Genomic DNA, 57271 nt, shown 5'->3' with positions numbered 1-57271 from the left:
CGTGACGTGAAGACCCGCCTGCGCACCGCGGTCGCCGCCCTGGCCGGGCTGTGCCTGTTCGCGGCCGCCCCGGTGGCCTGCCGGCAAGCCGGTGGAGGGCAGCAGCCCGAAGACACCGCTCACCCACGGATCGGGGTGCTGTTCCCGGACGACAACTGGCGCTTCCACCACTTCGACAGGCCGCTGATGGTGAAGAAGATCCACCAGCTGTGCCCCGAGTGCCGGGTGGACGCCGTCAGCGCCCAGTACGACGTCGCCACCCAGCAGGCACAGATGGACGCGATGATCACCAAGCGGGCCAACGTCCTGGTCCTCGACGCGGTCGACTCCCGCTCGGTGCGCGCCCCGGTCGAGCACGCCCGCCAGGCCGGCGTCCAGGTCGTCGCCTACGACCGCCGCGCCGAGGGGCCGATCTCGGGCTACGTCTCCTTCGACGGCGCCAAGGTCGGCCGGCTCCAGGCCCGGGCCCTGCTGCGGGCACTCGGCGACAAGGCCCCCGGCGGCCAGATCGTGATGATGAACGGCGCGACCCCGGACCCCAACTCCGCCTGGTTCAAGGAGGGCGCGCTGTCCGTCCTCAAGGGCAAGGTGCGGATCGGCAAGGCGTACGACACCGCCGGCTGGCGCCAGGAGGCCGCCAACGCCAACATGTCCGCCGCCATCGCCGCCCTGGGCGCCTCGAACATCGACGGCGTCTACTCCGCCAACGACGGCCTCGCCACCGGCATCGTCTCCGCCCTCAAGGCCGCGAAGATCTCTCCGCTGCCCCCGATCACCGGGCAGGACGCCCAGCTCGACGCGGTCCAGCGGCTCCTCACGGGCGAGCAGTCCATGACCGTCCTCAAGCCCTTCCGGCCCGAAGCCGAAGCCGCGGCCACCATGGCCGTCGCGCTGGCCCGCGGCAAGAGCCTCGCCGGCATCGCCACCCACCGCGTCAACAGCCCCACCACACACGGCATCCCGGCCGTGCTGCTCACCCCGATCCCGGTGACCGTGCACAACATCAGGGACACCGTGCTCAAGGACGGGATGTACACGGTCGATCAGATCTGCACGCCCAAGTACGCGTCCGCCTGCGCCAAGGCTGGTCTGACACACCCTGCACATGGCGAGGGAACATCCCCTCGGTGATGGCTTTCGGTAGCCCTTGGGGAGCATGGACAGAACGCTGGTGACGCCGGGCACCTTGGCGCCGGTCTCCGGGTCGACATAGAACCAGCTGCCGGAACGCTGAACTTGTGTTGAGTGCTGCCGCGGGTCTCTCCGCTCGCCCACCGACCCTCCAGGGGCCGCGCTGTGTTGCTTACGGCGGAATCCACTGGGACCCGTGACAGCTGGAGCCAGGGCAGGAGGGAGGCTCCCCTGGGATCTCCTTCCCTATCAGGAGGCACTCGATGCGATCGAGCGCCATAGAGGTTGCCCAGCACGGTTTGTGGCCGCTCACCTGCGGAGCGCAGTGCTTTAACTCCCAACCTTCCAGGCCCCTTTGAGACCAGCCAAGTGTGAGCTGCACAGGATGCGCCCGGTCGACCAAGGCCTCAAACTGAGAACGGGAGCAGATTTTCTCAAGGTGACAACAGGTGACGAGATGGGCGAGCAGCCGTTTCCACTTGAGCGCATCAGGCATCCACATGAGGCATCCAGGCGCAAGCTGGCCACAGCGACCACCATGCTCACCTACCTCATAGGTTGCATCTTCCTCATAGGAGCCCTCTCCAACGGACTCGTAGGCCTCACCATTCTGATCGTGCTGATAATTTCCATATGGTTTGGAATTCTCCTATGGCGAGCTCGCCTACTCGGTGGAGCCGTCAAGGTCACGGCAGAGTCGTTTCCGGAGATTAACGACACCCTCAATTCCTTGCGACAGCGACTGGACTACCAGAAGGACATTGATCTTTACGTTTCCGATAACGTCGACGGCAAGGCGCAGCTGCTCAGCCTGCTAGGGCATCGCGTGATAATTATCGACGGAGGATTCGCGAAAGAACTCCAGGAAGAGGAGTACGCGCGTTTGAGATTCATGATGGGGAGCTTCGTCGGCGCACTCAAGGCTCGACATCTGCGATTCACATTGCTTACCACCCTCCTTGACCAGCTGAACAAGTTGAAATTCGCCTCCCCGCTACTAAATCCATACATTCGCGCCACCATATACACAGGCGACCAAATAGGATATCTATGTTCTGGTAGCCTGGAATCCTCCCTGGCCGTTCTGACCAGGTATATGGTCGGCAAGGAAATGACCCCTGAACTCTCCCCTCCAGGGATTCTGAAGCAAGCAGCTCTCGTTCAGAATCAGGCCCTACCGCGCTACTCCCAACTGCTTCAAAGTAGCCCACATCTCGTGAATCGCTACGTCAACGTGATCGCATTCGCTGCGCGCGTCAGGCCAACGGAGTACAAAACCTTCGAAAGCGGTCTGGATTCAGCACCCCGACAGCTTCTTCATACGCTACTGAGTACCTCTCCCCAAAGGAGAGTGGATTGGCACACATAGGGCGGTTGCGGAAGCGTTCGCAACGTGGAAGGTCGACCACCAAGGACCCACAGAAGAACAACATGCGTGCTCACATCACCTGGACCTGGAGTGTCAAGTTCCAGAGCCACCAAGCTAATTCTCTGCGGGCCCTAAGGGCAGTCCCGTAAATGATCTTCTTGTCGATACGGGCGCGGCTCGGGGGCCTTGACCAGGAGCTGCGGTCCAGCGTCCTCAATCCTCGCCGCCGCGCGCACAACGATTGACACACCTCGGTTCCGATGTGGGATGAGCCGGTTGGCGGGATCCGCGCTGATCACCCTGGTGATTCGAACCGCAACCGCGAGTTGAGTCCCCCTCTCCATTCAGCTGTTCCAGCTCAGGAGATCGGTTCCACGCCGTACAGTCGGACACATGCACGGAGGGACGAAAAGGGCCCCCACAGGGCTGGTTACGGTAACGGGAAGTTCGGGCCTGGTCGGATCGGCCCTGGCTGCGGCGCTCGACGCCGCTGGCTGGGTGGTTCGCGGCGTGGACCGGATTCCCGGCCGCTGGACGAGTGTCGTCGGAGACCTGCGAGACCGGCCGGTGCGGCTGGCCGCATTGCAGTCGGCCGATGTCCTGGTCCACACTGCCGCGCTGCACGCCCCACATGTCGGGCGCCTGGCCGATGAAGAGTTCCGAGCCGTGACGGCCCGCCCGCGGCATCACGCAGCAGTTGCCGGACTCCGCGAACAGGCCGGTATTCGAACGCGTTTGCGGCGGCAGTCGAGTCGTACACCCGGTCCAGGCGAGGCCGGGAGCATCATCGGATCGTGGTCGTCGCCCGGGACAATGTGGTCCACGTCCGTGGCCGGCGCCGTGCACCGTGCCGCGGTGCCGCGGTGCCGCGCAGGATGGCCACGCATGGGAAGCCGTCGCGCTTGAGCACGGTCGCTCTCAGCTTGGGCCACCCAGGCAGAACGACTCGCTGAACGTGAGTACGCGCGACTTCGCGAATCACCACCCTCACCTGACGAAGGAATCGGTCCGCCAGTCCCGCACACGGATGGGACAGCGCACAGCGACGCGCGTTCGGGGGGAAGGCCGCATGTCACACAAACCCCTTACGGAAAGGGCTAGTTCATACGTGCTGTCATCGTTGCATTCCTCCTGAGCGCTGCCGCATTCCTCGTTGTGGCGGTTGCCACCACCAGCAATGCCCCGAGCGCTCGCGCTGACGCCGACGCCCGCACGCAAACCCAACGGAGCCACGAAGGTGACTATGACGGCGGCTACGGCGGTCGGGGCGGCGGTGAGGGCTGGCAGAGAGACGGACGCCTCCGGGCCGTTTTGCCGGGTCGACGTCGAATAGCACGCCCACGTACGGATCACGCTGCGGCGCTCGCCCGGAATTCGCCCAGCAGCTCACGACGCGCCGCACCGTCCGGGGCGTTGATCCACTGGTCATCAACCGTCCCACCTGTCGGCCTGGTGACCATTCCCGCAGGCCGGAGCGGCTCGGCCTTGAGCGCTGACACCTCACGGCTCAGCGCCGGGGAACCCACGCAGGCGGGCGTTACATGCGTACCGACGTCGCACGTCTCCCTTGTCCCGTGTCTGCTGCTGTTGATCTTCATGACGTTGCCACAGGCACCGCGGAGCACCCGCCTCGACAACAGACGTACGCCCTTGGTGCGCCGTTTTCCCGGCTGTGCTACGGCGGCCCCTGCGACGCCGTCACAGGGGCCGCGTTCGCCTCGGAGCCAGGGGTTGAAGGCGGGACGGGTGGGTCATTTCGACCACGTTCCGCCCTCTTCTGTCTGGTTTGCCGCCTTATCGACAGTAACGTGGATTGCGTATGCCCTTAGACAGCCTTGCTGTGCGCCAAGGCCGGGCTGACCAGGTAAGGCAGGTATCCCATGACGGCATCGCCGCTGCTGGCCCTGCGCGGAGTCTTCAAACGGTACGGCGCGGTCCAGGCGCTCGCCGACGTCGACCTGGAGGTGCGCGCCGGTCAGGTGGTCGCGCTGGTCGGGGACAACGGGGCCGGCAAGTCCACGCTGATCAAGGTGATCGCCGGGGTCGACCCGGCCGATGCGGGCACCGTCGAGTGGCGGGGCCGCCCGGTCCGGCTCACCCGGCCCCACGATGCCCACGACCTCGGCATCGCCACCGTCTTCCAGGACCTCGCGCTCTGCGACAACCTCGATGTGGTCGGGAATGTCTTCCTCGGCCGGGAGATCCACCGCGCGGGGCTCCTCGACGAGGTGGAGATGGAGCGCCGCACGCTGGAGCTGCTCGATGCGCTCGCCATCCGGATGCCCGACGTGCGCATCCCGGTCGCCTCGCTGTCCGGGGGCCAGCGGCAGGCCGTGGCGATCTCCCGCTCGATGCTCGGCGAACCCCGGCTCGTCCTGCTCGACGAGCCCACCGCGTCCCTGGGCATCGAGCAGACCGCCCAGGTCCTCGACCTGGTCGAGCAGCTCCGCGAGCGCGGCCTCGGGGTGCTGCTGATCAGCCACAACCTGGGGGACGTCAAGGCCGTCGCGGACTGGATCGCGGTGCTGCGACTCGGCCGCAACAACGGCTTCTTCGACGTGGGGACGACGTCCCACGAGCAGATCATCTCCTCCATCACCGGCGCCACCGACAACGCGGTGACGCGGCGCACGGCGCACGGCTGGGAGGCGGAGCGGTGAACCGGCCGTGGACGTCGGTGCTGCGCGGGAACCGGCAGGCCGGCCCGGCCGACGGGCCCCCGGGCCGGCGCCGCGGGCAGAACCCGCTTCAGATCCTCCGGCGCCGTTTCCACGCCGGTGAGCTCGGCTCGGTCCCGGTCGTCCTCGGTCTGATCGTGGTGTGGATCATCTTCCAGAGCCTCAACGCCAGCTTCCTCTCGCCGCGCAACCTGTCCGGGCTGAGCGTGGACATCGTCGGCATCGGGCTGATCTCGACCGGTGTGGTCTTCGTGCTGCTGCTCGGGGAGATCGATCTGTCGGTGGGTTCGGTGAGCGGTCTGGCCGCCGCCGCCTTCGCGGTGCTCAACGTCCACCAGGGCATGCCGGAGGCACCGGCGCTGCTCCTCGCGGTGCTGTGCGGTACGGCGATCGGGGCCGTCCAGGGGTTCTTCTTCGCGAAGGTGGGGGTGCCCGCCTTCGTGGTCACGCTGGCCGGACTGCTGGGCTGGTACGGCCTGATGCTCTACATCCTGGGCTCCAGCGGCACGATCAACCTCGACGACAAGGGCCTGGTCGCCATGCTGACCGGCTTCTACTTCACCAATGTCGCCGCCGCCTACAGCCTGGCAGCGGTCGGCACCGCCGGGTACTTCCTCGCCTCCTACCAGGACGTGCGGCGCCGCCGGGCCGCCGGGGTGCCGGCCCGGCCGCTGAGCGAGATCGCGGTGCGCACCGGTGTGCTGGCGGTGATCTCCCTGGCCGCGGCCTGGGTGCTCAACCAGTTCCAGGGCCTGCCGCTGGCCCTGCTGATCTTCCTGGCCTTCCTGGTCGGTCTCGACCAGGTGCTGCGCCGTACCCGGTACGGCCGGATGATCTTCGCGCTGGGCGGCAGTGTGGAGGCCGCCCGGCGCACCGGTCTCAACGTGGCTCTGGTGCGGATCTCGGTGTTCATGGTGTCGGGCACGATGGCCGCGATCGGCGGCATGTTCCTGGCCTCGCGGGTCACCTCCGCGACCGGGACCTCCGGGGGCGGCAACCTGCTGATGGACGCCATCGCCGCCGCGGTCATCGGCGGGACCAGCATGTTCGGCGGGCGCGGCCGGACCTGGTCGGCGCTGCTCGGTGTGCTGGTCATCCAGTCGATCGCGTCCGGCGTGGCCCTGATGGGCATCCAGCCCGCCGTCCAGTTCATGATCACCGGTGGGGTGCTGCTGGTCGCGGTGGTCATCGACTCGCTGTCGCGGCGTGCCCAGCGGTCCCACGGCCGGGTCTGAGGCCCGCCCGCCGCGGCCGGCGTTTGCCCCGCGCCGGGCCATGGAAAGCCTCAGCCGATGTCCGCGCTCAGCCACGCCCTGACCATCGCGGGGTCCATGACCTGGGAGATCACCTGGGCACTGATCCTGGGCTTCGCGCTGTCCGCGGTCGTCCAGGCGGTGGTGCACCGCTCCACGGTCGCCGGACTGCTCGGCGACGACCGCCCCCGCACCCTGACGCTGGCCACCGCCCTGGGCACGGCGTCCTCCTCCTGCTCGTACGCCGCGGTCGCGCTGGCCCGTTCGCTGTTCCGCAAGGGTGCGCACTTCACCGCCGCCATGGCGTTCGAGATCGCCTCGACGAACCTGGTGGTCGAGCTCGGCATCATCCTGGCCCTGTTGATGGGCTGGCAGTTCACCGCGGCCGAATTCGTCGGCGGGCCGATCATGATCGTGCTGCTGGCGCTGCTGTTCCGGTTCTTCCTCCGCGAACGGCTGCTGCGGCGGGCCCGCGAGCAGGCCGAACGGGGTCTGGCCGGGTCCATGGAGGGGCATGCCGCGATGGACATGTCGGTGCGGCGCGGGAGGTCCTTCGTGCAGCGGCTGTTCTCCGGTGACGGCTACACGGCCACCTCGCACGTCTTCGTCATGGAGTGGGCCGCGATCCTCAAGGACCTGGTGGCCGGCCTGCTGATCGCAGGGGCCATCGCCGCCTGGGTGCCGGACAGCTTCTGGCGCGCCTTCTTCTTCGAGGGGCACCCGCTGGCCGCGAAGCTGTGGGGCCCGCTGATCGGGCCCGTGGTGGCGATCGCCTCGTTCGTCTGCTCCATCGGCAACGTGCCGCTGGCGGCGGTCCTGTGGCAGGGCGGCATCAGCTTCGGCGGCGTGGTCGCCTTCATCTTCTCCGACCTGCTGATCCTGCCGATCCTGAACATCTACCGGAAGTACTACGGGGCCCGGATGGCCCTCTTCCTGCTGGTCACCTTCTATGCGGCGGTCGTCGTGGCGGGCTACGCCGTGGAGTTCGGCTTCGGCGCGCTGGGCCTGATCCCCGACCGGGCCACCGCGCGGATCCCCATGTCGGGCGTCTCCTGGAACTACACCACCTGGCTCAACATCGCCTTCCTGCTGCTCGCCGCCGCCCTGGTCCTGCGCTTTGTGCGGACCGGCGGCCGGGCCATGCTCCGCATGATGGGCGGCGCTCCGCACGACGGTCCGCCAGCCTGAGCCCCCGGTCGCCGTGCGCGCGGTGCGGACCTGGGCGGAGGCTGGAGGTGTGGCGACACGCACCGGCCCGGTCATGGGCACCGGAGGAGAGGAGCCAGGCCATGAAGGACATCGTCACGGCCGGCGTGGACGGTACGCCGGAGTCCCGGGCCGCCGTGCTGTGGGCGGCGCAGGAGGCGCGGCTGCGGCACGCCCGGCTGCGGCTGCTGCACGCCTGGGTGCTGCTCGCGCCCGAGACGGCGCCGCACCCCCTGGAGGACGACGACCAGAACTACTGGCCCCACCGGATGATGGACGACGCCCGGGCCGCCGCCCTCGCCCGCCACCCGGACCTCCCGGTGGTCACGGACCTGGTCGCCGAGGACCCGCTGGACGCCCTGAAGGAGGCCGCGACCGCCTCGGACTTGCTGGTCCTCGGCTCACGGAACCTGGGCCCGGTGTCGCGCTACGTCCTCGGTGAACTCGGTCTCCAGCTGGTCGCGCACACCGATACGCCCATCGTGCTGGTACGCGCCGAGCAGGAGGACGCGGCCGAGCGGCGGGACGGGGACGTCGTGGTCGGGGTCAGCCTGCACGAGCCGTGCGAGGCGCTGCTGGCCTTCGCCTTCGACAGCGCCGCGCGACGCGGGGTCACGCTGCGTGCCGTCCACGGCCGGCACCTGCCGGCGTACGCATACAACCGCGGTGGCGGCGTGGAGCCGTACGCCGCCGACGAAGCGGCCAAGGTGGCCCGGTACGAGCTCGCCCAGGCGCTCCAGCCGTGGCGGGAGAAGTATCCGGACCTGCCGTTGGAGGCGCGGGTGGAGATGGAGAGCCCGGCGCCGGCGCTGCTGCACGACACCACGGACGCGGCGCTGCTCGTCGTCGGGCGCCGGCACCGCCACCTGCTGCCGGGGGCGAGGATCGGCCATGTCGTCCAGGCGGTGGTCCATCACGCGCCGTGCCCGGTGGCGGTGGTGCCCCACGAGTGAGAAGGCGGATGATGACGGTGGGGGACGAAGGACACGGGAGTGAGCCATGGCGAAGACAGTCGACTGGCCGGTCCGTCTCTCCCTCGTCGAGGAGGACGGCACGACCACGGCGCGCGCGGTGCTCGACACCGGAACCACCACCTTCTCCGGGCGCGGCACGGCCCGCTGTAGCCCCGAGGACCCGGACGTTCCGCAGATCGGGGACGAGATCGCGGCCGGGCGCGCCCTGCGGGACCTGGCGGGGCAGCTGCTGCGGATGGCGGACGACGATCTCCAGGAGGTCGGTGCCGCACCGCCGCGGCGGGAGAACCGGATGGCCTACGGCTGGACGAACGCCCTCGGCTGAACCGGCCGCGGCGTTCCCGGCCGGCGGCCCGGCCGGGGAAGGAGGCGTCCATGGCGAACGCGACGCTCACCGACCTGTACGAGGTGACCATGGCCCTCTCGTACCTCCGCGAGGACATGGTGCGCCCGGCGACCTTCAGCTGCTTCGTACGGCAACTGCCGCCGCAGCGGGGCTTCCTGATCGCCGCGGGCACCGAGTCGGTCCTCGACCACCTCGCCGACTTCGAGGTGGGGCACGACGACGTCGAGGTGTTCGCCGAGGTGCTGCAACGGCCGGCGCGGGAGCTGGCCGGGCTGGTGGGGCTGCGCTTCACCGGCGAGGTCCGGGCGGTACCGGAGGGGCGCGTGGTGCTGGCCGGTGAACCGCTGCTGGAGGTCACCGCCCCGCTCCCCCAGGCCCAGCTGGTGGAGACCTACCTCCTCAACCAGGTCAGCCATCAGACCGCCCTGGCGTCCAAGTGCGCCCGCTGTGTGCTCGCCGCGCAGGGCCGTCCCGTGGTGGACTTCTCGCTGCGGCGCACGCACGGCACCGCGGTCGCGTACCAGGTGGCCCGGCTGGGTGCCATGACGGGCTTCGCGGGGACCAGCAACGTCGCGGCGGCGCACGCCTTGGACCTGCCGGCCATCGGCACCATGGCGCACTCGTACATCGAGGCGTTCGAGGACGAGGAGGCGGCCTTCACCGCGTTCGCGCTCTGCCATCCCGGTCCGGTGACGTTCCTGGTGGACACCTACGACACCGCGTCCGGCGTGGCGGCGGCGGCCCGGGTGCTGACCGCGCTGGGCCGCGGGGACGGCTCGGCGATCCGGCTGGACAGCGGTGACCTCGCCCAACTCGCCCGCCACGCCCGGGCGATGCTCGACAATGCGGGCCTGCCCCAGGTGCGCATCGTCGCCAGCGGCGGACTCGACGAGTACGCCGTGCACGACCTGGTGGCCTCGGGCGCACCGATCGACGTGTACGCGGTGGGCACCCGGGTCGGGGTGAGCGCCGACGCGCCCAGTCTGGATTCGGCGTACAAGCTCGTGGCCTACGACGGCCGGCCGGTGATGAAGCTGTCCGCGGCGAAGGTGACCGCCCCGGGCCGTAAGCAGGTCTTCCGTCGGCCCGGTTGTCTCGATGTGATCGGGCTGGCCGACGAGCCGCCACCCGCGGACAGTGTGCCGCTGCTGGAGACGCTGATGCGGGCGGGCGAGCGCATCGGGCCCCGGGACCGGCTCGCGGACGCCCGGCGGCGGTTCACGGCGGACGTCGCGGAGCTGCCCGCCACGGCGCGGCGGATCCGCGCGCCGGAGCCCGTGCGGGCGATGGTGTCGCACCGGCTGTCGGTGCTGACCGAGAGGGTGCGGCGGCGGACCGAGCGCGAGGTGCTGGCGCCGTTCGGCATCCGGGCCTGAGGGGGCACGGAGGGGCCGCGCGGCACGGAGGGGCCGGAGGCCTCGGGAGAGCCGGACGCCGGGGAAGGGTCGGACGCCGCGGAGGGGCCGGACGCCGCGGAAGGAAGCACCGCCCGCCGGCCGGCTCAGTCGCGCCGCGGGACGACCGCCACCGGGCAGGCCGCATGGCAGAGCGCGGTGTGCACCACCCGCCCGAGCGGCAGCCCGAAGTGACCGTGGCGCCGGCCCGCGCCGATGACGAGCAGGTCCGCGGCAGCGGCGCGGTGCACCAGCGCCTTGTGCGCCGGGCCCTCGACGGTGGTCCGCCGCACATGGACATCCGGGTGGTCGCCGGCCGCCACCGCCAGCGCCTCGTCGATCAACTCCGAGGCCTGCCGCTCGTGGTAGCTCTGGGCCTGCCCGGCGAGCCGCGGCGGATCGGTCCGCTCGTGCGCGGGGCAGTGCCAGGCGCGGACGGCCTTCAGCAGACAGCTGCGGGCCTCGGCCTCCCGGAAGGCGAAACGGACCGCGTCCGCGCCCTGGACCGGGTCCCCGACACCGAGGAGCACACACTGGTGCGTCCCGGTCAGCCCGGCCACGTCGCCGCGCACCACGATCACCGGGCACCGGGTCCGCGCGGCGACCGCCAGCCCGACCGATCCGAGCAGCAGCCCGGTGATCTCACCGTGCCCCCGCGAGCCCAGGACCAGCAGTGACGCGGATTGGCCGGCGCGGAGCAGGGCCGTGACCGCGTCCTCGGCCACCACGTCGGCGGTGACCTCGACGTCGGGGTGGCGGCCGCGGGCCCGGTCGGCGGCGGAGGCCACCAGGGACTCGGCGAGCACCTGCTCCTCGGGGCGCTCCGGGCTCTGCTCCGGGGCCGTGCCCTCGTAGTGCTCCCAGGTGGAGGCGTGCAGCACGCGCAGCGCAAGCCCGTGGAGGGCCGCCTCGTCCACCGCCCAGTCGAGTGCCCGGAGGGCGGGTTCCGAGCCGTCGACACCCACGACCAAGGGCCGTTCCATCGCCGCCACCGCCTTCCCGCCCGGTCGCCCGGTTCGGTTGGTGTCCCTCCCATCGTCACCCCGCGCCCCGCGCGCCCGCCAGGGCCGGCCGCCGCGCGGCGCGCCCCCCGCTGCCCGTCGTGGTGACATGGAAGGACGGAACAGGGACACCGAGGAAGGCAACGAAGAACGGAACCGTCACCATGACCGGTGCGCCGTCTCTCGCAGCGTGTCTGCGCTCGCTGCGGGCCGTGGTCTTCGACACCGACGGAGTCGTCACGGACTCCGCCGGACTGCACGCCGCGGCCTGGAAGGGCGCCTTCGACCCGTGTCTGGCCGGGCTGGCCGGGCAGCGCCCGTTCGACCCGGTGGACGACTATCTGCACCACGTCGACGGCCGGTCCCGGCTGGACGGGGCGGCCGCGTTCCTGGAGTCCAGGGGCCTGGACCTGCCGCTCGGCGGCCCGGACGACCCGCCGGGCACCGGCACCGTGTGGGCCGTCACGGCCCGCAAGGACCAACTGTTCACCGCGGGCCTGCGGGCGCAGGGCGTCACCGCCTGGCCCGGCACCGTGCGCCTGCTGCACGCGCTGCGGGACGCGCGGGTGCCCCGGGCCGCGGCCTCGGCGTCCCGGCATGCGACCGAGCTGCTGTCCGGGGCCGGGGTGCTCCCGCTGTTCGAGGCCGTCGTGGACGGCAACGAGGCCCGCCGGCTGCGGCTGCCCGGCAAGCCCGATCCGGCGCTCTTCCTGGAGGCGGCGCGCCGGCTCGGCGTACCGCCCCGGGACACCGCCGTGGTGGAGGACGCACTGGCGGGCGTCGAGGCCGGCCGGCGCGGTGGCTTCGGCCTGGTCGTGGGCGTGGACCGGTCGGCAGGACCGGCCGGTTCCGCCGCCCTGCGCCGCTTCGGCGCCGATGTGGTGGTCACCGACCCCGGCGAGCTGCTGCTGTCCGGGGAGGGCTGATGCCGACCGCCGGCAACCGCCCCTGGACCTGGTCGTACGAGGGGTACGACGCGGCCGCGGAACGGCTGCGGGAGACGCTGTGCGCCCTGGGCAACGGCTACTTCGTCACCCGGGGCGCGGCCTCCGAGGTGCTGGTGGGCCCCGAGCACTATCCGGGCACCTATGCGGCCGGCTGCTACAACCGTCTCACCTCCAACGTGTCGGGCCGCCCGATCGACAACGAGGACATGGTCAACCTGCCCAACTGGCTTCCGCTGCGCTACCGGATCCGCCCGGCCGACGCGCCCCCCGGGCCCTGGCTCTCCCCCGACCACCCGCATCTGACGGAGCATCGGCAGGCCCTGGACCTGCGGCACGGCGTGCTGACCCGTTGGTCGGTCTACGAGGACGAGGCCGGGCGGCGGCTGGGCGTGGAGCAGCGCCGTCTGGTGCACATGGGCGATCCCCATCTGGCCGCGCTGCGCACCGCGTTCACGGCCGAGGGTTGGGCGGGCGCGGTGGAGGTGGAGGCGGGGATCGACGGCGCGGTGCGCAATGCCGGTGTCGCGCGCTACCGCGGTCTGGCCGACCAGCACCTACGGGGGTGGGAGACGGGTGCCGAGGGGGCCGACACGGTGTGGCTGAGCTGCCACACCAGCGACTCCGACATCCATGTCGCGCTCGCCGGGCGGCTCCGGGCCACGCCGGGCCGGGGCGTGGTGCCGCGGACCCGGTTGACCGTGCTCCGGGCCTTCCACACGGTGGTGCTGCCGGTCACGTCCGGCTCCACCGCGGTCGTCGACAAGACGGTGGCGCTGTACACCTCCCGCGACCCGGCGATCGACAGTCCCCGTCACGCGGCGGTCACCCATGTGGTGCAGGCCCCGCACTTCCGGCAGTTGATGGCGTCGCACCGGCGGGCCTGGGAGAACCTGTGGCGGCAGGCCAAGCTGGAGGTGCCCGGGGAGGCCGGCCGGATCCTGCGGCTGCACCTGTTCCACGTGTTGCAGACCCTCTCGCCGCACACCGCCGAGCTCGACGTCGGGGTGCCGGCGCGGGGCCTGCACGGTGAGGCGTACCGCGGGCACGTCTTCTGGGACGAGCTGTTCGTACTGCCGTTCTTGAACCTGCACCTCCCCGAGGTGTCCCGAGCGCTGCTGGAGTACCGCTACCGACGGCTGCCCGCCGCCTGCCACGCGGCGCGGGAGGAGGGCCGGGCGGGGGCGATGTACCCCTGGCAGAGCGCCGGCGACGGCCGCGAGGAGACCCAGCAGCTCCATCTCAACCCCCGCTCCGGCCGCTGGCTGCCGGACCACTCGCACCTCCAGCACCATGTGGGGTCGGCGATCGCCTACAACGTCTGGCAGTACGGACAGGCCAGTGGCGACACCGAGTTCCTCCAGACCAGGGGTGCCGAGATGCTGCTCCAGATCGCACGCTTCTGGGCGTCCGCCGCGGTCTGGGACCCCGATCTGGGCCGGTACCGCATCCGGGGCGTCGTCGGTCCCGACGAGTACCACGACGGCTATCCGGGGGCCGCCGAGCCGGGGGTGGACGACAACGCCTACACCAACGTCACCGCGGCCTGGGTCCTGTTGCGCGCCCTGGACCTGTGCCGCACCCTGCCCGAGGCCCACCAGCGGCAGCTCTTCGAACAGATCCAGCTCACCCCGGACGAACCGGAGCGCTGGGACGACATCGCCGGACGGCTGCACGTGCCCTACCACCGGGGCGTGATCAGCCAGTTCGCCGGCTACGAGGAGCTGGCCGAACTCGACTGGGACGGCTACCGCAGGCGTTACGGGGACATCCGGCGGCTGGACCGCATCCTGGAGGCCGAGGGCGACACCGTCAACCACTACCAGGCCTCCAAACAGGCCGACGTGCTGATGCTCGGCTATCTCTTCTCCCCCGCCGAGCTGGGCTCGGTGTTCCGCCGGCTCGGCTACCCGCTCGACGACGACATCTGGCACGCCACCGTCGACTACTACCTGCACCGCACCAGCCACGGTTCCACCCTCAGCGCCCTGGTCCACGCCTGGGTGCTGGCGCGCGTGCACCGCCCCGACGCCTGGACGTACTGCGAGGAGGCGTTGACCGGCGATGTCGCGGACCTGCACGGCGGCAGCACCACGGAGGGCATCCACCTCGGGGCGATGGCCGGCACCCTGGACCTGGTCCAGCGCGGCCTGACCGGTCTGGAGACCCGCGAACAGGCCCTCTGGCTCGACCCGGCCCCGCTGTCCGAGCTCTCCACGTTCGGCGTCCGCATCCGCTACCGCCGCCACTGGGACGTCGACCTGCGCATCCGCGACGAACAGGTGCGGATCGCGGTACCGGAGTCCGAGCAGGCGGCGGTGCGGGTGCGGCTGGGGGAGCGGTCGTTCAGCATCGCGCCGGGGACGACCCGGCGGCTCGACCTGCCGGACGGCTGAGTCGGGTCGGGCCGCCGGCGTCACCGCGTCAGCGGCGGAGCGGTCCCTCGCAGGTGAAGTCCGCGGTGCCGGCACGTCCCGAGGACCAGACGGTCGTCGGGCCGAAGGTGCAGTTCATGTCGGCGAGGTTGTTCGCGGCGGGCCGGGCCCGGTCGAGGAGGAAGTAGTCGACGGTCTCGGACATGTCCTTGAAGACCTGGTCGGGGTTGCCGGAGTCGCCGAGGTTGGCGGTGATCCGGCCGGTGCACAGGAAGCGGCCGTGGTCCGGGTCGCCGTTGTCCGTGCACCGGGGCGGGTTGGCGGTGGCCGTGGTGAAGGCGTCCTGGACGGCCGCGGCGTCGGCGAACTTCAGCTGGGAGTTGGGGGTGAAGGTGGTGTGCGGGACGAAGAGGTCGTCGACGGCGGCGATCTGCGCGTCGAGGAAGGCGTCGTACTGCTGTTGCAGCGCGGTGTCGGAGGACTGCTGGTTGCGCCAGGCGTCGAAGGCGGCCGGGTCGTCGGCGCGCAGGTACCGGTACATCTCCTGGAGCTTGGCGGGGTGCTCGCGCCAGAGGAACTCGAAGAACGTCCCGGCGTAGGAGTAGAAGCGGAAGCCGTCGTGGTCGTAGGTGGCGTGCAGGAAGGCGTTGATGGTCATGCGGGGCTTGCCGCCCGCGGTGTCCGCGATGATGTCGCGGACGAGTGCCTGGCGCACCGCGATGCCGTCGTCCCGGGTGGCGCCGTCGAAGAACTCGGCGCTGCCCTCGTCCATGGCGGTGGTGCGGTCGCCCTCGTACCAGGGGCCTTCGCCGAAGGAACCGGGGACCGCGAAGCGGCCGTTGAGGTAGTGCACGTACTCGTGCCGGAAGAGCTCTTCGAGGGTGAGGCTGGAGTCCTGGGGGACGCGGCGCTGGTAGGTGTAGAAGGTGGCGCCCCGTTCGATGTAGACGCCGCCGTTGTTGGTGCCCATGCCGGTGAGCAGCGGGTGGTAGACCTCGTAGTCGTGGCGCGAGGCGTACAGCACGATGGTGAGGGTGGTGTTGGGGTCGCCGGCGAGCGGTTCGGAGGTACCGAGCACCCGGTGGAACTGGGCCTTGACCTGCTTGGAGGCGTAGTAGAGCTGGTCGACGGTCGCGCGGTCGAGCGCGGTGCGGACCTTGATGGCGCCGTTGTCGTAGGCGTACGTGTACGGGAAGATCCGCTTCTCGATGTCCCCCTTGCAGACGTCGTACGGCGCGCAGGCGTCGAAGGTGTTGAGCCAGCCGGCGACCTTGGCCCAGGGTTCGCTGCCCTCGCCGAAGTTCCGCACGGTGGTGGCGAGGAGGCCGCCCAGGTCGGTGACGATCGCCGGTTTGAGGGCGTCGATCTGCCCGAAGCGACCGTACTCGCCGAGCGCGTCGCGGACGACCCAGGCGTTGGGGGTGTCCTTGAGGTGGGTGTGGTCCGCGAAGGCCTTGAAATCGGCGCGGTAGTCGGGGTCGGCGCTGACCGCGTCCCGGAAGGCGGTGTCCTTGTTGCCGGGGTAGACGCCCAGGTAGTTCAGGGAGAGCGCGGCGAGGGCGGCATTGCCCCAGGACGGGTCCTTGTAGGTGGCGGTGCGGTCCGCGCCCATGGTGGCCAACACCTTGCGGACCAGGCCGAGTTGGTACTGACGGCCACCCGGGCCGCTCACCGCGTACAGGGCCTCGCGCAGGGTGTCGGCGTTGGCCCGGGTGGCGTCGAAGGTGCGGGCCGCGGCGCCGAAGGCGTCGGCCGCGCCGCGTACCGCCTGCACGGTCGGGGCGTCGGTGGTGTCGATCTCGTCGTGCGAGAAGTCCTGGTAGGCCACCGCGTGCAGGTACGTGAACATCTCGTACAGGTGGGTGGAGTTCTGCCCGTCGTGGGCGGCGGACAGGGACGCGATGCGGTGGGCCACGGCCTGGACGTGCGCATCGGACATCACGGGGACGAGCCGGGGGTCCCACGTCCAGATGAGGCCCCGGAGACAGTCGTCGGCGGTGGTGGCGGGGTCGGCGAGGAAGTCCGCGAACCGCTCGGGGCTCAGGCCGGTGACCCCGTCGAGGGTGCAGGGGGCGACGGCGGGGTGGGCGCGGGGCGGGGTGATGACGGGGGCGGTCTGTGGGCCCGGCGGCCGGCCGTGCGCGGTGCGGGCGCGGGGCGCGGGCGCCGGGGCGGGGCTGAACTGCGGGGTCCTGGCGAGGCGTTGGACCCGGTCGTGGGGGTGGTCGCCGGACCGGGCGGTGGCCCGGGGCGTGGACTGCGGGGCCCGGACGTGGGCCGTCGGCGCGGGGTGTCGGGGTGCCGCCTGGGCGGCCTGGGCGGTGGGGAGAGCCGGCAGCGCGAGGGCGGTGGCGAGGATCGCGGCCGGCAGGATTCTGCGCGGTATCTGCGGGTGTGACACCTGAACCTCCGTGAGGGGGTGGGGGGTTGAGTGGGGTTCGAGGCGATGGCCTTCACTCCACGAGGGGTGTGACCTATAACATAGTAATGTGAAATTGCACTGACAAGACTTCAGAAACCAGGCATGGGTAAAGGGACGGCGGCGAGGCCCCGTCGGCCCCCGGACGTGCGGCCCGGGGGCTCGGGGAGCGCGGTCGGCCCCGGGGAGCGCGGTCGGCCCCGGCGGTCGGCCCGGCCACCCGCCGGGGCCGACCACCGGGTTCCGCCGTGGCCAGGCCCCGGTCACCGAACCTCGGTCAGCGGGCTCCGCCGTGGCCGGGCCGGGCGGCTGCTCCGAGGAGTTCGCCGAGGGCGGCGCGGTCGACCTTTCCGTTCCGGTTGAGCGGGAGGGAGTCCAGGCCGGTGAGCACGGCCGGCACCATATAGGCGGGCAGCCGGTCGCGGAGGGCGGCCCGGAGGTCCTCCGCGGCGCCGGGCATACCGGTGTAAGCGGCGGCGAGTTCGAGGCCGCCCGGGGTGGTCCGGGCCAGCACGGCCGCGTCCACGACGCCGGGGAGCGCGCGCAACGCCGCCTCGACCTCACCGAGTTCGACGCGGTACCCGTGCACCTGGACCTGCTGGTCCCGCCGGCCCAGGTGCACCAGCGGCGCACCGCCCCGGGCGCGGGCGACGCGGTCACCGGTGCGGTACCAGTGGTCGTCGGTGAGTGCGGTGCCGGGGTCGTACGCGGAACCGTCGGGGGCGAGGAAGCGGCCGGCGTTGTTCGCCGGGTCCAGGTAGCCGGGGAAGCGCTGTGGCCCCCTCACGCACAACTCGCCCTCGTGCAGCAGGAGTTGCAGCCCCTCGTAGAGGGTGCCGATCGGGACGGTGCCGTTGCTGGGGGCGGGCCAGTCGGAGCGGTCGGCGGGCAGCCGGTAGGAGGTGCAGGTGACGGTGAGCTCGGTGGGGCCGTAGGCGTTCTCCAGTCGGCCGTGCGGCGCGGCCCGCTGCCAGGCCTCGGCCTGCTGGAGGGTGAGCGGCTCGCCGCAGAACGTGCTGCTGCGCAGCGTCGGCATGCTCCCCGGCCGCAGCGCCCGGAACCGCTGGGCGAGCGAGATCACCGACGGTACGGAGTTCCAGTGGGTGAGGGCCCGCCGGTTGACGAAGCGGACCGGCGTCAGCAGGTCGTCCCGGGTCGGCACGACCAGGGTGGCCCCGCTCCCCCAGGTGGTGAACATGTCGTGGACCGACGGGTCGAAGGTCAGGTCGAAGGTCTGCGAGCAGCGGGCGCCGGGGCCGGCCGTGCTGCGCGGCACGGCCTGCGCGAGGTATGCGCAGATGTTCCGGTGCTGGATGGGGACGCCTTTGGGGACGCCGGTCGAGCCCGAGGTGAAGAGGAGGTAGGCGAGGTCGTCGGGGCCGGCGGCGCGGGCCGGCAGGGCGGGCGGACGGTGCGGCGCGGGGGCGGGGAGGCGGCGCAGCTCGGGGTCGGTCAGGGTCAGGGTGGGGGCGCCCGGCGGTGCGGTGGGGCCGGCGGTGCCGTCGGAGAGGACGGCGTCCAGTCCCGCCGCCCGGACGATCCCGGCGTTGCGCTCGGCGGGGAAGGCGGGGCCGAGCGGGACGACCGTGGCGGCCAGGCGCTGGACGGCGAGGTACCCGGCGTAGGCGACGGCGGTCCGACCGGCCAACAGCCCGACGCGACGGGGCGGTTGACCGTCCAGGTGGCGGAGCAGACGGGCCGCGAGGGCGTCCGCGCGGTCGGTCAGCTCGGCGTAGCTCAGCCGGGTGTCCCCGATCTCCAGCGCCGTGTGGTCCGGGTGGGCGGCCGCGGAGGCCGCGAACCAGTCGTAGAGGGTGCGTCGTTCGGCGGGGGTGCTCACCGTTCGCCTTTCCTGGGTGTCGGGGCCGTGCGGTATGCGCAGCTGAGAGGGGTGGCGGAGTGGTCGCGGAGGCTGAGCCAGCGGTAGTCGCCCCAGCGGCCGGACCGGGCGCCGGGCGGCACGTCGATGGTCCAGGGGCGGCCGGCGAACCCCGCCCCGCTGGCCTTGACGCAGGCCTCCTGGGCGGTCCACACCCAGGCCACCTCCTCGGCGGCCCGTGCCGGCGGCAGACCTGCCAGGCGGCCGGTGTGCTCCCCCAGCAGGCGGCGGGCGAACGACGGGGTGACGAAGGCGCCCGGGCGCTGCACGTCGACGCCGACGCTGCGGCCGAGCCCGACGCCTGCGGCCAGCGCGCCCCTGCTGTGCGAGACGCTGATGCCGACGCCGGGGTGTCCGCGCAGCCAGGGTTTGCCGCGCCGGTCCGGGACGACCTCCGCGCCGGCCAGGTCCGGCCGTACGGCGGCGAGCAGCTCCCGCAGCAGTGCGCGGCCGGTGAGGAGTTCGTGGGCGCGCCACTCGGGGAGCCCGGCCGCCGCCCGGCGCAGGTCGTCCGGGTGGGTGCTGGGGGCCACCCGGTCCGCGGTGGTGGTGCGCACCCAGAGCCGGTCCGCCACCTCGATGGGTAGGGTCACGGCGCCGTGCCGGGCGCCGCGAGGTCGGCCAGGACGCTGTCGGCGGCGTCCGCCAGGGTGCCGAGGACCACCTCGGTCGCACCGCCCCCGATGCCGAACAGCGCGGCCTGGGCGCGTACTTCCTGGATGCCGCCGGTGGTGAAGCCGGCCGCGCCCCAGAGCTGTCCGCACTCGGTGAGCACGTGGTTGACGGCCGAGCCGGCTGCCGCCTTGAGCGTGGCGGCCGCGGTCGCGTCGTGGTGCAGCGCCACCGGTTCCTGCAACTGCGCGACCAGGGCGTCGAGTTCACGCACCCGGACCAGGCAGGCGGCGAACCGCTGGCGGACCGGGTCCAGGTCCCACAGGGTGCGGTCGCCGTGCGCACGTCCGGTCAGGTGGCGCCGGGTGTCCGCCAGCACCCGGCGGCACAGCGCGACGCCCCACTGTGCGCCGGCGAGCCGTTCGGTACCGATGTGGCGGGCGAACAGCGGCAGTCCGAAGCCGACCCGGCCGAGCAGGTGGTCCCGGCCGAGCCGTACGCCGTCGAAGGTGACGTGGCCGACGCCGGAGTCGGCGAACAGGGCGGAGTCCGCGGGACGCACCGTGACGCCGGGGGCGTCGGCGGGCACCAGGACCCAGGTGAAGTGGGTGAAGTGCCGGCCGGGGCGGTGTCGGGCGAGGGTGAGGAAGTGCTCGGCGGTGGTGGTGTTGGCGATCCAGGTCTTCCCGCCCGTCACCTCCAGTCCGTCGTCCTCGATCCGCACCTGGGTGCGCAGTGCGGTCAGGTCGGTGCCGGCGGTGACGTCGGTGGCCGCCAGCGCGACCGTGGCCCGTCCGGTGCGGGCGCGGTCCAGTGCCCGCCGGGCGACCGGCGTGCGGCCGGCCGCCAGTACCGGCAGTGCGGTGGCCAGCTGGACGCTCACCGACAGCGTGGACGCGATCGAGAAGCGGGCGTCGACGGCGGTGAGCAGCGCGGCGAGCCCCTCGGGGTCGATACCGCTGCGGACCTCTCCGTCGCGGTAGGCCCCGGTGAGCAGGCCGGCGCCGCCGAGCGCGGCCCAGACCCGGGCGCCGCCGGCGGTGCGCGGCAGGGCGTCGAGGGGGGCGTGGCGGGTGTCAGGCAAAGCTCACCCCCTGGTCGCGCAGCGCCAGCCGGCCGTCGGCGAGGTGCAGCCGGTCGTTGCTGTAGTTCAGCGGGGCGGAGCGCAGGTCCCGCAGGGCCAGTTCGAGGCGGGTGGGCGAGTCCTTGAGGTAGCCGTGCCGCAGCCCGAGGGCGGTGACGAGGTCGTCGACCGCGGCGAGGCACTCCTCGGACGCGGTGATCTTCAGTGCGTTGAGCTGGAGTTGGCGTGCCGGCGCCGAGAGGTCCGCGCCGGACTCCACGGTGCGCAGGGTCTGTTGCAGCAGGGCGTGCACGGCGTCCAGGCGCTGCCGGGACCGGGCAAGGCGGGTGAGGAGCAGCTCCGAGCCGGTGTCGAAGCGGCCTCGTCCCGCCGGACCGCGCAGCAGTCGCAGCACCCGGGACAGCGCCCCGGCGGCCGTGCCGAGCCACACCGCCGACCAGCCCAGGTGCGCCAGCGGGCCGAAGACCTCGGCGGCGATCCGGTGGAACCCGCCCGGCTCGCCCACCACATGGTGGGCGGGGATCCGGCCGGTGAGCTTCAGGGCGATGCTGTGACTGGCGCGCATGCCCATCGGCTGCCAGTCCCCCGACGCCTCGATGTCGAGCTGGTCGCGGTGGGCGTAGACCAGCGACACCTCGTGCGCGGTGGCCTCGGCCCCGGGGCTGCGCATGGTGAGCAGGAAGCCGTCGGCGTGGGCGCCGCCGGTGACGATGGGCGCGAACCGGTCGATTGCCAAGCCCCCTTCCAGAGCGCCGAGTTGGGCCTGGGCGCTGAGGAGATGGCCGCCCTTGCCGGCCTCCGTGGTGACGGAGGCGAGGTAGATCTCGCCGGCCGCGATCCTCGGGAGCAGCTCCGTGCGCAGCCGCTCGTCCGCGTACCGGACGAGCGCCTCGGTCTGCTGGCAGTGCATCGCGAAGATCATGCCCAGTGACATATCGGTGCGCCCCAGGGTCTGCGCGGCCGTCACCATGTCGCGTACGGTGCCGCCGAGCCCGCCGTGCTCGGCGGGGACCAGCAGTCCGAGCAGTCCGGTGCGGCGCAGTGCGCCGAGCGCCTCGGCGGGGAACTCCGCGGCCCGGTCGGTGTGCGCCAGGTGCCGTTCGGCGGTCTCGGCGACCTCGGTCAGGCGGTCCGTCAGGTCGAGGGGGACGGGCTGCGCGGCCCGCGGCCCGGCGGTCATGCGGTCACCCGGCCGGTGGTGCCGTCACCGGACCCGTCGCCGCCGTCGGGGAGCTGTGCGGAGATCACCCGCCACAGGGCGCCGGCGGTCGAGAAGGTGGCGTCGTTGAGCTCCTCGTCCGGCAGCGCGATGCCGAAGGTGTCCTCGATGGCGAAGAGCAGCTCGATGGCCTGCATGGAGTCGACGCCGAGCCGGCGCAGATCGGTGTCCGGGGCGATGACGACCTCGTCGGGTCCGGCGTGCTTGAGGAAAGGGCGCAGCAGGGTGGTGAATCGGGCGTCCATGGGTCTCTCTCGGTACGGGGTGGTCAACGGGCGATGCGGCACAGGTCGTCGACCCGGCGGAGGTTCTCCGGGACGAGTTGGTCGGCGTCGAACTCGCGGTCCAGTTCGCTCTCCAGCCGCTCGATGATCTCGATCAGCCGGAAGGAGCTGAACGAGGCGAAGGAGTCGAAGGGGGCGCCGTCGAGCAGGGCGGCCGTGTCCACGCCGAGCACCGCGGCGGCCACGGCGGCCACCCGGCGGCGCAGGGCGTCCTCGGGGGGAGCCGCGGCGGGGCCGTCGGCGGCGGCGGGGCCGGTCGGTGCGGGGCCGAAGACGGTCCGGTCGGCGGTGAGGACGTCCCGCAGGCGGTCCACGACGCCCGGTGGCTCGGCACGGCCACGGGACAGGCGCCGGTGGGCCAGGTAGGTCTGCTCGACGACCTTGTCCCAGGCGCGCAGGTGCTGCCGCTCGGCCTCGGTCTCGTCGGCCCGACGGGCGAACAGCGCGCGGTAGGTGGCATGCAGCTTGCGCGCCCGGGCCAGCAGCCAGGTCTCGGCGGTGAGCTGCTCGACGGCGCGGGCGCGGTCCGGGCAGGCGTCGTAGGCATCGAGGTAGGCCGCCACCGCCGCCTGGTCCACCGCCTGGGCGGGGGGCAGTGCGGAGATCGGCCGGACGCCGGCCGGGGCCAGCTCGACGACCTCGGCGGACTCGATACCGGCCAACTCCTCCTCGGACAGCATCCAGTGGCCGGGGGCGGCGGTGCCCCAGGCGGTCTCGCTGCGGTAGGCGTCCGTGACGTGCCAGCCGTCGGGCCCCGCGGCGAGCAGGAAGCTGTGCTCCATGTGCGCCGTCCGGTGGTACGGCAACCAGGGCAGTTGGAAGGAGTCGGCGACGACGAAGCGCACCCCGCCGGCGGTGCGGAGGGTCCGGAACATCTCCTCGCGGGCCATCCGTCGCTGCCGCACCACCCGCAGCCCGAGCAGGTCCGACGCCACCGCCAGTTGTTCGGCGAGCGGCGGATCGACCGTCGGCAGGCCGCCGGTCCCCTCCCAGGCCCGGAAGCCGAGGGGCGCGCCGAGCCGCAGATGGGCTCCGGCGCCGTAGTGGTGGTCGGCGAGCACCGCCAGATTGACCTGGATGCAGTCCAGCAGACCGCTGTGGACCGAACCGAATTCCAGCGGTTCCGGTTCGACGGTGACTGCCATTGTCCGTTCACGTTCCTTGCCTTGTCGGGGCCGAGCAGGGCCGTGCCGTGTACGAGTGGGGAGCGGTTCAGAGCCACGGGGGCAGTACCGGCAGCTCCGCCGTCGAGTGGAGCGCGCTGCCGGTGGTGCGCCCGGCCAGCCAGGCGAGCACCTCGGCGGGTGCGCCGGAGACGACCGGGCCGCCGGTGCCGAAGCGGCCGAGCAGCGCGCCCTCGCTGTCGCTCAGGACGAAGTCCGGGACGTGCTCGGCCGCCGCGTAGTAGCCGAGGAGGTCGTCGAGGACGATCTGCCGCGCGGAGTCGGGGATGTCGGCGAAGCCGTATCCGATGTCCAGGTCCGCGTGGTGCAGTTCGAGTTCGCGCAGCCGGATCACCAAGATCCGCCGGGGGGTGCAGAGTTCACCGGTGAACGGCCGGACGGTGGCCTGCCAGGCGGGTGCCGGGAGCTCCTCGACGCTGCGCTGGAAGTGTGCCGCGGACGCCCGGAGCTCCGCCACCAGCGTGGCGGCCGTGGCGTGGGCGCCCGCCTCGATCTCGGCGTCCCGGGCCTCCCGGCCCGCGTACTGGGGCGTCTCGACGCCGGTGCGCGCCCACGCCAACAGCCGCTCCAGGGCGGGGACCTGGCGTGCGAGGTGGGACAGGACGTGGCCGCGGGTCCAGCCGGGGAGCAGCGACGGGCCGGCGACGTCCGCGTCGTCGAGGCCCGCCAGGCCGGTCAGCAGCCGGTCCGCCGCGGCGGCGATCTCCCCGAAGGACTCCGGGGTGGGCGGTATTTCCTTCACGATGCTCCTCGCGGTCGGGTCAGTCGGGCGAAGCCGTCGGCGATCTGCGAGAGTTCGCCGGCGATGTGCGGCAGGCGGGTGGGGTCCGCGGCCCGGAGCGCTGCCCGCTGCTGCTGCTCGTCGCCGTAGAGCAGGCTGGTGGCGGCCTTGAAGCGCAGCGCGTGCGGGTCGTCGCCCAGCAGGTGGCCGCCGAGGACGACGACGCCGGAGTCGTCCAGGAGCCGGGCGGCGAGCGACGCCGAGTCGGTGACGCCGTGTGCGGCCAGGAGGGGGCGCAGCGGTTCGAAGTCGGGGTAGACGTAGAACCCGCCGGTCGGCGGCCGGCAGTGGGCGCCGGCGTCCACCGCGATGCGGTGGACCGCGCGGGCCACCGCGCCGTGCAGACGGGCGCTGTCCCGCATCCGGGCGACGACCTCCGGCGGTTCGGCGTAGGCGTACTCGGCGACCTGCTGCATCGGCCCGGCGAGCGTCGACCACACCTCGCTGGCCGCGGCGACCACCGCGTCCCGCAGCAGCGCGCCGGTGTCGCCGGGTGGGAAGCGGGCCACGCCGATGCGCCAGCCGCCGAGCCCGAGGGTCTTGGACAGTCCGCTGGTGACGACGGTGCGCTCGGGAGCCGCTTCGGCGGGGCTGAGGAAGGCGGTGGACTCGGGGTCGTGGACGATGTCGCGGTAGATCTCGTCCGAGACGATCAGCAGGTCCTCGGCCCTGGCCAGCGCGCACAGTTCGCGGATCAGCGCGGGCGGGGCGAGGGTTCCGGTGGGGTTGTCGGGCAGGGTGAGGACCAGCAGCCGGGGGTCGCCGCCGGCCGCTCGGGCCCGGCGGATCGCGGAGCGCAGCGCGTCCGGTTCCGGGATGCCGCCGCACTCGGCGGGGACCGGTACGCCGAAGACCTTCTTGCCCGCGTAGACCGCCTGCGGGGCGTAGCTGTTCCAGGCGGGGCGGGGCAGCAGCAGATCGCCGGGGACGACCAGTTGCAGCGCCATCAGCAGGGGTTTGCTGCCGGGGGCGAGCACGACCCGGTCGGCCTCGGTGGGCAGCCGGCGGCGGGTGGAGTAGCCGGCCACCGCGGCGCGTGCGCCCGCACCGCCGGCGACCGGCCCGTACGAGGCGCGCGCCGCGCCGAGCGCCAACTGCTCGGCCAGCTGCGGCAGCACCGGCAGCCGGGCCTCGCCGAAGGCGAGGTGGACCAGACGGTCCCCGGCGGCGCGCCGCCGGTCGACCAGTTGGTTGAGCGCCAGGTTCGGGGAGGGCGGGGTGACGGTGAAGGACGTCATGCGGGGTTCCTTTGTGTACGGCTGCCCCTACGGGGCTGGTCGTCGCCCGCCGGGGCGACGCCACCGACGGCGGCCACGAGGTCGGGTGGGGTGGCGGGGTCGAGTTCCAGTTCGTCGAGCCAGGCAGCGGCGGGCGAGAAGCGGGCCCGGAACGGCCTGCCGACCAGCGCGGGGTTGCGCGCCTGGAGCATCCGGAGCCGGAAGTGGGCCCCGTCGGGGGTCTCCTCCACGCCGTCCACCACGACCTTGCCGGGCGTCGCCGACATGACCGGGCCGCGCACCGTGCGGGCGAGACCGGGCAGGGTGCGGTACGCCTCGGTGAAGATCTGCACGGCCCGGGCCAGCGACACCTTGAAGTAGTCGTACGGGCCGGTGTCCCGCTCCACGAACAGGTAGTACGGCACCGCCCCCACCGCCAGTTCGGCCCGCCACAGTGCGCTCCACACCCCGGCGTCGTCGTTGACGTGCGCGATCAGCGGCGCCTGGCAGTAGACCACCGCGCCGGTCGCCCGGATCCGGGCGACGGCCCGCTGGGCGAGGTCGGTGGCGAGTTCGCGGGGGTGGCTGAAGTGCGCCATCACCGCGAGCTGCCGCCCGGAGGCCACCACCCGCTCGAAGAGCCGCAGCACGTCGTCGGCGTCCGGATCGGTCACATAGCGCTGCGGCCAGTAGGCCACGGACTTGGTGCCGATGCGGAGGGTGCGGACCGATGCCACGCCCAGCAGCGGCTCCAGGTGGCTGCGCAGCCGCTCGGTGGACATCACCATCGGGTCGCCGCCGGTGACCAGCACGTCGTGCACCTCGGGGTGTGCGCCGAGGTAGTCGATCAGCCCGGCGGGGTCGGGCGCGGCGAACCGCAGGTCGGCGTCCCCGATGAACTGCGCCCAGCGGAAGCAGTAGGTGCAGTACGCGTGGCAGGTCTGTCCCTGGCCGGGGAAGTAGAGCACCGTCTCGCGGTACTTGTGCTGCAATCCGGGGAGTTGGACGCCGTCCTGACGGGGGACGTTGAGCTGCTGCTGGCCGGAGGGGTGCGGGTTGAGGCGACCGCGGATCTCCTGGACGGCCTCCCGCAGCAGCGGCTTGTCGGCGGGGTCGGCGGACAGCTTGGCCAGCTGGTCCTCGTCGGCCGCCGCCAGCATGCCGCGCTGTGGGAAGGTCAGTTGGAACATCGGGTCGTCGGGGACCCGGTCCCAGTCGATGAGCTGTGACAGCACGTACTCGTTGACCCGGAAGGGCAGGACCAGCGAGATGCGGCGGACGGTCTCCCGGATGTCGTCTGGCAGGCCGTGGCGCCGGGCGATGTCGTCGATGTGCCGCGGGCCGAACGCCTTGAAGCGGGCGGGTTCCGGCAGGCCGGCCGGCATCAGCGGGTGCCCCCCGTCCGGTGCGGTTTGCGGTACAGCGCGTCGCCGAGCACCAGGAAGTCCAGGTCCATGGCGCGGAAGGCGGCGAGCGCGTCGGCGGCGGTGTTGACGATGGGTTCGCCCTTGTCGTTGAACGAGGTGTTGAGCAGCACCGGTGGGGCGCCGTGCCGCTGTAGGGCGTCCAGGACGGCGCCCACGGCGGGGGCCTCGTCGCCGTGCAGCACCTGCGGGCGGGTGGTGCCGTCGACGTGGACGACGCCCGGGGCGACGCTGCGGCCGAGCTCGGTGGCCTTGGCGGCGCCGAGCATGTAGCGGCTCAGGTGCTCCTGCTGCTCCCAGAGTCGGGCGCCGTAATCGGGCCGGGTGACCCCGGCGAAGGGGCGCCACTGCTCGCGGTTCTTGATGGTGTTGACCCGGGTGTTGACGTCCGCGGTGTCCGGTACGGCGATGATCGAGCGGCGGCACAGCGCCCGCGGCCCCACCTCGGCCCTGCCCTGCGCGACCGCGCCCACCCGCCCGTCCAGCAGCAGCCCGGTCACCTCGTCGATGTCCAGCTCGGAGCGCACCAGCCCCGAAATATCCCACCCCGCACCCCCGTTGAGGTGATCAGGGGCCCCCACATCGACGCCCAGATAGGCACTCAACGCCCCCGTCCTCCTCCGGGGCGGCCGCACGGTCCAGGCCGCCCCCAGGGCGACCCCCGCGTCGTGCGGTACGGGCGGTACGTACAGCGGACCGGGCAGGGTGCCGTTGGTGCTGCAATTGAGCGCGACGCCACCGCTGAGGCAGAGCTCCTCGACCCCGGACGTCTTCCGCGTCAGGGCGGCGAGATGGGTCACGGTCTGCTCGATGAGACGCTGTGCGGTGTAGGCGACGAGGACGGCGTCGGGGTCCTCGGTGAGGCGTTCCTCGGGGGCGCTCGGGCCGTCCGCGCCGGCGATCGTGGTGTAGCGCTCCCGCCAGCGGCCGACGACGGTGTCGTACTGCTCCTTGATCTCGTCGGCGGTGGCGCTGCCCCGGCTCTCCACCAGTGGCGCAACGGCGAGCCGGAAGTCGTCGGCCGCGAGGTCCACCAGCGGTTCCACGTCCAGGTGCGCGGCCCGGCCGTAGGCGGCCAGGCCCATGGTCTTGCCGGCGTTGAGGAAGGAGAAGCCCAGCCAGGTCGAGGCCGCGTCGTAGGCGTAGCCGAGGGAGGCGGTGCGCTGCCAGCTGCGCTCCTGGCGGGGCTCGGCGCCGTCCTCGTACGTCCAGATGGTGGAGGACTCGTTCTCGCCGTGGCCGTCGATGACCAGCACGCCGGCCTTGGTGAAGGGGGAGGCGTAGAAGGCCGAGGCGGCGTGCGCCTGGTGGTGCGGAACGCGGACGACCTCGGGGGTGCGACCGCCGAAGTCCAGCCCGACGGCGTACGCCAGGAACTCGGCGTCGTCGGTGAAGCGGCGCGGGTAGAGCTGCTCGCTGTCCCAGCCGACGGCGACCACGTCGATGTCGGCGGCGGTGATGCCGGCCTGCTCCAGGCAGAAGCGGGCGGCGCCGACCGGCTTGCGGTAGAGGGAGTGGCGGTGCCGGTTGCAGCGCTCCTCCTCGCTGAAGGCGATGACCTCGCCGTCGTCGTTGATCAGGCAGGCGGCGCTGTCGTGCCAGCCGGTGGGAGGTGCGTTGACACCGAGGATCCAGGTCATGGCTGCGGAAGTCTCTCTTCGTCCGTTCGCGGCGGTGGGTGGGTCAGGAAAGCGGGCTGAGGGAGTGCCGTACGGCGCGCTGGGCGCGGCCGAGCGCGGCGGCGCACTCCTCGGGGGTGTCGCCGACGGCCACCAGGGCGGCGAGCCGGGGCACGATGCCGCGCGGCGGCAACCGCAGTGCGGCGTCCGGTGCGGCGAGCGCAACGGCGTGGGTGATACCGGGTACGGCCGCGGCCTCGGTCAGGTCGAGGGAGCGGACGATGCCGTCGCACTCGGGGTAGACGAAGCGGACCTCGGCGCAGCGGTCGCGGTGGGGGGTGAGGTGCGGGGTCCGGCCCAGGGCGAGGTCGGCGGCGGCGGCGACCGGGTCGACTCCGGTGGCGAGGGTGCCGAGCAGCGGGATGAAGTCCCCGCCGAGCCGGCCGTTGACCTCGACGATCCGGGGCCCGGTGGGGGTGAGGCGCAGTTCGGTGTGGGTGAGGCCGGTGCGGATGCCGAGGGCGGTGTGGGCGTCGGTGACGACGGACTGCACCTCGTCGGCCCAGGGTTCCTGGCGCCAGGGGGCGACGAGGTGTCCGACCTCCTCGAAGTACGGCGCGAACCCGAGCCGCTTGTGCGCCACGTTCACCAGGCGCACCGCGCCGTGGGACACCGCGCAGTCCACGCTGATCTCGGGCCCGGAGAGGTACTCCTCGACGATCGTCCCGTCGAGGGTGCGGATGCCGGGGAACGCGGCGGTGCGCGCCTGGTCGTAGGCGCGGGCGACCTGTCCGGGGTCGCCGGCGAGGGTGACGCCGATGCTGCCGGCGAGCGCACGGGGTTTGACCACGACCGGCCAGCCGAGCTCCTCCGCCGCGGCGAGCGCCTCGTCACGGGTGTGCACCTGCCGGTGGCCGGCGGAGGGCACCCCGGCGGCGGCGAGCAGCCGGCGGGTGGCGAGCTTGTCGCGGCAGTGCCGGGCGGCCTCCGGGCTCAGATGGGGCAGGCCGAGCCGTCGGGCCACCTCCGCGGTGGTCTCCAGCAGGGTCTCGTCCCAGGTCAGTACGGCTCCCGGTCCGGGGTGACCGGCCAGCAGCGCGCCGACGGCACGGGTGGTTTCGGCGGGGTCGGCGGTGTCCGCGGTGCGGAACCGGTCGGCCACGTGGCGCCGTTGCCAGTCGACGGCGGTGCGCTGGACGAGTGCGGTGCGCACCCGTCCGGCGACGGTGTCCAGGGCGTATGCGCGGTAGGGCGGGTTGCCGCAGCCGATCAGGACGAGTTGGGCGGGCGCCTGGGGGTTCACGGGTGCGCACTCCAGGGCGGCGTTCCGGATCGTGTGCCGGACGGCCGCCGTCACCTCCGCGCTGTTGGCCCCGCGGAAGCGGAACCGTGCCCCGGCGTGCTCGTAGCCGCCGCCGGTGAGCAACGCGCCGGCCTCCGGGAGGACTTCGGCGTACGGGCCGGAACGCGGGTCGCCGGTCCGGTGGGTGGTGGCGGAGCGTACCCGGCAGGGCATCGGCACCGAGGGCGGCACCAGGAGCCAGCCGGCCACCTGTGCCGGCTCGGCGACGGAGCGCGGGGTGCGGTCGGGGGTGGCGGTCTGGTGGGCGACGGCCGCGGCCATCAGGTCGATGCCGTGCACCTCCCGCCAGATGAAGGGCACTTCGGCGCCGCCCGGCCGGCCGCCGATCTCCAGGACGGTCAGCGCACCACGGTCGCTCTCGAAGAGTTCCAGGTGGAAGACGGAGGGTCCGGTGAACATCGCGGCGGCGGTGGCGGTGGTGATCTCGCCGATGCGGGCGAGGAGTGCCGGGTCGTCGATCTCGACGGAGCCGAGGACGGTGCCGGCGGTGAACTCCAGGCAGGTGTTGAGGTAGCGCGAGGCCCGCCAGGCGCCGAGTCCCTCGCCGGTGAAGACGCCGTCGACGTGCAGTACGCGGTCCGGCAGCCAGGGCTGTACCAGCATCTCGATGTCGTGCGGGAAGGCGTAGGCCTTCAGGCGCTCCGCGGAGTCCAGCCGGGTGACGCCGGTACTGGCGGTGCCGCGCCGGGGTTTGAGCAGCACCGGCCAGCCGTGCTCGGCGGCGAAGGCGGCCACCGCGATGTGGTGCGGGGCCGGGGCGGTCGGTGGCACGGCGACGTCCGCCGCGGCGAGCCGCTCGGCCATCAGCAGTTTGTCGCGCAGCGGGAGGAGGTCCTCGGCGCGCTGTCCGGGCAGGTCGAACTCACCACGCAGGTCGGCGGCGAGGTCGAGGTCGGTCTCCTGGAGGGCGACGATCCGGGTGGGCGGGCCGATCCGTGCCATCACGTCGTCGATCGCGGCGCGGACGGCCTTGACGTTCTCCGTGCTGTCCACGAGCCGTACCGCGGCGGCCTGTTCGGTGGGCAGATGGCGGGCGGCCCGCTCGGTGGTGAGGTAGCTGACGCGGTGGGCGGAGTGGTCGAGGTAGTCGGTGTAGTCGGCGTAGCGGTCGGTCCAGCGGTGGATGATCATCACGTGTTCGGGCACGGCGGCCTCCTGGGGCAGGACGAGCACGGAGTAGGGGTGGGCGACAGGGGCGGCCGGGTGGTGGGGCGCGGCGCGGCCCGCGCGGGAGCGCGCGGTGGTCGGCGGGCGGCCTACGGGCAGCGCGTGGTGCGCAGGGGTCTCTCCTGCGGTGGCGGCAACTGCCGTGGCGGGTAAGGGAGATGGCGGACCGCGAGGGGTCCGTCAGGGACGTTCGGCGGCGGTCAGCAAGCTCTGGTGCAGGTCCCACAGCAGGTCGGCGCACTGCTCACGGCCGAGGTCCTTGGCGGTGAGCCGGACGGCGAGGGCGTCCTCGGTCTCCAGGGCGCGGGCGTAACATCGCGGGCCGATGGTGGTGAAGGGTTCCTCCCAGGTGAGGGTGGGCGGGCCGGCGGACAGCGGGGGCCGCGGCGGTGCGCCGGGGTGTGGGCCGTCGGGGACGGCCACGTAGTTGAAGGCGCAGGCCGGTTCGGCGGCGTGCGGCATCCGGGCGCGCAGCGCGGCGACGGCGGTGACGTCGTGCATGCCGTGCCGGAAGGCGCCCAGGCCGCTCCAGTGCACGGCGTCGGCGAGCGTGACCAGGTCGTCGTTGCGGGCGTGTTCGACGAGTGCCGGCACCCATTGGTTCATCGACGTCACCACGCCCTTCCAGCGGCCGGCGAACCGGTTGGCGCTCATCAACTGGACCAGCAGGGCGTCCGCGCCGCAGATGCGGGCGACGCTGCGGGCGTAGGCGGCCAGGATGACGCTGGAGACGGAGACCCGGGCGCGTTCGGCGAGGGCGTGGGCCGCCGGGCGGGCGGCCGTGGAGCGCAGGGTGGCCTGGACGACCTCGCCCGCGGTGTCGGCGGTGCGGGGCAACGTGGTCGACGGGGCGTGGGCCAGCAGGTGGGTCCAGTGGTCGAGCGCCGCCGACTGGCGGCGGAGTCCGGCGGGGCCGTACTGCTCGGCGGCGAGGTCGGCGGGGCCGGGTGGGGCGGGGCCGAGGCCTTCGGGGTCGGTGAGCGCCTGCCGGAACTCCTGGTGCAGCAGCTCCTGCGCCCAGGCGTCGGCGGTGATGTGATGCTTGCTGAACAGCAGGTGCGAGGGCGCACCACTACGGGTCAACAGCCGTGCCCGCCAGCCGTGTTGGCGGCCGAGGTGGAAGGGCTCGCCGGCGAGTTCGGTGGCGAGGTCCGCGGGGTCGGCGTCGGCGTCGTCGAGGACCGGCAGGGTGTCGTCGGTGGTGGCGTCGGGCGGCAGTTGGCCCGGTGCGTCGGCGTTCCGGACGTCGTAGCGGGTCCGTAGCGACGGGTGCCGGTTGGCGAGGGTGCGTACCGCGGTGCGCACCTGTTCGGCGGTGACGCCGCGCGGCAGGGGCCAGGCCGCCGCGTTGTTCGGTTCGTGCCACCGCTGGGCCGGCAGGCCTCGGATGTCGTGCCACACCGAGAGCTGGCCCAGCGAAAGCGGTCCTGCCTCGGACATACGCTCCCCCATTGGCGCACTTCCATCATGCGAAAGTTGAATTCCATGCAGAGCTGACGCTGCCACAATCTGTTGAAGCCTGTCCAGGTCGAACCGGCATGGAATGCCGGCAAACGTGACCCACCTCACACCCCGCCCCCACCGCAGGCATGAGAGCCTGATCACCACTCTTCGGAATCCAACTTCCGCACAGCGGAAGCTTGGTTTACGGCCGGCCGCCGCGCGAGGCGTGCCCCGGCAGGCGTCCTCGCCCCCTGGGACACGTCAACTCCCCCGGCCCGCCCCGGATCACCGTTCTCGAACAGCACGAGGGGTCTTTGCAACGTGAGTGAGCAGCCGTACGCCCCGGCCGGTTCCGGCGGGGAATTCCTCCATGACTTCCTGCTCGCCGCCGGCCGGCACACCCCCGACGCCCCCGCCGTCATCGCCTCCGCGGGGGCCGGCCGGACCACCGTGACCAGCTACGCCGCACTCGCCGCCCTGGCGGACGCCTACACAACGGACCTGCGGGCCCTCGGCGTCGAGACCGGCGCCCGGGTCGTCCTGGAGTCGGACACCACCGCACACGCCATCGCGATGCTGCTCGCCTGCTCCCGGGCGGGGCTCACCTTCGTCCCGGTGAGCCCGGAGACACCGCAGCAGCGGCTGCGGTCCGTCATCGCCACCGCCCGGCCCGCCCTGCACCTCCAGGCGACGGACGGCACCCGCACCGACCTGCCGCACACCGTGGGAACCGCCCGCTTCGGCGCGGCCGGGCTGACCGTCGAACGCGCCCCCGAGCAGCGCCGCCCCCGACGCCGGGTGCCCTGTGTCACCGATCCGGCGTACATCATCTTCACCTCCGGCACCACGGGACGCCCCAAGGGCGTGGTGATGAGCCACCGTGCGGTGATCGCCTTCTACCGGGGCATGTTGGCGCACCGGATCGCCACTCCCGAGGACCGCATCGCCAGCACCTCACCCCTCCAGTTCGACTTCTCGCTGCTCAACATCGGCCTGGCACTGGGCAGTGGGGCCAGCGTGGTGCCGGTCCCCCAGGACCTGGTGCGCTGGCCCCGCCGGCTGCTCCGGACACTGCGGGAGACCGGGGCCACCCAGGTCAACGGCGTCCCGTCCATCTGGCGCCAGACCCTGCGCTACGAACCCGAGCGGCTGGCCGCCCTCGACACACTACGCTCGGTCCTCTTCTGCGGCGAGGAGTTCCCGCTGCCCGAACTGCGCCGGCTCCAGGAGCTGTTGCCCACCGCGCGCCTCATCAACTGCTACGGCGCCACCGAGTCGATGGCCTGCTCGTTCGCGGACGTCCCCAACCCCCTGCCCGAGGACGTCGAGCGGCTCTCCATCGGGGTCGCCCATCCCGGTGCGGAGATGCTCCTCGTCGACGAGGCCGGAGCGGTGGTCGACGAGCCCGGCGTACCCGGCGAGATCCATCTGCGCAGTCCCGCGCTGTTCTCCGGCTACTGGGACGATCCGGAGGCCACCCGGTCGGCGCTGGTCCCCGACCCGCTGTGCCCGCAGTCCGGCCAGTCGGTCCTGCGGACCGGGGACCTGGCCGTCCGGGGCGCGAACGGCGAGTTCTCCTTCTGCGGACGGACCGACTCCCAGGTTCAGATCAACGGCAACCGCGTCGAACTGGGCGAGGTGGAACGCCGGTTGACCGCGTTCCCCGGCGTCACCGCCGCCACCGCGACGGCCCTGCCGCTGCCCGACGGCGGCGGTCTGCGACTGACCGCCTTCGTCGTCCTGTCGGCAAAGCACACCACCACGGACCCGGCCGCACTGCACGACTTCTGCGCCCAGGCGCTCCCCGCGTACATGGTCCCCCAGGACATCCGGCTGTGCGACCACCTGCCGACGACCTCGAACGGCAAGGTCGACCGCGCCGCCCTGGCGGAGGGGACGCCACCGCGGCCGGCACCCGGATCGCCCCTGAACCCGGCCGTGGTCCGCGGCTGCGGCCGCTGACGGCCCGGACGCCCAGGAGGAGAGATCGTGACCAGAACCGACACGTCCGGCCCCACGACCGGTGGGCCCCGCCCCGGCCGGCTGCGCGCCTCCATACGGGTGCGGGCCGGCGGACTGCCCGGCGCCTTCTGGGTGTTGTGGGGCGGGTCCCTGGTCAACCGTCTGGGCGCGATGGTCAATCCGTTCCTGAGCCTCTACCTGACCGGCGTGCGCGGCGTCCCGCTCGGCGAGACCGGGCTCGTCCTCGCCGTCGTGGGCATCGGCTCGGTCCTCTCCCAGCCGCTCGGCGGCTTCCTCGCCGACCGCTTCGGCCGGCGGGCGGCGCTGACCGGCGGGATGCTGGCGAACGGCGCGACCCTGCTCGCCCTCGGCCACGCCCGGAGCCTCACCGTCCTCGTGTCGAGCTGCTTCGTCCTCGGCATCACCCTCGACCTCTTCCGCCCCGCCGCCCAGGCCCTGGTCGCCGACGCGGTGCCCGCCGCCGACCGGACCCGCGCCTACGGCCTCCTGCTGTGGGCCGTCAACCTCGGCTTCTCGGTCGCCATGGTGCTGGGCGGCTACCTCGCCTCGCACGACTACCAGTTGCTCTTCTGGCTGGACGCGGCGGCCTGCACCTGCTTCGGGGTGCTGGTGTGGTTCGCCGTCCCGGAGACCCGCCCGGCCGCCCGGGAACGCGGCGCGGGCAGCTACCTCACCGTGCTCCGGGACCGCCCGATGGTGGCCTTCGCCGGCATCATCGTCGTCTACGCCGTCGTCTTCCAACAGGCCTTCGCCACCCTTCCGTTGGCGATGCGGAGCACCTCCGCCTCCAGCGGCGCGTACGGGATGGTCATGGGCGTCAACGGACTCGTGGTCATCGCGATGCAGCCACTGATCGGTCACCGGCTGGCCGCCTTCGACAAGAGCCGGGTGCTGGCCACCGGCTTCACCGTCGCCGCGGTGGGCAACGCGGTGGCCGCCGCCGCCTCGGCAACGGCCGTCTACGGCCTGGCGGTTGCGGTCTCCACCCTCGGCGAGATCCTGGTCTTCGCCGTCACCGCGGCCGTCGTCGCCGACCTCGCCCCCGCCCGGCTCCGTGGCCGCTACAACGGCCTGATCGGCATGGCCTGGGGAACCGGCTTCCTGATCGCGCCGGTCGTCGGCACCCGGCTCCTCGCCGTCGACCCCACCGCCCTCTGGCTGACCTGCGCCGCACTGTGCCTGGTCGCGGCCGTGAGCCAGCTGTCCCTGGCCCCGGCGCTCCGCCGCCGCACACCGGAGGGCGCACCGGAAGGAACCGCACCGTGAAGAGAGTCCTGCTGATCGAGGCCGATGTCGCCGCGGGCGAGGACCTGTCGGCCGCGGAGGCGATGCGGTCCGTCACCGTGGAGCTGGCGACGCAGTGGTGACCAAGGAAAGACGCGGACACGGACCGCAGGCCCACACAGGATACCGTCAACAACTAATTTCGTTGACGTTAATTTTCTGGACAACCGATTCCATTGCATTGTAGAGAGGAAGCCATGGAATCAGTAGACGCCACCTCAGCTTCCCCTACTTCCCCCACTCCCCCCGCTCCCCCCACTTCCCCGCAATCCCCCACTCCCCCGGCCGCCCTCACCACCCCCACCACCCCCACGGCTCCCGCCGGAGACGCCCTGCCCCGGAAGCTGCCCGAGACCGACCGCACCCGCCACCGTCGGCTGCGCGACCAGGGCAGCCTCGACCGTGCCGCACTCGATGCCGTACTCGCCGCCGGGTTCCTCTGCCACCTCGGCGTCGTCGTGGACGGCACCCCGCTGGTCGTCCCCACGGTCTACGGCGCGACCGACAGCACGCTCTACTTCCACGGCTCGGTCGCCAGCCGCAGCCTGGTCGCCTCGCCCGGGGCGAGCGTCTGCGTCACCGTGACCCATGTCGACGGACTGGTGCTGGCCCGCTCGGTGTTCGAGCACGGCGTCAACTACCGCAGCGCCATGGTGTTCGGCACGCCCCGTCTGGTCACCGACCCCGAGGAGAAGCTCGCCGGTCTGCGCCGCCTCACCGAGCAGGCCGCACCGGGCCAGTGGGACTACGCACGCCGCCCGAACCGCAAGGAGCTCGCCGCCACCGCGCTGCTCGCGCTCTCCCTCGACGAGGCCTCGGTGAAGGTCCGCACCGGACCGCCGGACGACGGCACCGGCCCCGACGCGGAGCTCGGCCTCTGGGCCGGCGTCCTCCCCCTGCACACCTCCTGGGGCCCGCTCCAACCGGACCCGCTGCTCCCCGCCGGCATCGCGGCGCCCGGCCACCTCGCCGGGCGCGACCAGCCGCCACGGGCGTCCTGATCCCGCTGCGAGGGAGAGGATTCGGCCAAGTTCCGTGCGCAGCGGAGCACCCACCACCCCGCCGGGAGTCGTCCCACACGGCATGCCCCACTGGCCGAAAGAGAGCCCCTCACTGCCCGACCACACCCAGGAGCGCATCGCACGTTGAGCCACCCATGGACAGTAGCCAGCCATTCTTCGCAAGTACCCACGGTAATTCAGGCCATGGATACCGCAGAAGAGGCATTATGACCGTGAAATCACCTGGCGGGCATACGCCAGATCACTTGCGGGGGGAAGCCATGAGACAGGACAACGACTACCGGGAACTATTGGCGCACCCAACCGAGCGAATAGGCGAGGAGGCACGAGGGCTCGTTCTTGTCGATCCGGCGGGAAAGGAATCCTTCGACTGGGAAGCCGGCGCACGCCTCAGCGTGACGCTCCCCTCGGGAACAATTCACCAGTACTTCCTCCGCGGGGAGTCGACCAACGACCTCCGCTTCCGGATCGGCGTCCTTCAGAAACCCCCCGGAAACACCACCGCCGAAGGCGAACGGGCAGGGGGGAGCGGCCAGGAGGGCACCGTGCGCAAGGTCGGCCCGCCGGCCGCCGGCACCCGGCCCGGGGCGGCGCCCGCCGCAGGGCAGACGCCCGAGGCCGGGCGGGACGCCTTGACGAACCGGGAAACGGAGATCCTGGAACATGTCGCCCGGGCGCTGAGCAATCGTCAGATCGCCAGCCTGCTCTCCATCTCCGAAGGCACGGTCAAGCGCCACCTGCGGAACATCTTCACCAAGCTCGATGCGCGCTCCCGGATGGACGCGGTGAACAAGGCGCTGTCGCAGCCGCGGCCGCACGCCTCCTGACCATCGGTTCCGCCGAGCCGAACCGACCGGACGACGGGGCGGGGCGGCCCACCGGTGCGCTCGGTGAACTCCGGCGGCCCACCGGATCGTTCGCAGCGTTCCGGCCGGGACGGAATTCCCGGCCGGAACGTTCCGACCCCGAACCCCCGGACACCTCCACGGGAATCCCGACCACGTCACCCCTTCCGCGCTTTGCATACGATGCATCCCCGTACGACCACGACAACCTACCGGGCGGTCGGAAAAACCGGGAAGGGCGCCACCGCGTATTCCCACGGGAGAACTCGTACCCGGGCCGTCGACACGACCCGGGCGAGGCATACGGAATTCCGCATTCCCGTCGTTGCTTTGTGAACATCCCGATGGCGGAATGGAGAATTCCCGGGGCGGTGCGGTGGCATCGGGAAGGCCGAAAGGGGGAACCGGACACGGACCCGGACATCCGTGCCCGTTCATCGTGCGGCCAGCGCGTCCCGGAGCGCGCGCGTCCAGTGCGCGACGGTGGAGCGGGCCAGTTCCGTGGTCGGTGCCCAGTCCTCGAAGAGGTGGAACGCGCCCGGCACGAAGTGGAGTTCCACCGCGACCTGGTGGTCGACCAACCGCCGGGCGTACGCGAGTCCGTCGTCGCGCAGCGGGTCGGCGCCGGCCACCTGGACGTAGGCGGGCGGCAACCCCGAGAGGTCCTTCGCCCGCGCGGGGACGGCGTAGGGCGGTACGTCGACGGGTCCGGCGCCCAGGTACAGCTCCCAGAGCTGCGTCACCGAGGCCGCGTTGAGCACCCGGGGGTCGTCGATCCCCGCGCGGAAGCCGCCGTCCGCCCGGTCGTCCAGCGCGGGCAGCAGCAGGTGCTGGAAGGCGATGGCGGGGCCGCCCTCGTCGCGGGCGCGCAGGGCGAGACCCGCGCTGAGGCAGGCGCCCGCCGAGTGTCCGGAGACCGCGAGGCGTTGGGGGTCCACGCCGAGCTCCGCGGCGTGGGCCGCGGTCCAGCGCAGCGCCGTCCAGGCGTCCGTGACCGCCGCCGGACAGGGGTGTTCGGGGGCAAGTCGGTAGTCGACGGCGATCACCAGGGCGCCGGTCTCGACACAGATGTGGGCGCAGTTCCGGTCGCCCGAATCCAGGTCGCCCAGCACGAATCCACCGCCGTGGAAGAAGAGCACCACCGGCAGGGGCCCCGGTGCGCCGGTCGGGCGGTAGAGCCTGAGGGGGACCGCCGGGCCGTCGGCGTCGGTGGCGACGGCGTCCTCGATGGTCAGCCGCGGGACGCTGTAAGGGGCGCGGGTGGACATCGACTTCCGCATCCCCTCCCGGGCCCGGGGGATGTTGCCGAACATGCTGCGCGCCGGTAAGGCCGCCAGCACCGGCTCGAGCTCCGGGTGAACGTCCATGGTGGTGCTCCTTCTTCCGTGCCGTGGAGGGGCGTCTCAGTGTCCCATTCCGAGGCCGCCGTCGACGGGGATCACCGCGCCGGCCACATAGGCCGCCTGCGGTCCGGCCAGCCACGTCACGGCGCCGGCCACTTCCCCGGCGGTGGCGCTGCGGCCCATGGGAATCCCCCGGACCTTCTCCCGGCGGGACTCCTCCGACAGGGCCGCGGTCATGTCCGTGTCGATCAGGCCCGGAGCCACCACGTTCGCCACGACGTTGCGCGCGCCGTACTCCCGGGTGAGGGAGCGGGCCAGGCCGACCAGACCGGCCTTGCTCGCGGCGTAGTTGGTCTGTCCGGCGCTGCCGTGCAGGCCGGCCACGGAGGACACCAGGATGATCCGCCCCTGGCGGGCCCGGAGCATCGGCGCGATGGCGCGCCGTGCGCAGCGCCAGGCCCCGGCGAGGTTGGTGTCCATCACCCGCAGGAACTGCTCCTCCTTCATCCTCATCAGCAGGCCGTCCGTGGTGATCCCGGCGTTGGCCACCAGGACGCCCACCGGGCCCAACTCCTGCTCCACCGCGGTGAATGCGGCGTCCACCGAGGCGGTGTCGGTGACGTCGCACTCCACGCCGAAGGTGCCCTCGGGGACGTCGGAGCCCCGGTGGGTGACGGCGACGCGGTCGCCCTGGGCGACGAAGGCCTCCGCGATCGCCGCGCCGATGCCGCGGTTGCCGCCGGTGACGAGCACGGTACGGGCCGGCTGTCCGGTCGAGTGGGTCATGGTGTCTATTTCCCGGGGGTTCTGGTGGTCAGCGGGTGGGTGAGAGCGCATCGGAGTCGGTGACGCTGCGGGACCAGTCGAAGTCGATGTCGTCGACGGCGTCCAGGCTCTCGACCAACTTGCGCAGCCCGGAGAAGTCCTGCACCAGACGCTTGCGTCCGCCGGCGTGCTGGATGTCGTCGAGCATCTCGTGGCCGCCGCGGATCCCCGTCTCGTCCATGATCCGGTGCCAGGCCTGGAAGTCGTTGCCGACGAACGCCTCCAGACCGGAGACCAGCGACGCGAGGAAGAAGCGCCGGTCGCCGTCGTCGAGTGCGTGGTGGACCTGCTCGGCCAGCACCGCGCTGATCGAGGCGTGGCAGTACTCGTCGCGGTTGTGGATGCGGACCGTGGCGCTGTTGACCGGCTGGATCTCCTTGTCGTCCGCTATCAGGTTCAGATACGCGTTGATGGATATCTCCGCCACGGTGGCGAAGGCGAGTGTGGTCAGCCGGCGCTGCCGTTCGTCCGCGCAGGAGGCGAGCCGGGCCTGGTGTTCCCGGACGACGAGCGGTTGGGGCAGCGCCGCGTCGGCGAACGCCTCCTTGCGCATGCGCCGGGTCACCGCGCTGGCGTTGAGGTGCATCAGGGTGTGGTACTGCTCGTCCACCATCGCCTGCGCCAGGCTGCGCTGCATCAACTCGCCGACCGGCTGCGGGAACGCGCCGTCCAGACCGAGCTGGAACGCGGGGTTGACGATCTGCCCCTCCAACAGCACCGTGGTGCGGTTGTAGGAGATCCACGCCCAGCTCAGCAGGCGGGAGCGGTCGTCGGGCGACAGCGCCCGGAACGTGGGGTGGTCCCGGAACGGGACGATCCGCTCCGGATAGTCGTCGCGCGAGAGCTCGAACAGGTCGACGAGGTTGGGCTCTTCGCGCTTCACCGCGGCCCTGCGGTGCCAGTTGCCCGCGAGCCGGGCGATGACGGCGTTCTCCGCCGGGTCGTCCGGGTCGTGTGCGGGGATCTCCGCAGGCTCGACACCGGTGGGCTCTTCGGGCTCCCGACTGCTCATCGTGATTCTCCTTGCACCTCGGACAACGGCTTCTCCGGTGCGGCGGGCACCGCCGCGGTCTGCCCCGCCGGGTCCTTCAGCCACAGGGCGACGACTCCGGCCAGCGCCGAGAGCACCGTGCAGACCAGGAACACCTCACGGAACGACCCGAGTCCCGGGCCGCCCAGCGCCGCCGTCAGCGCGGCGAAGGCTCCCGTGCCCAGGGCCGCGCCCACCTGACGGGACGTCATCGCCAGGCCCGAACCGGCCGCGAAGCGCTGCGGCGGGAGCGCACCCGCGGCCGCCGAGGACAGCGTGGTCATCACGGCGCCGATGCCCACGCCGCCGATCAGGTTGGCCGGCAACCACACCACGAAGTAGTCCGGTTGGGACCGCAGGGCCACCGCCCAGATTCCGCACTGCACGGCGACCATGAGCGTGCCGGCGACCACCACGGCCCGCTGGTGCTTCCGGGGCATCCGCCCGGCCAGCACCGACGCGGCCACCGACAGCACCGCGCCCGGTGTCAGGGCGAGTCCGGCCGAAAGGGGCGTGTAGTGCCAGATCTCGGTGGTGAACAACGGCGCTGCCAGCAGCCAGCAGTACATCGCGGCACCGAAGAGCACAAAGGTGGCGTTGGCCACCGCGAACTTGCGGGTGCGCAGCAGCGTGAGCTCCAGCGCCGGCACGCGGTGCCGCCGGGAGCGCAGGACCGCCAGCGCGAGCAGCAGGGCGCCGCCCAGGGTCGTCCCCAGGAACGCGGCGCTGCCCCAGCCCCAGTCGCTGCCCTTCGTCAGCCCCGCGACCAGGCCGCCGACGCCCAGCATGAGGGCCATCATGCCGATCAGGTCGGGGATGCCGCCGCGCTCGGTGCGCACCTTGGGCAGCACCCGCCAGGCCGTGACCAACAGGGCGGCGCCCAGCGGTACGTTCACCAGGAACACGCCGGACCAGTCGAAGCTGTGCACCAGGAATCCGCCCAACGGCGGCCCCACCGCGGCGGCCGCCGACGAGCTGGCGCCCCACAGGCCGATGGCCTTCGGCCGTTGCTGCGGCGGCCGGGAGGCCAGCAGCAGCCCGAGCGACGACGGGATCATGCCGGCCGCGAACAGCCCCTGAAGGGCGCAGAAGGCGATCAGCAGCTCGGCCGTCGGCGCGAGCGCGCACAGCAGCGAGGCGGCGGTGAACCCGGTCACCGACACCAGGAACAGGGTGCGCACACCGACGACGTCGGCCATTTTCCCGACCGGCGCCAGCGCGGCGGCGAAGACGACCGTGTATCCGCTCACGACCCAGGACAGCGAGGCCAGCGAGGAACCGGGGAAGGCCTTCGGCAGCTCGGGGAAGGCGATGTAGACCACCGAGACGCCGAGGAAGGCGATGAAGGCGGCTCCGCACGACGTGAGCAGGGTGAGCCCGGGACGTGCGTACAGCGGACGGCCGGGCGGACCTGCCGTGGCCAACCTATCGGTCATGGACGGTACAACTCCTTGTGCTACGCGGATTCGGTGTGGAACCGGCAGACGGCTCCGCCGGTCCGCATGCATTCGCTGTTTTCGTCGCGGACGTCGACGCCGAGCCCTTCGAACCAGCCGCCGCGCATGTCGAGGCAGGGGCAGTCGTAGCCCTCCAGGGAGCGCGCGGCACGCAGCATCCGCAGGGCGAAGTGCTCGGTGATGACGGTCTGGACGCCCGGTCCCCCGTCGGGATCCGGCTCCGTGTGGGAGCGCATCATCCCTTCGTTGGTCATGATCCGCGTCATCTCCTCGATCACCGCCCGCAACGCGGTGGAGGAGCACACGTCGGGCGCCCCCTCCCGACTCGCGTACCACGAGCCGACCCGTCGGCCGACGAACCGGATCGCCTCCGCGTTGATCTCGTTGGCGACCTCCTGGCCGAAGCGCTTCTTGACGCCCTGGTACCAGCGGGCGTCGTGCAGCCACCAGAACTGGCGCAGGGCCAGGGTGAGTTCGTTCTCCAGCTCGTCGATCGACGTCCTGGGCGGCTTCTCGGCCTCCTGTGCCGTCATCGGCGCTCTCCTCCCGTCACCACGTCCTCGGGGGCGACCAGCAGTGCGGACGCCGCACCGTGCACGCCCTCGTCGGTCGAGAGCTCCACCAGGAGGAGCAGTGCCCGGTCCGCCTCGCCGTCCGTGAAGAGCAGGTCGGCGTACTCCAGCGCGGCCTCCTCCGGATCACCCTCCGGGCTGAAGGAGACCACCGGCCCCCGCAACTGCCACTGGGTGGTCACATGGCCGATCACCGAGTTGGGCACGGACTGGAAGAACAGCAGGGGCTGCACCAGTCGGCCGGCGTCCACCGCCGCGGCCACCGCACGGTCGGTGGTGAAGTCGCCGAGTCGGCTGACCAGCACCACGGCCGTACGGGCGCCCTGGTCCGCCGCCGCGCTCGGATCACCGTAGTGCCCGCGCAGACAGCGGTCCGCGACCTCCGCGACCAGCGGGCTGAACGACGACACCACGAAGCCGGGAAGCTTGCGCGGGCCCGCGGCCTCATCGCTCTCGGGTCCGGGCCAGGAGGCCCGCTCCCATATCCGTGTCCCGCTCATGTCGACACCTCGCTTCGCTCGCTCATACCGCCCCCAGGACCAGAGCGGTGTTGGCGCCGCCGAAGGCGGCGTTGAGGGACACCACGGTCGTGGGCTTCAGTCTGCGCGGCGCGTCCGTCACGAGGTCGAGCCGGCAGTCCGGATCCTGGCCGGTGTAGCCGGCGTTCACCGGCAGCAGTCCCTCCTGGAGGACGAGGACCGACACCGCGAACTCCACGAGCCCGGAGGCCTCCAGCGTGTGCCCGGTCAGGGACTTGGTGGAACTCACCGGCAGCCGCGACGCATGCGCCCCGAAGGCCCGGTGGATGGCCGCGGCCTCCGCGGAGTCGTTGTACGAGGTCCCCGTGCCGTGCGCGTTGAGGTAGTCGACCTCTTCGGGGGCGCGGTCCGCCCGGGCCAGCGCGGCGGTGAGGGCGCGGGCCATGCCGTGCCCCTCGGGGTGCGGCTGGCAGACGTGGTACGCGTCCCCCGCGCGGCCCCAGCCCAGCAGTCGGGCCAGCGGCAGGGCGCCGCGGCGCTCGGCCGCGGACGCCGACTCCAGGATCACCGCCGCCATCCCGTCACCGAGCAGCAGCCCCCGGCGGCCGGCGCTGAAGGAGCGCAGGGCGCCGTCGTCGGCGAGCGCCCGCCCCGCGTCGAACAGGGCGAAGACGTCCTGGTCGACGAGGTAGCCGGCGGCCACCGCCACGCGCTCCGCACGGCCGGACGCGATCAGTGCGGCCGCGTCGGCCAGCGCGGTGCTCGCGGCCACGCACGCGTTGGTGTAGGTGCGACGGGCGTCCCGCAGCCCGGCGCGGGCCGCGAGCGCGCTGCCGGTGGCGGCGGAGTGGCAGTCCGCCTGGGCCGTGAGCGGCTGCCGCGGCCAGGACGCGTCGCTGTGCCGCGCGGCCAGCAGCGGTGTCGCAGCGGCCGTTGCGGCGTCCAGACCCGCCTGGTCGATCGCCTGCGACAGCAGGTCGCCCAGCTCGTCCAACAGCACCGGGTCGCCCGGGAGGTGGGCGGCCCGCTTGGCGCGTCTGCGACTCACGTCGAACCGGGTCACATCGGCGAAGGCCGGCTCCCCGGCCGCCAGCGCCGCGCGCAGCGCGTCGGTTCCCCGCCCGAAGGCCGTCGTCACCGCCATACCGGTGACGACGACGGCGGCGCGCTCAGTGGTGGGCCGCGGGGTGGGCATCCGGTTCACCCCCCAGGACCGCCGCGAGGACGTCGAGCACGCTGTCGAGGGTCACCATCCGCGCCAGTTGGACGTCGTCGAGATCGAGCTCCACGTCGTAGCGCTCCTCCATCGTGTGGATGACCCAGGCCAGCTCCAGCGAGTCGACGCGGTCGGGGACGTCGCCCGGCGGTCGGTCGCCGTACGACGCGAGGATCTCGACCAGTTCGTCCTTGGTCGGCGGGGCCTGAGCGGTCACGCGGTCTGTCCCGTCACCGCCGGGCCCGCGGCGCGTTCGCCGACCACTGCGACGAACTCGCCGAAGGTGAGCTTGCCGATGCTCTCCAGCTCCTCGTCGTCGAACTGGACCTGGTAGCGCTGCTCGATGTGCATCGCGACCTCGGCGAGGGACAGCGACTCCAGCTCCAGTCCGCCGTCGCCGAGGGGTGTGCTGTCGGTGACTCCGCTCGTGTCGTAGTTCAGTCCGGCCAGTGTGCTCAGGACGAACTCGCCTATGGTGTCGCTCATTGAGGTCTCCCTGTCCGCGTGATGATTCGGAATGTCTTCTGCTGTGTCAGATGCTTGTGCGCGCACATCCCCGACGGCCCCGGACGACCGCCTCCTGGTCCTCCTGGCCCACACCGCCGAGCGGCATCCGGCCGGCGCTCCACTGCTGCGCGCCGCGGCCGGCGCCGTCCTCGGCGTGCCCGCGGACGAGGTCGTGGTGGGCCGGGAGCCCTCGGGCCGTCCGGTGCTCGGCGGTGCCGCCCGTGGGCTGCACGCGAGTGTCAGTCATGTGCCGGGCCTGTCCGCCGTGGCGATCGGCTCGCGCGGCCCGGTGGGGGTGGACGTGGAACGCCTCCGTGCGCTCCCGGCCGCCGCCCTGGCCCGGCGCTGGTTCGGCGCGGGCGAGGCCGGCTGGCTGGCCGGCCGTCCCGAGGCGGAACGGCCGGTCCAGTTCCTGCGGCTGTGGACGCAGAAGGAGGCGATCGGCAAGGTGCTGGGCACCGGGCTCTCGGACGGCGGCCTGCTCCGGCCGGTGCGGCTCGGCGCGCCAGCCGGGACCGTCCTGCACCCGGTGCCCGGCGTCCCACGCTTCTACATCGCGCTGCCCCCCGCTCCCGAAGGGTTCGTGCTGGCCGTCGCGGGCGGGCCGGAGGCCGCCGGGTCCCGCCTGGAGGTGCTCATGCTGCCGCCGCCCGCAGCACGGCCGGATCGCGGCGCGGCTTGCCCGTCGCGGTCCGGGGAAACTGGGGCAGCACGTACCAGCGGCTCGGAAGCTTGAAGTCGGCGAGCCGGTCCGCCAGCTCCTGCTTGATGCGGGCCAGGGGGACCTCGGGCGCCAGCGTCACATAGGCGTCGATCGCGTCCTGGTGCAGCACGACCGCCTCGGTGACGCCGGCGAGCCCGGTCAGAGTCTCCTCGACCTCGGTGAGGTCCACCTTCAGCCCGCGGATCGACACCTGGGAGTCGAGGCGACCGAGGACCGTCACCACGCCCGTCGCGGGGTCGATCTCACCGGCGTCGAGAGTGTGCAGCCAGCCGTCCGACCAGCGCTCCTGCGGGGTGTCGCCGAGATAGGGGGACCGGGGCAGGGCGACGAGCAGTTCGCCGTTCTCGACCCGGACCCGGACGCCGGGGACGGCACGGCCGACCGCCGGGTGGTGCGTCCCGGAGAGGTCCATGGTGATCATGCCGGTCTCGGTCATGCCGTAGCACTGGCTGAGCGGTACCGCGTAGCGCTCGGTGAACGCCCGCGCGACCTTCGTCGGTGTCCGCCCGCCCGCCGTCATCATCCGTACCAGAAGGGGCAGTTGGGGCGGCCGCTCGACCGAGGCGAGCAGCGCCACCTGGGCGGGGACGCCGAGCAGCGTGGTGGCCACCGGTGCGGCGGCGACCGTGGCGAGGATGCCGCGCACCGAGGTCCGCGCCGGCAGCACCACCCGTGCCCCGGAGTGCAGGCCGTGCAGCAGACCGCCGACCAGGCCCCAGGTGTGCGAGAGCGAACCGAGAATCACCAATTGCTCGCCGGATTGCGGCATTCCGTCGAGACGGGAATACCTCTCCAATTCCGTGACGAGGTCCTCGGCCGTCCTGCCGATCACTTTTGACGGGCCCGTCGAACCGGAACTCAGCTGGATCAGGACGTGGTCCGTGCGGGCCGGCTCGCCCGTGGGGCGCGCGGTGAATTCCGGGGTCACCTGGTGGAATCCCCGCATCGCGCTCGCGGATTCTCCCGTCGAGACCAGCAGTTGCGGATTGGTGTGGGCGACCGCCCGCTCCGTCTCCGCCCCGGTCAGCCGGTGGTCCAGGAGGACGAGCTGGGCGCCGAGCCGCCACGCGGCGAGCAGCAGCGCCACATACCCGAGCGAGGGCGGCAGTTGCAGCGCGACCGTGCCGCCGGCACGCAGACCCGCGTGTTCCAGCGCCTTCTGATGCTCCATCACCTGGGTGCGGAGCGCCTGCCGGTCGATCTCCTCGTCGAGCACGAGGCAGATGTCGTGTGCGGGTCCGTGCAACAGCACGTCGTCGACCCAGTCGGTGTGCGGCGTCCCGGAGCTCGCGGTCGCACCGGATCGTCCGGCCGCCTGCCCAGTGGTCATCGATGCTCCACAATTCTCAAGAGCTGAGTATGAACGCCGGTCCCCCCGGCTCAGCCTCGGTACCGCTTCAAACTAGCTCTCGGGACAGGGACATTCAACGGCGATCGGATGTCACCAAAGAGGTATGCCGACCACACGGTCCACTGGGATAGCGTGGCCACAACCCGAGGTTGCCAGCGCCGCAGGGCCCGCACGTCAAAGGGCCGGTGCTCCCTCGTTTTCTTTCCTGATTTTCCTGCACCTTGACGCCTGCTACGCAATTCGGCGCGGATCCGATGGCCTGGGGGGAAACACCGCATGCGCACGCTGATCGTGGACAACTACGATTCGTTCACCTACAACCTGGCGCACTATGTCGCCGAGGTGACGGGCGACGAACCGACGGTCGTGCAGAACGACGACCCGGCCTGGCGGCTGAAGCACGTGACGGAGTTCGACAACGTCATCATCTCGCCCGGCCCCGGTACCCCCGAGGTCGAGACCGACCTGGGCATCTGCGCGGACATCATCCGGCACGGTGAGGTCCCGCTGCTCGGCGTCTGCCTCGGGCACGAAGCCCTGGCGCACCTCCACGGCGGACGGGTCGGTCTCGCTCCCGAGGAGCGGCACGGCCGGTCGTCCGCGGTCCACCACATGGGCCAGGGGCTGTTCGCCGGCCTGCCCTCGCCCTTCGAGGTGGTGCGCTACCACTCACTCGCCGTCTCGGCGCTGAGCGACGACCTGGAGGCCACCGCTTGGGCCTCCGACGGCGTCCTGATGGGGCTGCGCCACCGGCACCGGCCGCAGTGGGGCGTGCAGTTCCACCCCGAGTCGATCTGCACCGAGCACGGGCACGAGCTGCTCGCGAACTTCTTCCGGATGGCGGAGCGGCACACCGGCGGACCGGGCCGCACCGCCCTGCCCGTGGTGGCGGACAAGCGCCGCGCCTCCGGCCCCGGGCCGGCCGGGCAACCGTCCCGGCGGCTGCGGGTGCACAGCGAGCAACTGCCCACCCGCTGGGACCCGGAGATCGTGTTCGACGCCCTGTTCCGCGGCACCGAGCACGCCTTCTGGCTGGACAGCAGCCGGCCCGACAGCGAGCTCGGCCGGATCTCCGTGCTCGGCGACGCCGGCGGCCCGCTGGCCCGGGTCGCCCTGGCCGACGTCCAGCAGTGCACCGTCACGGTGCGCGGGTCCGACGGCACGGACGTCGTGCACCACTCCCCGTTCCTGGACTGGCTCGACCAGGACCTGCGCAGTACCGAGACCGAACTGCCGGACCTCCCCTTCGACTTCGCCCTCGGCTGGGTCGGGTACCTCGGCTACGAGCTCAAGGCCGAGTGCGGTGCGGACGCCGCACACACCTCCCCCGACCCCGACGCCGCGCTGATCTTCGCCGACCGCGCGGTGGTCTTCGACCACGCCACCGCGACGACGCACCTCCTGGCCCTCGCCCCGGCGGACGACGCGGCCCCGGCCCGTGACTGGCTGACCGAGACCGCCGGGCGGCTGGCGGCACTGGCCGGCCAGGAGGCGGAGCGGGAGCACCTGCCCGTCGGCGTCGAGATCCCCGTCGAGCTGCGGCACTCCGCCGACCACTACCGCGCGCTCATCAGCGCCTGCCACGAGGCCATCCACGTGGGCGAGTCGTACGAGGTGTGCCTCACCAACATGATCGAGGCGAAGGGCGCGGTGGACCCCTGGGCCGGCTACCGCTACCTGCGCCGGACGAGTCCGACCCCGTTCTCCGCGCTGCTGCGCTTCGACCGCCTCTCGGTCCTGAGCACCTCGCCCGAGCGCTTCCTGCGCGTCGGCCGGGACGGTCTGGCCGAGTCCAAGCCGATCAAGGGCACCCGGCCGCGCGGCGCCACCCCGGAGGAGGACCGGCTCCTCGTCGCCGACCTGCGCGCGAGCGAGAAGGACCGCGCGGAGAACCTGATGATCGTCGACCTGGTCCGCAACGACCTGGCGCGCTGCGCGGAGGCCGGCTCGGTCGAGGTGCCCAAGATCTTCGACGTGGAGAGCTACGCCTCCGTCCACCAGCTCGTGAGCACCATCCGCGCCCGGCTGCGTCCGGACCGGACCGCCGTCGACTGCGTCCGTGCCGCCTTCCCCGGCGGCTCGATGACCGGTGCCCCCAAGATCCGCACCATGCAGATCATCGACCAGCTGGAGGAGGGGCCGCGCGGCGTCTACTCCGGTGCCATCGGCTACTTCTCGCTCTCCGGGGCCGCGGACCTGAGCATCGCCATCCGCACCACCGTGATCACCGCCGACCAGGTGCGGTACGGCGTCGGCGGCGCGATCACCGCGCTGTCCGATCCGGCGGAGGAGTTCGAGGAGACCGCGGTGAAGGCGACCCCGCTGCTGGGGCTGCTCGGCACCACGTTCCCGGGCCGATTGACCAAGGACCGGGCCGCCCAGTGAACACCGCGACCGAGGCGCCGGGCCCAGCGCCCCTGCTGCTGGCCGCCGACTCGTGGCTGGTGGAGGACGGCCGGGCCCGGGAACTGACCCGGCACCGGGACCGCTTCACCTCGTCCGTGGTCGCGGCGGGGGGCCCACCTCCGGACGCCGTGCACGCCTTCTGGGAGCGGGAGCTGCGACGGGTGCCCGCTGCGGGCGACTTCTTCCCCCGGGTGGAACTCACCCAGGAGGGCACCCGCGCCCCCCGGCTGGGGCTCCGGGTGCGCCCCGCGCCCGCCCGGACCACCGAGGTGCGGGTCTGGGTCCCGGGGCGTCCGGACCCGCGCAGCGTGCCCCACCGCAAGGGCCCCGATCTGGACCTCCTGGGCGCGCTGCGCGCCGAGGCCGTCGCGGCCGGCGCGACCGAAGCCCTGCTGACCACCCCGGACGGCCAGTTGCTCGAAGGGGCGACCTCCAGCCTGCTGTGGTGGGAGGACGACACCCTGTGCACGGTGGATCCGTCCCTGCCCACCCTGCCCGGGGTGACCCGGGACTGGGCGCTGCACCGGGCGGCGGCCCTCGGCGTCCCGGTCCGGCGGCGGCGGTGCCGGCTGCCGGACCTGACGGGGCTGGAGGTGTGGTGCGTCAACGCGCTGCACGGCATCCGGCCGGTGACCGCCTGGGTGGGCGCCGACGCCCGGTACGCCCCCGGGCCGGCGCCCCGGTCCGGTCCGTGGCGGGCCGCCTGGGCCGCCGCCGCACAACCCCTCCCCCACACCCTCGATCGGGGCAACTGATGGCGACGGAGCGTCCGTCGGCGGGCCATGTCCACCCGCCGACGGAGATCTACGAGGTCAGTCGGGCGAAGATCCGCGAATTCGCCGAAGCCGTGGGCGCGGACAGCCCTGCACACGTCGACCCGGCCGCCGCGAGGGCGCTGGGCCACCCCGAGGTGATCGCCCCTGCCACGTTCCCCTTCCTGGTCGTGCACCGCGCGAGCAGCCGGGTGCTGAGCGGCCCGGAGTGGGGACTGGCGGACGCCTCCTTGGTCCACACCGCCCAACGGATCGTGCCGAGCCGGCCGGTGCGCGCCGGCGACCGGCTCGCGGTGACCCTCCATGTCGAGTCCGTCCGACGCCTGGCGGGCCGGGACGTGGTGCAGATGCGGGGCGAGGTGCGGACGGATGACGGGGAGCACGTCGTGGACACCTTCATGACGTTCACGGCCGGCGGCCCGAACGAGAGGAAGACCGGCTGATGACCGCCCGCATCGACTACGACGCCGTTCCCGAGGGCACCGCCCTCCCCCCGCTGACCGTCCCCGTCACCAGAGCCGACCTGGTCCGGTACGCCGGTGCCTCCGGCGACTTCAACCCCCTGCACTTCAGCGACCGTTCGGCACGGCAGGCGGGATTTCCCTCGGCCATCGCGCACGGCATGCTGACCATGGCTCTCGCCGGGCGGTTGGTCGCCGAGTGGAGCGGCGACCCGGCCGCGGTGTGCGACCTCGCCGTGCGCTTCGCCCGGCCGGTACCGGTCCCCGACGACGGCGTCGGGGCCCGCCTCGACATCCGTGGCACGGTGACCGCGAAGCTCGCGGACCGCAGGGTCCGGGTCGCCCTCGACGTCCTCTGCGACGGGGTGAAGGTGCTGGGTTCGGCCCAAGCGGTCGTCCAGCTCAACTGACCATCCGGCAGCCGCCGTTCACCAGGTGGCTCGCCGCCCGGACCGGGCTCCGGCACCACGCGTGCGACCGTGCCCGCTGCCGGGGCCACCCGACCGACATCCGCGCCCCCGCGCCGTCATGCCCGCGCCGGGACGCCTCACCACACCGCCGCCCTCGGGCGCCGGCGAGGAGGTTCCGGCCCCGGTGGCCCTGCCCCGAGCCGGCCGGCGCCGTCCGCCTGCCCGGGGCCGGCGCCGGACGACGTCCGCCGCGTCCGGTGCCGCTTGCGCCCACCTACCACTCACGGGAGACACCGATGGACGACACGCTTCTGGGAATACGTCGGAAACCAGCCCTGCAACAGCCGGTCTGGGAGAACCACGAACAGGTGGAGCGGGTGCGGCGGGAGCTCGCCGCGCGGCCTCCGCTGGTGGGCGAGGACCAGGTGCGCGCGCTGCGCGCCGCCTTGGCCGAGGTCGCGCTCGGCCGTGCACAGCTCGTCCAGGCCGGTGACTGCGCCGAGGATCCGGAGGAGAGCACCGCCCGGGACGTGCAGCGCAAGGCCGCCCTGTTGGATCTGCTCGCCGGCACGATGAAGATGACCGCACAGCGGCCCGTCGTCCGGGTCGGGCGGCTGGCCGGACAGTTCGCCAAGCCGCGGTCGCGGCCCACCGAAACCGTGGACGGCGTGGAACTTCCGGTCTACCGGGGCCACATGGTCAACGGCCCGGAGGCCGACGCGGTCTCCCGCCGGCCGGATCCGCTGCGGATGCTGACCGGTTACATGGCCGCCAACGAGATCATGGGACACCTGGGCTGGCGGCGGCCCGCGGCCGCGGTGCCCGAGGCCCCCGTGTGGACCAGCCACGAGGCGCTGCTCCTGGACTACGAGCTGCCGCAGATCCGGGTGTGCGAAGACGGCGGCCTGCTGCTGGCCTCCACCCACTTCCCCTGGATCGGCGAACGCACCCGCCAGGTGGACGGTGCGCACGTCGCCCTGCTCTCCGAGGTCGTCAACCCCGTCGCCTGCAAGGTGGGTCCCGGGATGGAGGTGGACGAACTGCTGGCGCTGTGCGAGGTCCTCGACCCGCACCGGGAGCCGGGCCGGCTGACCCTGATCGCCCGGATGGGCGCCGAGGCCGTCGCGGACCGGCTGCCGCAGCTGGCGAAGGCCGTCCTGCACGCCGGCCACCCCGTGATCTGGCTCAGCGACCCGATGCACGGCAACACCGTGTCCGCCCCCTGCGGCCTCAAGACGCGCTTCGTCGACACCGTCGTCCAGGAGGTGCGGGCGTTCCGGTTCGCGGTGGAGTCCGTGGGCGGTGTCGCGGGCGGGCTCCACCTGGAGGCGACCCCCGATGAGGTCACGGAGTGTGTGGCGGACCGGTCCGAGGCGGGCCGGGTCGACGAGGCGTACACGAGCCTGTGCGATCCGCGTCTGAACCCCGCACAGGCCGTCTCCGTCGTCGCGGCCTGGCAGGACTGACCCTGCCTGCGTGCCCCGCGCGCACCGCCGGACGACGCCGAGGAAGGACGGCTTCCCCCGCACGGAATCCGCTCGGCGCCGCTCCGGCGGACGCGCGTCGGCGTCCCGGAAATGTTCCGGCGGCCGGGGGCGTTGAGCACGTCATGACGCACGGTCCGACACCCCGCACCCTGTCCGACGAAGCCCTCTCCGACCTGCTCGGCGGGCAACAGTTCGGCACCCTGGCCACCGTGAAGCGCAGCGGCCACCCCCATCTGACCACCATGCTCTACAGCTGGGATCCCGAGGCCCGCGTCGTGCGGCTCTCGACGACGGCCGACCGCATCAAGGTCGCGCACATACGCCGCAACCCGCGTGCGGCGCTGCATGTGCAGGGCGGCGACGTGTGGTCGTTCGCCGTCGCCGAGGGCGCGGCCGAGGTCTCCGGGACCACGACGGCGCCGGGCGACGCGGTGGGGCGGGAGCTGCTCGCGATGATCCCGGAGGCCGCGCGGCCGGAGGACGAGGGCGCGTTCCTGGAGCAGTTGGTCGCCGAGCGCCGGGTGGTGATCCGGTTGCCGGTGGACCGGCTGTACGGAACGGCGCTCGACGTCAACGGCTAGGACTTGTCCGGGCGATCGTGTCGGCATCTGTCCGCCGGTCGAGGCTCAGGTCGCCTGTTGACCCTGCTCGGTGAGCATCTTGAGCATGGCCTGGGCTGTGTTGTTCTCGGAGTCGATTCCGTGGACCACCTCGGTGCCGTCAAAGGTGACGGGCTCGGTGTTGCGGGCGAACATGACCTGTTCGTACTCGGTCAGCGCGGCCTCGATGTCATCGGCATACGCGGCGAGGGTCTTGCCGAGTTCGGCACCGTCGAGCATGGCCAGGTTGGCGCCTTCGCCGTTCGGGGCTGCGAGGTGGGCGGCGTCACCGAGCAGGGTCACCCCCGGCACCCGGTCCCACCGGTGCTCGGCCGGCAAAGCGTGGTGAGGGCGCAGAACAGGCGTGATATCGGCGTCCGTGATCAGCGCGGTGAGCTCCGGCGCCCAGCCGTCGAACTCCCGCGCGATCCGCGCGGCCGCCGCGGAGGCATCGGTGAAATCGATGGCGGCGAACCAGTCCTGCGGCTTGGACAATGCCACGTAGGCGTGCAGGGTGTCACCGTTCTCCCGGTGCGCGAAGATCTCCTTGCCCGGCGAGGGCGCGATCATCGACCCGCCGCCAACCACCTTCGCGGAGCCGGTGTGCCGGGTGTCCGCGTCGAACAGGTAGGTCTCGACGAACGACGTGCCGACGTACTCGGGTGTGGCGTCGGAGAGCAGCGGCCGGACCCGCGACCACGCGCCGTCCGCGCCGACCAGCAGGCCGGTGAGAACGGTGCTGCCGTCGGCGAACGTCACCTCATGACGGCCCTCGCCGAGGGAACGGGTACCGCTGACCTTGTGCCCCCACCGCACGGTGTCGGCCGGGAGCGAGTCGAGCAGGATCCGTCGCAGCTCCCCGCGCTGCACCTCGGGGCGTCCGCCCGTGCCGTCGTCGGCCATCTCGTGCAGGACGGTCCCGTCCTGCTCGACGAGCCGCATCGTCTGACGGCCCTCGATGACGATGGCGTGGAACTCGTCCATCAGGCCGGCCGCCTTGAGGGCGAGCTGCCCGTTGTCGTCGTGGATGTCGAGCATCCCGCCCTGCGCGCGGGCCGTCGGGGAGGACTCGGCCTCGTAGACCGTGACCGGGATTCCGTGGACGTGCAGGACGCGGGCCAGCGTGAGTCCGCCGAGTCCGGCACCGATGATCGTGACGGAGGTGTGCATGGTGGCTCCTCGGGGTCGGGGCCGCCCAGTGATCTCCGGCGGCCGTCTCCGGAAAGGTGCCGGGCCCCGCCGACAAGCCGTCGACATCGGACCGACAGCCCCGACAGATGACCGATGCCCACCCCACCCACCACATCACCTCCCCGCGCCACCCCTCCAAGATTTTTCAGGATGGTTCGGACAGATGGGAACTCCCGTGGATGTTCCTGGCGTTGAGGAGTACAGAGCTGCTGCCGGGAACGGCCGGCAGCACGGGGGAAGCGACACGGGGGTCGCATCGTGACCGAGACCGAAATCGAGCCTGCCTGGAGAGTGACGGCCGAGGGCGCCGAGCAAGGGCAGAGGCGGAGAGCCGAGGCAGGGGGGAGACAGGAGACCTCTGCCGGGGAGAAACAGGACGCCGCGGCCGAGCTGACACCGTTCGTCGACGCGCTGCGCGTTCCGCCCATGCTGCGGCCCGGCCGTAAGGAAGCCAGGCGCGGTATCGACATCGAGCTGAAGACCACCTGGGTACGGCTGCACAGCCAGCTCCCACCGACCAAGGTATGGACGTACGAGGGCCACTTTCCGGGCCCGACCATCGAGGTGCGGCGGGGCGAGCGGTTACGTGTCGCGTGGGTCAACCGCCTCACCGGCAACCATCCGGTGACCGCGGCCGAGGCGAGCGCCGTGCCGGGGGCACCGCTCCCCCTCGACGTACCCGGCAGGAACGGTGCCACCCTCGTCGAGGGTGTGGACCGCCTGCCGGCCTGGACGGTGACGCATCTGCACGGCGCGGTGACCGGCGGCGGCAACGACGGCTGGTCGGAGAACGCCGTCGCGCACGGCGACGCGCAGCTGTCGGAGTACCCCAACGACCACCGTGCGACAGCCTGGTGGTACCACGACCACGCCATGGACATCACCCGGTGGAACGTCTTCGCGGGGCTCGCCGGGATGTACCTCATCCGGGACGAGGAGGAGGACGCTCTCCGACTTCCTTCCGGAAAGCACGAGATCCCGCTCATCATCCAGGACCGCAACCTCGACACCGACGAGGACGGCCGACTGACGGGCCGCCTGCTGCACAAAACCCTGATCGTCGCCAAGAACCAGCAGGGCAAGAACGTCACCATCCCGTTCTCCGGCCCGTACACCCTCGTCAACGGCACGATCTGGCCGTACGCGGACGTCGAAGCGCGCTGGTACCGCTTCCGCCTGCTCAACGCCGCCAACGCCCGCACCTTCACCCTCCGACTGGTCGACGACGAGACCGGGGCACCGGTCACCGGAGCGGTGTACCAGATCGGTTCGGACGGCGGACTGCTGCCGCGGCCGCTCCCGGTGGACGGCACCCTGTCGGTCGCACCGGCGGAGCGGATGGATCTGCTGATCGACTTCGGCGCGCTGGCCGGCCGTACGCTCCGGCTGGTCAACGACGCGCCAGGGGTGCGGTATCCGCAGGTGATGCAGTTCCGGGTGGGGGCGGCCAGGGCTGCCGACCCGTTCGTGCTGCCGGCCGTGCTCTCCTCGTCCTTCCGGCGGCTGACCCATGACACGGTGCCCAAGCACCAACACCGGCTGATCGCCCTCACCCCGCCCGGCCCGATCGGCAACGGTCATCCGGAGCTGTGGGAGATGCATGAGGTCGATCCCGGCGCGGCCCCGGTTCCCGGAGAGGGGATCATCCAGATCAGAGGCGCGGACGGGACGGTGCGCACCTATCAGCGCGGTGGCCGGATGTTCGACGATGCGCTGGGCTTCATGGTCCGCCACGGCGACTGGGAGCAGTGGAGCTTTCTGAACCTCGGCGGTGCCGGCACGCACCCGATGCACATCCACCTCATCGACTTCCAGGTCCTGAGCCGCGACATCTACCCGGCAGATCCGCAGAGCCCCTTCGACAAGGAACTCGGGGGCACCCGGGCGCCGCTGGAGTACGGGGGCGTGGCGCCGACAGCCCCCGGAGACCAGGGCTGGAAGGACGTCATACAGGTCCCGCCGGGCCAGATGGTGAATGTGATCGGCCAATTCCACGGTGCACGAGGCCGGTTCATGTACCACTGCCATCTGCTGGAGCACGAGGACATGGGGATGATGCGCCCCTTCGTCGTCATGCCCCGGGAGGTACTGGCGTTCCACCACCATCAGCCGGGCGCGGACCACGGTCACGATCACGGCCATCAACCGGGCGACGGTCAGGGGCACGATCACGGCACTCACTGAGACGCCATAGCCGGACCGCGGTCAGCACGAACACTGCCGGGCCGGCGATCAGACAGCTGCCGGAGAGCAGCATCTGAACGCCGGTCGGCGGCAGTTCCCCATGGTCTGGCGTGGTCCCCTTTGATCAATAGCTCAAACGCTGGCTAGAGTCCGGCGTATGCGGCCAGACCCCGGTTCCACCGACGTGACGCTGCGCGCGACGGCCGATCTGCTCGGCGACTTCGTCCAGCAGGCCATGGCCCACCCGGTGGGCAGGATCGAGCGCTGGTTCACCGAAATCCGGGGCAGCTACGAGGCTGTGCTGGCCGATGACCCGCACAATGCCACCGCCGCGGTCGGGCTGACCGTCCTGGCCGGCGCGAAGCTGCTGGCTTACGTACACCATGGGCCCGGCCACCGGCCTCGGAGCCCCTATCTGCGCGGAACTGGATGGCCGCTGGGCCTGGAGGAGCTGCCGTTGCCCCTGGCAGAGGACGATTCGACCGGCCGCGAGCTGGCCGGGGACGCTGTCCGGGCCGCCCGGCGTGCGCTGGCCCTCGATCCGTCCGACAACCTGGTGGCGTTCTTCCTCGGCCATGCCCTGTGCTACCTGGGGGACGCGGCGTCGGCCCGTGTCGCCTGGCGCGAGGCACTCCGAGTGGATCCCACCGACCATGTGGTGGCGGAGCTGTTGGCCGTTCTGCGTGACCGGCCAACCGAACCGACCGAATCGGCGGATGTCTGCCGGTGCCCCGGCGGGTTCCTCCTCTTCCGTCA

49 protein-coding genes (1 of these 49 only partly in view) are annotated in these 57271 nt (G+C 72.2%); 24 read left to right on the top strand and 25 right to left on the bottom strand.

All coding sequences use genetic code 11. From position 1 onward, the window contains the following. The first annotated feature begins 6 nt into the window (after positions 1-6). The 9 genes from AB0C96_RS08530 (at position 7) to AB0C96_RS08490 (ending at position 10333) form a co-directional block, all read left to right on the top strand. Entirely contained in the window at positions 7-1131 is a 1125-nt protein-coding gene (locus AB0C96_RS08530) for a substrate-binding domain-containing protein (RefSeq protein WP_362915029.1), read from the top strand. A gap of 385 nt (positions 1132-1516) precedes the next feature. Continuing rightward, entirely contained in the window at positions 1517-2500 is a 984-nt protein-coding gene (locus AB0C96_RS08525) for a hypothetical protein (RefSeq protein ID WP_362915027.1), read from the top strand. A gap of 393 nt (positions 2501-2893) precedes the next feature. Further along, positions 2894-3406, top strand: coding sequence for an NAD-dependent epimerase/dehydratase family protein (locus tag AB0C96_RS08520; RefSeq protein WP_362915025.1), 513 nt, complete (start codon positions 2894-2896; stop codon positions 3404-3406). A 974-nt stretch (positions 3407-4380) separates the two neighbouring features. Next, positions 4381-5160, top strand: a complete 780-nt coding sequence (locus AB0C96_RS08515; protein ID WP_362915023.1) for an ATP-binding cassette domain-containing protein — start codon at positions 4381-4383, stop codon at positions 5158-5160. Between the two features lie 92 nt (positions 5161-5252). After that, a complete protein-coding gene (locus AB0C96_RS08510; RefSeq protein ID WP_362915209.1) occupies positions 5253-6413 on the top strand; it encodes a sugar ABC transporter permease in 1161 nt (386 codons plus the stop codon). Positions 6414-6470: 57 nt separating this feature from the next. Further along, positions 6471-7619 (top strand): permease, encoded by a 1149-nt coding sequence (locus AB0C96_RS08505; RefSeq protein ID WP_362915021.1) that lies wholly within the window; start codon positions 6471-6473, stop codon positions 7617-7619. 101 nt (positions 7620-7720) lie between these two features. Continuing rightward, complete coding sequence (locus tag AB0C96_RS08500; RefSeq protein ID WP_362915019.1) at positions 7721-8590, top strand: universal stress protein; 870 nt, start codon at positions 7721-7723, stop codon at positions 8588-8590. Between the two features lie 46 nt (positions 8591-8636). After that, complete coding sequence (locus AB0C96_RS08495; RefSeq protein WP_362915017.1) at positions 8637-8936, top strand: DUF1876 domain-containing protein; 300 nt, start codon at positions 8637-8639, stop codon at positions 8934-8936. Positions 8937-8986: 50 nt separating this feature from the next. Then, positions 8987-10333: a nicotinate phosphoribosyltransferase gene (locus AB0C96_RS08490; protein WP_362915015.1), complete on the top strand. Its 1347-nt coding sequence runs from the start codon at positions 8987-8989 to the stop codon at positions 10331-10333. A 125-nt stretch (positions 10334-10458) separates the two neighbouring features. Here AB0C96_RS08490 and AB0C96_RS08485 read toward each other — a convergent pair whose 3' ends face one another. Beyond that, on the bottom strand, positions 10459-11334 hold the full coding sequence (locus AB0C96_RS08485) for a universal stress protein (RefSeq protein ID WP_362915013.1): 876 nt from the start codon (positions 11332-11334) through the stop codon (positions 10459-10461). Positions 11335-11516: 182 nt separating this feature from the next. Between AB0C96_RS08485 and AB0C96_RS08480 the strand changes: the two genes are divergently transcribed. Beyond that, complete coding sequence (locus AB0C96_RS08480) at positions 11517-12278, top strand: HAD-IA family hydrolase (RefSeq protein ID WP_362915012.1); 762 nt, start codon at positions 11517-11519, stop codon at positions 12276-12278. Then, positions 12278-14692 (top strand): glycosyl hydrolase family 65 protein, encoded by a 2415-nt coding sequence (locus AB0C96_RS08475; protein WP_362915010.1) that lies wholly within the window; start codon positions 12278-12280, stop codon positions 14690-14692. Before AB0C96_RS08480 ends, AB0C96_RS08475 begins: the two co-directional genes overlap by 1 nt. A gap of 28 nt (positions 14693-14720) precedes the next feature. On the opposite strand, the gene AB0C96_RS08470 is transcribed toward AB0C96_RS08475, so the two are convergent. The 13 genes from AB0C96_RS08470 to AB0C96_RS08410 form a co-directional block, all read right to left on the bottom strand. Further along, positions 14721-17072, bottom strand: a complete 2352-nt coding sequence (locus tag AB0C96_RS08470; RefSeq protein WP_362915008.1) for a collagenase — start codon at positions 17070-17072, stop codon at positions 14721-14723. 295 nt (positions 17073-17367) lie between these two features. Next, a complete protein-coding gene (locus AB0C96_RS08465) occupies positions 17368-18930 on the bottom strand; it encodes an AMP-binding protein (RefSeq protein ID WP_362915006.1) in 1563 nt (520 codons plus the stop codon). Next, positions 18927-19562 carry a 4'-phosphopantetheinyl transferase superfamily protein gene (locus AB0C96_RS08460; protein WP_362915004.1) on the bottom strand — a complete coding sequence of 212 codons (636 nt, stop codon included), beginning with the start codon at positions 19560-19562 and terminating at the stop codon, positions 18927-18929. The genes AB0C96_RS08465 and AB0C96_RS08460 overlap by 4 nt, the downstream gene beginning before the upstream one ends. Further along, a complete protein-coding gene (locus AB0C96_RS08455) occupies positions 19559-20665 on the bottom strand; it encodes an acyl-CoA dehydrogenase family protein (RefSeq protein ID WP_362915002.1) in 1107 nt (368 codons plus the stop codon). Before AB0C96_RS08455 ends, AB0C96_RS08460 begins: the two co-directional genes overlap by 4 nt. After that, positions 20658-21845 (bottom strand): acyl-CoA dehydrogenase family protein, encoded by a 1188-nt coding sequence (locus AB0C96_RS08450; RefSeq protein WP_362915000.1) that lies wholly within the window; start codon positions 21843-21845, stop codon positions 20658-20660. Before AB0C96_RS08450 ends, AB0C96_RS08455 begins: the two co-directional genes overlap by 8 nt. Next, positions 21842-22129 (bottom strand): acyl carrier protein, encoded by a 288-nt coding sequence (locus tag AB0C96_RS08445; RefSeq protein ID WP_362914998.1) that lies wholly within the window; start codon positions 22127-22129, stop codon positions 21842-21844. Before AB0C96_RS08445 ends, AB0C96_RS08450 begins: the two co-directional genes overlap by 4 nt. A 23-nt stretch (positions 22130-22152) precedes the next feature. Next, a complete protein-coding gene (locus tag AB0C96_RS08440; RefSeq protein ID WP_362914996.1) occupies positions 22153-23313 on the bottom strand; it encodes a hypothetical protein in 1161 nt (386 codons plus the stop codon). Positions 23314-23380: 67 nt separating this feature from the next. Further along, positions 23381-24094: a maleylpyruvate isomerase family mycothiol-dependent enzyme gene (locus AB0C96_RS08435; RefSeq protein ID WP_362914994.1), complete on the bottom strand. Its 714-nt coding sequence runs from the start codon at positions 24092-24094 to the stop codon at positions 23381-23383. After that, on the bottom strand, positions 24091-25371 hold the full coding sequence (locus AB0C96_RS08430) for a pyridoxal phosphate-dependent aminotransferase (protein ID WP_362914992.1): 1281 nt from the start codon (positions 25369-25371) through the stop codon (positions 24091-24093). The genes AB0C96_RS08435 and AB0C96_RS08430 overlap by 4 nt, the downstream gene beginning before the upstream one ends. Next, positions 25368-26735, bottom strand: coding sequence for a lysine 2,3-aminomutase (locus AB0C96_RS08425; RefSeq protein ID WP_362914990.1), 1368 nt, complete (start codon positions 26733-26735; stop codon positions 25368-25370). Before AB0C96_RS08425 ends, AB0C96_RS08430 begins: the two co-directional genes overlap by 4 nt. Continuing rightward, positions 26735-28414 (bottom strand): carbamoyltransferase C-terminal domain-containing protein, encoded by a 1680-nt coding sequence (locus AB0C96_RS08420; protein WP_362914988.1) that lies wholly within the window; start codon positions 28412-28414, stop codon positions 26735-26737. The genes AB0C96_RS08425 and AB0C96_RS08420 overlap by 1 nt, the downstream gene beginning before the upstream one ends. A 43-nt stretch (positions 28415-28457) precedes the next feature. Then, on the bottom strand, positions 28458-30902 hold the full coding sequence (locus AB0C96_RS08415; protein WP_362914986.1) for an ATP-grasp domain-containing protein: 2445 nt from the start codon (positions 30900-30902) through the stop codon (positions 28458-28460). Positions 30903-31103: 201 nt separating this feature from the next. After that, positions 31104-32363, bottom strand: coding sequence for a condensation domain-containing protein (locus AB0C96_RS08410; RefSeq protein ID WP_362914985.1), 1260 nt, complete (start codon positions 32361-32363; stop codon positions 31104-31106). Positions 32364-32687: 324 nt separating this feature from the next. Between AB0C96_RS08410 and AB0C96_RS08405 the strand changes: the two genes are divergently transcribed. The 4 genes from AB0C96_RS08405 to AB0C96_RS08390 all read left to right on the top strand — a co-directional run bounded on the left by AB0C96_RS08405 (position 32688) and on the right by AB0C96_RS08390 (position 37482). Continuing rightward, on the top strand, positions 32688-34328 hold the full coding sequence (locus tag AB0C96_RS08405; protein ID WP_362914983.1) for an AMP-binding protein: 1641 nt from the start codon (positions 32688-32690) through the stop codon (positions 34326-34328). A 27-nt stretch (positions 34329-34355) separates the two neighbouring features. Further along, a complete protein-coding gene (locus tag AB0C96_RS08400; protein ID WP_362914981.1) occupies positions 34356-35615 on the top strand; it encodes an MFS transporter in 1260 nt (419 codons plus the stop codon). 215 nt (positions 35616-35830) lie between these two features. After that, a complete protein-coding gene (locus AB0C96_RS08395) occupies positions 35831-36634 on the top strand; it encodes a pyridoxamine 5'-phosphate oxidase family protein (RefSeq protein WP_362914979.1) in 804 nt (267 codons plus the stop codon). Between the two features lie 281 nt (positions 36635-36915). After that, a complete protein-coding gene (locus tag AB0C96_RS08390; protein WP_362914977.1) occupies positions 36916-37482 on the top strand; it encodes a LuxR C-terminal-related transcriptional regulator in 567 nt (188 codons plus the stop codon). Between the two features lie 452 nt (positions 37483-37934). Here the strand turns inward: AB0C96_RS08390 and AB0C96_RS08385 are convergent, their stop codons facing one another. From AB0C96_RS08385 to AB0C96_RS08345, 9 genes are read right to left on the bottom strand one after another with little or no spacing between them, the layout of a single operon-like run. After that, the gene (locus AB0C96_RS08385; protein WP_362914975.1) at positions 37935-38867 is read right to left on the bottom strand and encodes an alpha/beta hydrolase; all 933 of its coding nucleotides are present in this window, start codon (positions 38865-38867) and stop codon (positions 37935-37937) included. 36 nt (positions 38868-38903) lie between these two features. Further along, positions 38904-39629, bottom strand: a complete 726-nt coding sequence (fabG, locus tag AB0C96_RS08380; protein ID WP_362914973.1) for a 3-oxoacyl-ACP reductase FabG — start codon at positions 39627-39629, stop codon at positions 38904-38906. Between the two features lie 28 nt (positions 39630-39657). Continuing rightward, positions 39658-40680, bottom strand: a complete 1023-nt coding sequence (locus tag AB0C96_RS08375; RefSeq protein WP_362914971.1) for a diiron oxygenase — start codon at positions 40678-40680, stop codon at positions 39658-39660. Next, positions 40677-42134, bottom strand: coding sequence for a DHA2 family efflux MFS transporter permease subunit (locus AB0C96_RS08370; RefSeq protein WP_362914969.1), 1458 nt, complete (start codon positions 42132-42134; stop codon positions 40677-40679). The genes AB0C96_RS08375 and AB0C96_RS08370 overlap by 4 nt, the downstream gene beginning before the upstream one ends. Before the next feature lie 20 nt (positions 42135-42154). Beyond that, positions 42155-42688 carry a hypothetical protein gene (locus AB0C96_RS08365; RefSeq protein WP_362914967.1) on the bottom strand — a complete coding sequence of 178 codons (534 nt, stop codon included), beginning with the start codon at positions 42686-42688 and terminating at the stop codon, positions 42155-42157. After that, a complete protein-coding gene (locus tag AB0C96_RS08360) occupies positions 42685-43227 on the bottom strand; it encodes a beta-ketoacyl synthase chain length factor (protein WP_362914965.1) in 543 nt (180 codons plus the stop codon). Before AB0C96_RS08360 ends, AB0C96_RS08365 begins: the two co-directional genes overlap by 4 nt. Positions 43228-43249: 22 nt before the next feature. After that, positions 43250-44401 carry a beta-ketoacyl synthase N-terminal-like domain-containing protein gene (locus tag AB0C96_RS08355; RefSeq protein ID WP_362914963.1) on the bottom strand — a complete coding sequence of 384 codons (1152 nt, stop codon included), beginning with the start codon at positions 44399-44401 and terminating at the stop codon, positions 43250-43252. Next, entirely contained in the window at positions 44376-44639 is a 264-nt protein-coding gene (locus tag AB0C96_RS08350; RefSeq protein WP_362914961.1) for an acyl carrier protein, read from the bottom strand. The genes AB0C96_RS08355 and AB0C96_RS08350 overlap by 26 nt, the downstream gene beginning before the upstream one ends. Beyond that, positions 44636-44908, bottom strand: a complete 273-nt coding sequence (locus AB0C96_RS08345) for an acyl carrier protein (RefSeq protein WP_362914959.1) — start codon at positions 44906-44908, stop codon at positions 44636-44638. Before AB0C96_RS08345 ends, AB0C96_RS08350 begins: the two co-directional genes overlap by 4 nt. A gap of 43 nt (positions 44909-44951) precedes the next feature. Here AB0C96_RS08345 and AB0C96_RS08340 point away from each other — a divergent pair, with 43 nt between their 5' ends. Continuing rightward, positions 44952-45665, top strand: coding sequence for a 4'-phosphopantetheinyl transferase superfamily protein (locus AB0C96_RS08340; protein ID WP_362914957.1), 714 nt, complete (start codon positions 44952-44954; stop codon positions 45663-45665). Here the strand turns inward: AB0C96_RS08340 and AB0C96_RS08335 are convergent. Continuing rightward, complete coding sequence (locus AB0C96_RS08335) at positions 45565-46983, bottom strand: long-chain fatty acid--CoA ligase (protein ID WP_362914956.1); 1419 nt, start codon at positions 46981-46983, stop codon at positions 45565-45567. The two genes, AB0C96_RS08340 and AB0C96_RS08335, sit on opposite strands and share 101 nt — an antisense overlap. A gap of 297 nt (positions 46984-47280) precedes the next feature. On the opposite strand from AB0C96_RS08335, the gene pabB reads away from it, so the two are divergent. The 6 genes from pabB to AB0C96_RS08305 all read left to right on the top strand — a co-directional run bounded on the left by pabB (position 47281) and on the right by AB0C96_RS08305 (position 53122). After that, positions 47281-49389 carry an aminodeoxychorismate synthase component I gene (gene pabB, locus AB0C96_RS08330; protein ID WP_362914954.1) on the top strand — a complete coding sequence of 703 codons (2109 nt, stop codon included), beginning with the start codon at positions 47281-47283 and terminating at the stop codon, positions 49387-49389. Continuing rightward, entirely contained in the window at positions 49386-50165 is a 780-nt protein-coding gene (locus AB0C96_RS08325; RefSeq protein WP_362914952.1) for an aminotransferase class IV, read from the top strand. Before pabB ends, AB0C96_RS08325 begins: the two co-directional genes overlap by 4 nt. Further along, entirely contained in the window at positions 50165-50626 is a 462-nt protein-coding gene (locus AB0C96_RS08320; RefSeq protein ID WP_362914950.1) for a MaoC family dehydratase N-terminal domain-containing protein, read from the top strand. The genes AB0C96_RS08325 and AB0C96_RS08320 overlap by 1 nt, the downstream gene beginning before the upstream one ends. After that, the gene (locus AB0C96_RS08315; protein WP_362914949.1) at positions 50626-51054 is read left to right on the top strand and encodes a MaoC/PaaZ C-terminal domain-containing protein; all 429 of its coding nucleotides are present in this window, start codon (positions 50626-50628) and stop codon (positions 51052-51054) included. Before AB0C96_RS08320 ends, AB0C96_RS08315 begins: the two co-directional genes overlap by 1 nt. A gap of 296 nt (positions 51055-51350) precedes the next feature. Beyond that, positions 51351-52520 (top strand): 3-deoxy-7-phosphoheptulonate synthase, encoded by a 1170-nt coding sequence (locus AB0C96_RS08310; RefSeq protein WP_362914947.1) that lies wholly within the window; start codon positions 51351-51353, stop codon positions 52518-52520. A gap of 143 nt (positions 52521-52663) precedes the next feature. Beyond that, the gene (locus AB0C96_RS08305) at positions 52664-53122 is read left to right on the top strand and encodes a TIGR03618 family F420-dependent PPOX class oxidoreductase (RefSeq protein ID WP_362914945.1); all 459 of its coding nucleotides are present in this window, start codon (positions 52664-52666) and stop codon (positions 53120-53122) included. Between the two features lie 45 nt (positions 53123-53167). Here the strand turns inward: AB0C96_RS08305 and AB0C96_RS08300 are convergent, their stop codons facing one another. Beyond that, positions 53168-54310, bottom strand: coding sequence for an NAD(P)/FAD-dependent oxidoreductase (locus tag AB0C96_RS08300; protein ID WP_362914943.1), 1143 nt, complete (start codon positions 54308-54310; stop codon positions 53168-53170). 411 nt (positions 54311-54721) lie between these two features. Between AB0C96_RS08300 and phsA the strand changes: the two genes are divergently transcribed. Continuing rightward, the gene (gene phsA / locus AB0C96_RS08295; RefSeq protein WP_362915207.1) at positions 54722-56515 is read left to right on the top strand and encodes an O-aminophenol oxidase PhsA; all 1794 of its coding nucleotides are present in this window, start codon (positions 54722-54724) and stop codon (positions 56513-56515) included. 157 nt (positions 56516-56672) lie between these two features. After that, on the top strand, positions 56673-57271 hold the 5' portion of the coding sequence (locus tag AB0C96_RS08290; RefSeq protein ID WP_362914942.1) for a hypothetical protein. 409 nt of this gene lie beyond the right edge of the window; only the first 599 of its 1008 coding nucleotides appear in the window; the start codon lies at positions 56673-56675; its stop codon lies off the right edge, out of view.

It is taken from the genome of Streptomyces sp. NPDC048506, from assembly GCF_040651315.1.
GTDB lineage: Bacteria > Actinomycetota > Actinomycetes > Streptomycetales > Streptomycetaceae > Streptomyces.
The sequence above is the reverse complement of the archived record's forward strand: the minus strand, read 5'-3'. Positions and strand labels throughout refer to the sequence as shown.

Excerpts from the sequence above, each read along its gene's own strand:
- AB0C96_RS08320 (WP_362914950.1), top strand. The coding sequence starts at position 50,165 with ATGGCGACGGAGCGTCCGTCGGCGGGCCATGTCCACCCGCCGACGGAG.
- AB0C96_RS08355 (WP_362914963.1), bottom strand. The coding sequence starts at position 44,401 with ATGCCCACCCCGCGGCCCACCACTGAGCGCGCCGCCGTCGTCGTCACC.
- AB0C96_RS08310 (WP_362914947.1), top strand. The coding sequence starts at position 51,351 with ATGGACGACACGCTTCTGGGAATACGTCGGAAACCAGCCCTGCAACAG.
- AB0C96_RS08500 (WP_362915019.1), top strand. The coding sequence starts at position 7,721 with ATGAAGGACATCGTCACGGCCGGCGTGGACGGTACGCCGGAGTCCCGG.
- AB0C96_RS08490 (WP_362915015.1), top strand. The coding sequence starts at position 8,987 with ATGGCGAACGCGACGCTCACCGACCTGTACGAGGTGACCATGGCCCTC.
- AB0C96_RS08475 (WP_362915010.1), top strand. The coding sequence starts at position 12,278 with ATGCCGACCGCCGGCAACCGCCCCTGGACCTGGTCGTACGAGGGGTAC.
- AB0C96_RS08520 (WP_362915025.1), top strand. The coding sequence starts at position 2,894 with ATGCACGGAGGGACGAAAAGGGCCCCCACAGGGCTGGTTACGGTAACG.
- AB0C96_RS08425 (WP_362914990.1), bottom strand. The coding sequence starts at position 26,735 with ATGCCGGCCGGCCTGCCGGAACCCGCCCGCTTCAAGGCGTTCGGCCCG.
- AB0C96_RS08300 (WP_362914943.1), bottom strand. The coding sequence starts at position 54,310 with ATGCACACCTCCGTCACGATCATCGGTGCCGGACTCGGCGGACTCACG.
- AB0C96_RS08515 (WP_362915023.1), top strand. The coding sequence starts at position 4,381 with ATGACGGCATCGCCGCTGCTGGCCCTGCGCGGAGTCTTCAAACGGTAC.
- AB0C96_RS08480 (WP_362915012.1), top strand. The coding sequence starts at position 11,517 with ATGACCGGTGCGCCGTCTCTCGCAGCGTGTCTGCGCTCGCTGCGGGCC.
- AB0C96_RS08315 (WP_362914949.1), top strand. The coding sequence starts at position 50,626 with ATGACCGCCCGCATCGACTACGACGCCGTTCCCGAGGGCACCGCCCTC.
- AB0C96_RS08440 (WP_362914996.1), bottom strand. The coding sequence starts at position 23,313 with ATGGCAGTCACCGTCGAACCGGAACCGCTGGAATTCGGTTCGGTCCAC.
- AB0C96_RS08360 (WP_362914965.1), bottom strand. The coding sequence starts at position 43,227 with ATGAGCGGGACACGGATATGGGAGCGGGCCTCCTGGCCCGGACCCGAG.
- fabG (WP_362914973.1), bottom strand. The coding sequence starts at position 39,629 with ATGACCCACTCGACCGGACAGCCGGCCCGTACCGTGCTCGTCACCGGC.
- AB0C96_RS08505 (WP_362915021.1), top strand. The coding sequence starts at position 6,471 with ATGTCCGCGCTCAGCCACGCCCTGACCATCGCGGGGTCCATGACCTGG.
- AB0C96_RS08335 (WP_362914956.1), bottom strand. The coding sequence starts at position 46,983 with ATGACCACTGGGCAGGCGGCCGGACGATCCGGTGCGACCGCGAGCTCC.
- AB0C96_RS08395 (WP_362914979.1), top strand. The coding sequence starts at position 35,831 with ATGGAATCAGTAGACGCCACCTCAGCTTCCCCTACTTCCCCCACTCCC.
- AB0C96_RS08390 (WP_362914977.1), top strand. The coding sequence starts at position 36,916 with ATGAGACAGGACAACGACTACCGGGAACTATTGGCGCACCCAACCGAG.
- AB0C96_RS08365 (WP_362914967.1), bottom strand. The coding sequence starts at position 42,688 with ATGACGGCACAGGAGGCCGAGAAGCCGCCCAGGACGTCGATCGACGAG.
- AB0C96_RS08525 (WP_362915027.1), top strand. The coding sequence starts at position 1,517 with ATGCGCCCGGTCGACCAAGGCCTCAAACTGAGAACGGGAGCAGATTTT.
- AB0C96_RS08345 (WP_362914959.1), bottom strand. The coding sequence starts at position 44,908 with ATGAGCGACACCATAGGCGAGTTCGTCCTGAGCACACTGGCCGGACTG.
- AB0C96_RS08410 (WP_362914985.1), bottom strand. The coding sequence starts at position 32,363 with ATGTCCGAGGCAGGACCGCTTTCGCTGGGCCAGCTCTCGGTGTGGCAC.
- AB0C96_RS08445 (WP_362914998.1), bottom strand. The coding sequence starts at position 22,129 with ATGGACGCCCGATTCACCACCCTGCTGCGCCCTTTCCTCAAGCACGCC.
- AB0C96_RS08305 (WP_362914945.1), top strand. The coding sequence starts at position 52,664 with ATGACGCACGGTCCGACACCCCGCACCCTGTCCGACGAAGCCCTCTCC.
- AB0C96_RS08385 (WP_362914975.1), bottom strand. The coding sequence starts at position 38,867 with ATGGACGTTCACCCGGAGCTCGAGCCGGTGCTGGCGGCCTTACCGGCG.
- AB0C96_RS08375 (WP_362914971.1), bottom strand. The coding sequence starts at position 40,680 with ATGAGCAGTCGGGAGCCCGAAGAGCCCACCGGTGTCGAGCCTGCGGAG.
- pabB (WP_362914954.1), top strand. The coding sequence starts at position 47,281 with ATGCGCACGCTGATCGTGGACAACTACGATTCGTTCACCTACAACCTG.
- AB0C96_RS08485 (WP_362915013.1), bottom strand. The coding sequence starts at position 11,334 with ATGGAACGGCCCTTGGTCGTGGGTGTCGACGGCTCGGAACCCGCCCTC.
- AB0C96_RS08370 (WP_362914969.1), bottom strand. The coding sequence starts at position 42,134 with ATGACCGATAGGTTGGCCACGGCAGGTCCGCCCGGCCGTCCGCTGTAC.
- AB0C96_RS08450 (WP_362915000.1), bottom strand. The coding sequence starts at position 21,845 with ATGACCGCCGGGCCGCGGGCCGCGCAGCCCGTCCCCCTCGACCTGACG.
- AB0C96_RS08430 (WP_362914992.1), bottom strand. The coding sequence starts at position 25,371 with ATGACGTCCTTCACCGTCACCCCGCCCTCCCCGAACCTGGCGCTCAAC.
- AB0C96_RS08420 (WP_362914988.1), bottom strand. The coding sequence starts at position 28,414 with ATGACCTGGATCCTCGGTGTCAACGCACCTCCCACCGGCTGGCACGAC.
- AB0C96_RS08495 (WP_362915017.1), top strand. The coding sequence starts at position 8,637 with ATGGCGAAGACAGTCGACTGGCCGGTCCGTCTCTCCCTCGTCGAGGAG.